This is a genomic window from Massilia paldalensis (genome assembly GCF_044901715.1).
Classification (GTDB): domain Bacteria; phylum Pseudomonadota; class Gammaproteobacteria; order Burkholderiales; family Burkholderiaceae_D; genus Telluria; species Telluria paldalensis.
In genome coordinates this window covers 460359-516090 of sequence record NZ_JBJCIU010000001.1, presented here as the reverse complement: position 1 = coordinate 516090, position 55732 = coordinate 460359, and the positions used below count along the sequence as shown (strand labels likewise).

Below are 55732 nucleotides of genomic sequence, written 5' to 3'. Positions count from 1 at the left end.
CCTTCTTGAGCTGCTCTTCGGTGCGGCCGACCCACGCGATTTCCGGCGAGGTGTAGATCACCCACGGGATGGTGTTGAAGTTGACGTGGCCATGCTGGCCGGCGATGCGCTCGGCCACCGCGACGCCCTCTTCTTCCGCCTTGTGCGCCAGCATCGGGCCGCGCACGACGTCGCCCACCGCCCAGATGCCCGGCACGCCGGTGCGGCACTCGTCGTCCACGGCGATGAAGCCGCGCTCGTCGAGCTGCAGGCCGACCTTGTCGAAGCCCAGGCCGTTGGTGTTCGGCACGCGGCCGATCGAGACGATCAGGCGGTCGAACGTGGCGGTCTGCGCCGCGCCCGTCGCATCGGCGTATTCCACAGTGACGTTGTTGTCGCCCTTGGTGATGTTACCGATCTTCACGCCCAGGTGGATGGCCAGGCCCTGCTTGGTGAAGGCCTTGTGCGCTTCCTTGGCGATCTGCTGGTCGACGGCGCCCAGGAAGGTCGGCAGGCCTTCCAGCACGGTGACCTGCGCACCGACGCGGCGCCACACGGAACCCATCTCCAGGCCGATCACGCCGGCGCCGATCACGCCCAGCTTGGCCGGGACGGCGTCGATCGCCAGCGCGCCCGTGTTCGACAGGATGATCTTCTCGTCGAACGGTGCGTTCGGCAGTTCGCGCGGGTTCGAGCCGGTGGCGACGATGACGTTCTTGGCGCTGATGGTGTCCGTGGTCGGACCGGTCACGTTGATGGTGAAGCCCTCGCCTTCCTTGCCCGCGAAGGTGCCGCGGCCGTGGAAGAAGGTGACCTTGTTCTTCTTGAACAGGTAGACGATGCCGTCGTTGTTGGCCTTGACGACGCCATCCTTGCGCTTGAGCATCTGCGCCAGGTCCAGCTCCAGGCCCGACACGTTGATGCCGTGTTCCTTGAAGGCGTGGCCGGCGTGCTCGAAGTGCTCCGACGACTGCAGCAGCGCCTTCGACGGGATGCAGCCGACGTTGGTGCAGGTGCCGCCCAGGGCCGGACCGCCCTTGGCATTGACCGCATCGTCGATGCAGGCGGTCTTGAAGCCCAGCTGGGCTGCGCGGATGGCGGCGACGTAGCCGCCAGGACCGCCGCCGATCACGACGACGTCGAATTGTTTTTCAGTGCTCATCAATCGATTCCTTTATGGACCCACCGTCGCCCCTGCGGAGGCGTGCTAGTGCCACTGGCACTATCACCCCAATTGTTCGGCATGGCCGGCAACTTAGATCCCCGCCTGCGCGGGGACGACGTGCATGGGTTTTCGTATTCGTTCGATCGTACCGGCCGATCACTCTTCCGGCACGAAGATCCACAACAACAGGTAAATCACCGCACCGAATCCGAAGGTAATGGTGAACAGCGTGAACACGAGGCGCCAGATCCAGGCCTCGACGCCCGAGGCCACAGCCAGGCCGCCGCACACGCCGCTGAGCCAGCGGTCGGTGCGCGAGCGCCGCAGCGCGTTCAGCTCGGCGGCGAAGCTGCCGTCGCCGGCCGCCGTCTTGTTCAGGTTCACGCGTTCCGAGGCCAGGACTTTCGCCTTGGCCTGTTCGAATTCGGCGTCGGTCAGGGCGCCGGCCTGGTGCAGTTCGTGCAAACGCTTGATTTCATCGGAGATCATGGTCTTCCTCCATCAGACAACACAACACGGCACCGGGCACGGGCCCTTCCCAGCGGCGAATTACAGGTCGAGCAGCAGGCGGGCCGGATCTTCCAGCGCTTCCTTCATGGCGACCAGGCCCAGGACGGCTTCGCGGCCGTCGATGATGCGGTGGTCGTACGACATCGCCAGGTAGTTCATCGGGCGGATCACGATCTGGCCGTTTTCCACCACGGCGCGGTCCTTGGTCGCGTGCACGCCCAGGATAGCCGACTGCGGCGGGTTGATGATCGGGGTCGACAGCATCGAGCCGAACACGCCGCCGTTCGAGATCGAGAACGTACCGCCGGTCAGGTCTTCCAGGGTCAGCTTGCCGTCCTTGGCCTTGGCGCCGAATTCGCCGATCTTCTTCTCGATGTCGGCGATCGACATCTGGTCGGCATTGCGCAGGATCGGGACGACCAGGCCGCGCGGCGAACCGACGGCGATGCCGATGTCGAAGTAGCCGTGGTAGATGATGTCGTTACCGTCGACCGAGGCGTTCAGGATCGGGTACTTCTTCAGCGCGTGCACGGCGGCCTTGACGAAGAAGGACATGAAGCCCAGCTTGACGCCGTGTTCCTTCTCGAACTTGTCCTTGTACTTGTTACGCAGGTCCATGACCGGCGCCATGTTCACTTCGTTGAAGGTGGTCAGGATCGCGTTGGTCTGTTGCGATTGCAGCAGGCGCTCGGCGATACGGGCGCGCAGGCGGCTCATCGGCACGCGCTCTTCCGGACGGTCGCCCAGGTTCGGGGCCGGTGCGGCGACTTGCTGCAGGGCCGGCTTGGCAGCCTGCTGTGCCAGCGGGGCCGGGGCGGCCGGTGCGACGGCCGGCTTGCCGGCGACGGCGGCCAGGGCATCGCCCTTGGTCACGCGGCCGTCACGGCCGGTGCCGCTGGCATCCGAGGTCGTCAGGTTGTTGTCGGCCAGGATCTTGGCGGCGGCCGGCATGGCGACGTCCGACTTCGCACCGCCGGTGGCGGCGGCCGGTGCCGATTGCGGCGCGGCGGCGACGGCCGGGGCGTTGTCGACCGGGGCGGCGGTGATCGCGATCGGGCTGGTCTGGGCCGAGGCTTCGGTATCGATGATGGCGATGGTTTCGCCGGCAACGACGGTGGCGCCGTCGTTCTTGATGATTTGCACGATCACGCCGGCGTTCGGGGCCGGCAGTTCCAGGACCACCTTGTCGGTCTCGATGTCGATCATGTTCTCGTCGCGCGAGACGGCCTCGCCGACTTTCTTGTGCCACGACAGCAGGGTTGCTTCCGCAACGGATTCCGACAGCTGGGGTACCTTGACTTCGATTTGTGCCATTTAAAACTCCAAATATTTATTCTGTGCGAAACCCCGCGCCGGAAGGCGCGGGGCCGGTCATGACGCTGCGCTAGTTACGCTTACTTGGTGAGCACGAAACCCTTGAGTTTCGCGAACGCGGTATCCAGCAACTCCTTCTGCTGCGCCACGTGCTTGTCGGCATAGCCGACGGCCGGGGCGGCGGAAGCGGGGCGGCCTGCGTACGACAGGCGCTGGCCGGCTTCCATGCTTTCGAAGATGTTGTGCTGGATCTGGAACCACGGGCCCTGGTTCTGCGGCTCGTCCTGCGCCCACACGACTTCGGTCGCGTTCGGGAAGCGCTTGAGCTCCGCCTGGAACGCCTTGTGCGGGAACGGGTACAGCTGCTCCATGCGGATGATCGCGGTGTCCGTCACGTTGCGCGTCTTGCGGGTGTTGACCAGGTCGTAGTAGACCTTGCCCGAGCAGACGATCACGCGCTTGACCTTGTTGGCGTCGATCTTGTCGTCCAGTTCGCCGATGACGGTCTGGAAGCCGCCCTTGGCCAGGTCGGTCAGCGGCGAGCCGGCGTCCTTGTTACGCAGCAGCGACTTCGGCGTGAAGATCACCAGCGGCTTGCGGAACTGGCGCACCATCTGGCGGCGCAGCAGGTGGAAGATCTGGGCCGCGGTGGTCGGCTGGACCACTTGCATATTGTGGTCGGCGCACAGCTGCAGGAAGCGCTCGATACGGGCCGACGAGTGTTCCGGACCCTGGCCTTCGTAGCCGTGCGGCAGCATCAGCACGAGACCCGAGGCACGGCCCCACTTCACTTCGCCCGAAGCGATGAACTGGTCGATGACGACCTGCGCACCGTTGACGAAGTCGCCGAACTGGCCTTCCCAGATGGTCAGGGTGTTCGGTTCGGCGGTCGAGTAGCCGTATTCGAAGCCCAGCACCGCTTCTTCCGACAGCACGGAGTCGATCACGGTGAACTGCGCCTGGTTGTCCTGGACGTTGGCCAGCGGCAGGTAGATGCCCTGGTCCCAGCGCTCGCGGTTCTGGTCGTGCAGCACGGCGTGGCGGTGCACGAAGGTGCCGCGGCCGGCATCCTGGCCCGACAGGCGCACGGCGTAGCCCGAGGCCAGCAGCGATGCGTAGGCCAGGTGTTCGCCCATGCCCCAGTCGAGGTTCATCTCGCCGCGGCCCATCGTGGCGCGGTCGGCCAGCACCTTCTCGACCAGCGAGTGCAGCTTGAAGTTTTCCGGCACGGTCGTGATGCGCTGCGACAGGCGTTTCAGCTCGGTCAGCGGCACGGCGGTGTCGGCGGCGTCGGTCCACTTCTTGTTCAGGAACGGCGCCCAGTCGACGGCGTACTTGTTCTTGAAGTCGGTCAGGACCGGATCGACGGTGGTCTTGCCGGCGTCCATCGCGTTGCGGTAGGCCGCGACCATCTGGTCGCCGCCGTCCGCAGGGATGGTGCCTTGCGCCGACAGCTTGTCCGCGTACATCTTGCGGGTGCCCGGGTGCTTGGCGATCTTCTTGTACATCAGCGGCTGGGTCAGGGCCGGGGTGTCCTGCTCGTTGTGGCCCAGCTTGCGGTAGCAGACGATGTCGACGACGACGTCTTTATGGAACTCGGTGCGGTAGTCCATGGCGATCTGGGTCGCCAGCACGACGGCTTCCGGATCGTCGCCGTTCACGTGCAGCACCGGCGCCTCGATCATCTTGACCACGTCGGTGCAGTACAGCGTCGAACGGGCGTCGCGCGGGTCCGAGGTGGTGAAGCCGATCTGGTTGTTGATGACGATGTGGACGGTACCGCCGGTGCCGTAGCCGCGGGTCTGGGCCAGGTTCAGGGTTTCCATGACCACGCCCTGGCCGGCGAAGGCGGCGTCGCCGTGCACCAGGATCGGCAGCACTTCCTTGCCCTTGCGGTCGCCGCGGCGTTCCATGCGCGCCTTGACCGAACCCTCGACGACCGGGTTGACGATTTCCAGGTGCGACGGGTTGAACGCCAGCGACAGGTGGACGGGGCCGCCCGGGGTCGAGATGTCGCTCGAGAAGCCCTGGTGGTATTTCACGTCGCCCGACGGCAGGTCGTCGGCGTGCTTGCCTTCGAATTCCTCGAACAGGTCGGCCGGGCTCTTGCCCAGGGTGTTGACCAGGACGTTCAGGCGGCCGCGGTGGGCCATGCCGATGACGATTTCCTGGACGCCCTGCTCGCCGGCGCGCTGGATGACTTCATCCATCGAGGCGATGAAGGATTCGCCGCCCTCCAGCGAGAAGCGCTTGGCGCCGACGTACTTGGTGTGGAGGTAGCGCTCCAGGCCTTCGGCCGCGGTCAGGCGCTCGAGGATGTGCTTTTTCTTTTCCGCGGTGAACGCCGGGGTCGAACGGATCGACTCCAGTTTTTCCTGCAGCCAGCGCTTCTCGGTCGGATCGCTGACGTACATGAATTCGGCGCCGACGTCGCGGCAGTAGGTTTCGCGCAGCATGTTCAGCAGGTCGCGCAGCGAAGCGCTTTCCTTGCCGAAGTAGGTGTTGCTGATGTTGAACACGGTGTCCAGGTCGGCTTCGGAGAAACCGTAGAAGGACGGGTCGAGTTCGGGAATCGTGGGACGTTCCTGGCGCTGCAGCGGGTCCAGCGTGGCCCAGCGCGAGCCGAGGTAGCGGTAGGCGGCGATCAGCTGGGTGACGGCGACGCGTTTGCGGCCGAGTTCGGCGTCCGGGGAAGCGGAGACGGTGCGGATCGGGCCCTGCTTGGCGCGTTCGGCGAAGGAGGCGATCACGGAGGAGTGGTCGACGTCCGGTTTTTCGCTGCCGTCGACGGCAGGCATGTGCTGCATCGCGTCGAAGTAAGCGCGCCAGTTGTCCGGGACCGAGCCCGGATTGCTCAGGTACGCTTCGTACAACTCTTCCACATACGGCGCATTACCGCCGAACAGGTATGAGTTGGCGTTATATTGTTGCATCATTCTTGCTCACCTTTCTTCGCGTTTCGCGAGGTTGGGGCGGGTTAATCTAACCTTCCGCGACACGGCCTGACCGGTTAGCGGATCGCACTACTACTCAAGTTGTGGGGGAAGGACTGGTAAGAACTTCGAGGCACATCAATGCAGCGAACTGCCTAATTTGCGCACGATATTGTAACGCAACGATGTCAAAGCGGTTGACTCCGCAGCCACATTTAATTTGTTACTAAAATACAGTTACCCGCGTTTGTATTTTATTAGCGGAATTACACAAAACCATCTGCCTAAAGTCGGGTCCCCTGCCGAGTTGACCCAGTAAATGATAATGGTTATCATTTACGGATGGACTCCATCGGCCCCTCCCATTCCGCTTCGACCGCCGCCGCCCCCGCCCTGCCGGGCGCGCGCCGCGCGCTGTTCCTGCGCCAGCTGCACCAGTGGCACTGGATCAGCTCGGCCATCTGCCTGATGGCCATGCTGCTGTTCGCCTTCACCGGCTTCACGCTGAACCACGCGTCCCAGATCGAAGCGAAACCGGAAGTCGTCCGCCAGAAGGCGACGCTGCCGGCCCCGTTGCGCGCCCAACTGGAGGCATTCGCGGCAGGCCACCCGGACGCCAAGCTGCCGCTGCCGGCGGAACTGTCGAACTGGGCCGAGGCCACCTTCCCCGTCGACGTGCGCGGCGTGCGCGCCGAGTGGAGCGAGGAGGACGCCTACGTCGCCCTGCCCCGTCCGGGCGGCGACGCCTGGCTGCGCATCGGCGCGGACGGCCAGGCCGAATACGAAAAGACCGACCGCGGCTGGATCTCGTGGCTGAACGACATGCACAAGGGCCGCAATGCCGGCACCGTATGGAGCTGGTTCATCGACATCTTCGCCATCGCCTGCGTCGTGTTCTGCATCACGGGTTTCCTGATCATGAAGTACCACGCGGCCAACCGGCCCTCGACCTGGCCCGTGATCGGCCTGGGCATCGTGCTGCCGGCCGTGATCGCGCTGCTGTTCGTCCACTGAACCGTCCATCGAACCATTTTCGTCAACCACCGTCCGAAAGGCCTTATGAAACTGTCCCACTCGCTCGCCCTCACCCTGCCGCTCGCGTCCGGCTGGGCGGTGGCCGCCGACCTGTCCGTCAAGTTCGAGCTGCCGCAGCTGAACGTGGCCGAATACCACAAGCCCTACGTGGCGATCTGGATCGAGCGTCCGGACCAGACTGTCGCTTCCACCCTGTCCGTGCTGTACGACGTCAAGAAAAACAATAATGCGGGCGAAAAATGGGTCAAGGACCTGCGCACCTGGTGGCGCAAGGCCGGCCGCGATGCCAAGCTGCCGATCGACGGCGTCAGCGGCGCCACCCGCGCCGCCGGCACCCATACGCTGAATTTCGGCCCGGCCATCACCGGGCTGGACAAGCTGCCGGCGGGCGACTACAAGCTCGTCGTGGAAGCGGCGCGCGAAGGGGGCGGCCGCGAACTGGTGCGCGTCCCGTTCACCTGGCCCGCCAAGGGCAAGGTGTCGGCGGACGCGTCCGGCAAGGAAGAACTGGGCAAGGTCGCCGTCGCGATCCAATAAGGAGACAGCATGCGCAACAACAAAATGATCAAGCAGCTCGCCATCGCCGTCGCCCTGGCCGGCGTCGCCGTGGCGGCCCAGGCCCACCGTCCGTGGATGATCCCGAACACGTCCATCATCGAAACCGACCGCGAAGCCTGGGTCACGATCGACGGCGCCATTTCCGAAGGCCTGTTCGAGAACGACTTCATGCCGCTCAAGCTGGACGGCCTGACGGTGACGGGCCCGGACGGTGCCACCGCCCCGGCCCCGGCCGCCGTGATGGGCAAGCACCGCTCCAGCGTGGACATCCTGCTGCCCAAGGACGGTACCTACCGCATCACGCTCGGCGCCAACAACGTCATGGGCAGCTACAAGCTGAACGGCGAAACGAAGCGTTTCCGCGGCAACGACGCCCCGCCGGCGGGCGCCACAGACGTCAAGACCACCACGACCGTCCAGCGCCAGGACACCTTCGTCACGCGCAACAAGTCCAGCGACGGTGCGCTCAAGCCCACCGGCAGCGGCCTGGAGATGGTCGCCCTGAGCAACCCGACCGAGCTGCGCGCCGGAGAAACGGCCAAATTCCGCTTCCAGCTGGACGGCAAGCCCCTGGCCAACTTCCCGTTCAGCCTGATCCCGGGCGGCGTCAAGTACCGCGGCACGCTCAACGAAACCCGCTTGACGACCGATGCCAACGGCGAAGCGAGCTTCACGCTGCCGGCGCCGAACATGTACTGGCTGAGTGCGGCGTATCCGGCGAATGCGCCGCGCGGCCCGGGCGTCGAACAGCCGGCCAAGCGCTACAGCTATTCCGCGACGTTCGAGATCCTGCCGGAGTAAGCGCTGACGTGGAACGCGCCGTCCTGATCCCCGCCGCCATCGATCCCGTGCTGCCGCCCTCGGGCAGCCGCCCGCACACGCTCGCGGGCACGTCGATGGGCACGGGCTGGTCGGCACGCTTCATGGTGCCCCCATCCGCGCCGCCGGGACTGGAAGGCGGCCTGCGGCGCCTGCTGCAGGCCGAACTCGACCTCGTGGTGGCCCAGATGAGCCACTGGGAGCCGGATTCGTTGCTGTCCCGCTTCAACGCGGCGCCGGCCGGCAGCTGGATCGACCTGCCCGACGCCTTTTACGACGTGATCGACTACGCCTTGCGGGTGCGCGACGATACGCACGGCGCCTACGACCCGGCCGCCGGCGCGCTGGTGAACCTGTGGGGCTTCGGCCCCGTGCGCCGGTACGACCAGGCCGGCTTCTACGCGCCGGCCGCCGACGCCGTCGCCGCCGTCATGGCGCAGCGAGGGGCGGCACGCGTCGAACTCGACCGCGAACGGCGGCGCCTGCTGCAACCGGGCGGCGCCCTGCTCGACCTGTCCTCGGTGGCGAAGGGCTACGCCGTCGACCGCCTGACCCTGTGCCTGGACCGTCATGGCCTGCGCCACCACGTCGTCGAAGCGGGCGGCGAACTGCGCGGCGCCGGCGTCAAGGAAGACGGCCAGCCATGGTGGGTCGAGGTCGAAGGCGTGCCGGATGCGGACACGCCGCAGGCCGTCGTCGCCCTGCATGGCCTGGCGATCGCCACCTCGGGCGACTACCGCCGTTATTTCGAGCCGGTCCAGGGCCGGCGCGCTTCGCACACGCTCGATCCGCGCACCGGCTGGCCCATCGCCCACGACACCGCCTCCGTCACCGTGCTGGCGCCCACGTGCATGGCGGCCGACGCGCTGTCCACGGCGCTCACCGTGCTGGGTCCGGAAGACGGCCTGGCCTTCGCCGAGGAACGGGCGATCGCCGCCCGCTTCCTGGTGCGGCGCAGCGCCGGCCTCGTCGAGTCCAGCTCGTCCGCCTGGCGGCAGTTGCTCGAATGATTCTCGAATGATGTTCACGACCGAACCCCTGCGCTGGGGCGGCGCCCTGGCGCTGACCGGCAGCTACCTGGCGCTGTGCGCCGGCATCTGGCGCGCCCAGTGGCGCAACCGCGCCGCGGCGAGCGCCCCGGCCGACTGGCTGGTGGTGTACGCCAGCCAGACGGGCAACGCGCACTACCTGGCCGAGCGCAGCGCCGAACTGCTCGCCACCGGCGGACTGTCGGCCCGCGCCGCCTGCATCTCCACGCTCGACCTGGACGTGCTGCGCGGCGCCACGCGCGTACTGTTCATCGCCGCCACCTACGGCGAAGGCGATGCGCCCGACACGGCCGCGCCGTTCGCCGGCCGCCTGATGGCCGCCGGCGCGGACCTGGCGCACCTGCACTATGCCGTGCTGGCGCTGGGCGACGCCAGCTATGCGAACTACTGCGGCTTCGGCCGCGCCCTGGACGCCTGGCTGGCGCAGCAAGGCGCCGCGCGCCTGTTCGAGCGCATCGACGTCGACCGCGGCGACACCCGCGCGCTGGCCGCGTGGCAGCACCACGTGGGCCGCCTGGCCGGCACCGCCGACGCGCCCGACTGGGAGGCCCCGGCCTACGGCGCATGGCGCATCGGCGAGCGCCTGTTGCTGAACCCCGGCAGCGCCGGCGCGCCGCTGTACCGGCTGGCACTGCTGCCGGTGAGCGGCAGCCTGCCCGCCTGGGAAGCGGGCGACCTGGCCCAGGTGAGCCCGCCGTCCGACCCGGGGCACCCGCGCGAGTACTCGATCGCCTCCATCCCGTCCGAAGGCCGGCTGGAACTGCTGGTGCGCCTGCAGCGGCGCGAGGACGGCACGGCGGGCGCCGCCTCGGGCTGGCTGTGCGAAGGCGCCGCCAGCGACGATGCCATCCAGCTGCGCATCCGCGCGCACCAGCGCTTCCGCCTGGGAGAAAATGCGCGCCGCCCGCTCATCGCGATCGGCAACGGCAGCGGCCTGGCCGGCCTGCGCGCCCTGCTCAAGGCCCGCATCAACGCCGGCGTGGACGACAACTGGCTGCTGTTCGGCGAACGCAACGCGGCGCACGACTTCCTGCTGCAGGACGAGCTGCAGGGCTGGGCCGACGCCGGCTGGCTCAAGCGCCTGGACCTCGCCTTCTCGCGCGACGGGGCGCAGCGCCGCTACGTGCAGGACCTGCTGCGCGCCGAGGCCCGCCAGCTCGCCGACTGGGTCGAGCGCGGCGCCGCCCTCTACGTGTGCGGCAGCCTGCAGGGCATGGCGGGCGGCGTGCACGAAGCGCTGGCCGAGATCCTGGGCGAGGAAACGCTGGACGCGCTCACCACCGCCGCGCGCTACAGGCGCGACGTGTACTGAGCGCCGCTCACGGCCGGATCAGCACCTTGCCCGTCTTGTTCGCCTCCTGCGCAAGCGCCGCTTCCGCCTGCGTGTAGATGCGCGAGATGTGCGGCACCAGCTCCCCGCGCGCCACCATGGCGACGACGTTGTCCAGCTTTTCGCGCAGGGTGCCCGGTCCCGTGCCGCCGGCCAGGAACGCGGCGCGCACGCCCTCCGGCGGCGCAGGCGGCTGGTCGAACAGGCTGAACACGCGGCCGCCCGGCTTCATGGCCGGGTAGACGCGCGCGATGCTCGCCGCGCTGACGCCGTCCACCACCAGGTCGATGTCGTGCAGGCCGCGCGCGTAGTGCGGGTCGGCATAGTCGAGCACCTCGTCGGCGCCCAGTTCGCGCACGAAGGCGGCCTTGCCGGCCGACGCCACGCCGATCACGTGGGCGCCGATGCGGCGCGCCATCTGCACGGCGAAGTGGCCCACGCCGCCGGCCGCGCCCTGCACCAGCACGCGCTGGCCCGGCTGCAGCTCGCCCAGGGCGATGATCGCCGACCATGCCGTCAGACCCGCCACCGGCAAGGACGCCGCCTGCTCGAAGCCGACGCCGTCCGGAATGCGCGCGACGTCGGCCGCATTCACCTTCACGTATTCGCCATAGCCGCCCGTGTTGGGCATCAGGCCGCCGAACACGCGCGTGCCCGGCGCCAGGTCCGCGCCCGCGCCCGCCTCCACCACCGTGCCGGCGAAATCCGAACCGGCCGCGTACGGGCGCGGCGCGTACTCGCGCAGGTAGCCTTCGCGCACCCGCTTGTCGACCGCGTTCACGGAGCCGAATGCCACCTTCACCAGCACTTCGCCGGGTCCCGGCGCCGGGCGCGCGACCTCGTGCACCTCCAGCAATTCCGGTCCGCCTTGGCCGTTCACCAGCACCGTCTTCATCGTTTGTTCCATCATGGCTCTCCACATAAAAGGAAGCCGCATGATAAATTTCGGGCAAACGGCGTCAATTAGGCACCGCCCCGTCACCAGGTCACCCCGAGGTAACCAGTCAACCATGAAGATGTCGAACGAAGAAGCGCTGCTGTCGCCCTGCCGCGCGCGCGAACTGCTCGCGGACCTGCAGCTTGCGGACAAGTGGACCACGCTGATCCTGTACGGGTTGCTGGAGGGGCCGCTGCGCTTCAACGAGATCCGCCGCCGCATCGACGGGGTATCGCAGAAGATGCTGTCGCAAAGCCTGCGCGGCCTGGAGCGCAACGGCCTGGTGGCGCGCGCCGTGATGGACACGGCGCCCGTCACCGTCGAATACAGCCTGACGCCGCTGGGCCGCACGCTCGACGTGCTGGTGCGCACGATGTTCGACTGGATCGGCGCGCACGAGGAGGAACTGCTGCGCGCCCAGGCCGACTACGATGCCCGCCAGGGCGACGGGCCGCGTCCGTCCGTGCATGCGCACGGACTCATGATCCGCCGCTAGCGGGCGGCCGCCTGCGCGGGCGGCGCCGCGCGCGCCGCGTCGATGTCGGCGCCCCACGGATCGCGCTGGGCCACCGCCTTGCCGTCGGCCGAGAAGTCCATGATGGCATCCTTGCCCGCGTCGTAGCGCGGCCAGGACGGCAGGCGCTTGCCGTTCGGGTCGCCCGTCCTGGCGAAGTTCACCAGGTAGGCGCTCATTGTCTTGCCCATGCCGATGTCGCGGCGCGTGGCCTGCTCGCCGTACTTGACGTCCGTGGTGGCGAAGAAGTACGGGATGTCGGTCGCATGGCGGGCGCCGCCCGCGGCCGCTTCCTTGCCGAGCGAATCGGCCACGTAGGAGAAGCGGTAGGCGTACACGGGCACGCCCTGGCGCGCCAGCGTGGCGGCCAGGCTGCGCGCGCCGGCCACCATGAAGCCGGTCTTGCCGCCGATGTCGGCGCTGGTGGCGCCGATCATCACGGGCACGCGCGCGAAGCGGCCGGCGTTGAAGGCGGCGAGCGAATCGACGGCCAGGCGGCCGTCGACGAACGGCCCCGTGAAGGCTTCCGGCCCCGCCGCGCCGCGCCCGGCCAGGTTCATGCCGTCGACGATGGCGTCGGGCGGCAGCGCGCGCAGCTTCTCCAGCGCCTGCGGGTCGTCGGCCGCGATGCCCTTGGTGGCGCCGAACGTTACGCCGGCCTGTTCGGCCTTGGCCAGGCCCGGATCCTGGGTGCGGCCCTCGCCGCCCGACAGCACGGCCGCCTTGGCGAACAGGCCCTGCGCCAGCGGCGACGTCAGCAAGGTGTTGACGGCCATGCCGCCGGCCGACTCGCCGATGATGGTGACGTTGGCCGGGTCGCCGCCGAAGGCGCCGGCATTGCGCTGCACCCACTTCAATGCGGCCAGCTGGTCCATGAACGCGTAGTTGCCCAGCAGGCTGTCGCCCGCCTGCGCCTCGCGCGTCAGCTGCGGATGGGCGAAGAAGCCGAAGCGTCCCAGGCGGTAGTTGAAGCTGACCACGACGGCGCCCTGCTTGGCCAGCGGCGCGCCCGAATAGGTCGGCGGCGACGATCCGCCGTTGACGAAGCCGCCCCCGTAGATCCAGACGATCACGGGCAGCTTGCCCGCGGCCTTGGCGTGCGTGGGCTTCCAGACGTTGACGAACAGGCAGTCCTCGGACGGCGCCGTGCCCAGCGGCGCGGCGTCGCTGGGGAACGGCAGCTGCATGCAATCGCTGCCGTAGCTGCGGGCGTCGCGCACGCCGTCCCAGGCCGCCACCGGCTGCGGGGCGCGCCAGCGCAGCGGGCCGACGGGCGCCTGCGCGAACGGGATCCCCTTCCAGCTGGCGACGCCGTCCGCGCTGGCGCCGGCCACCTGGCCGCTGTCGATCCTGGCGAGCGGCCCATCGGCGGAAGAACCGGAAGCTGCCGCGGTCGCGGCGCCGCCGGCGGCCAGGCATGCCAGCGCGAGCGCCAGCGAAGTAAGGGAATGGGAACGGGGCATCGTACGGGTCTCCTCGGTAAAAGGTATAGGGCCGGGCGAACGCTGCGCCCGGCAGGCGTCCCGATGCTAACCATGGGTTGCCATGGCGTCAATCATGCAGCGCGCAACCGTCCGCGGGCGTCAATACGACGAAATCGTCATTTTTCGTGCACAAGATTGAAATAGATGTGGTATTTCCACTTGGAAAATGATTAAATTAACAGACTTGTTTCCCGATGGCTATTTTTCGTGTGTGCTCAGCGCTTCGGGACTCACCTCTGGACAACCGACCGACCACCATGAAAACGACGACCGTGGAACACCATCCCTCCCAAACCGACAAACGCCTGGACATGGCACTCGCTGCCCTGGACGCCATCAACCGCACCCAGGCCGTCGCCGAATTCGACCTGAACGGCCAATTGCTGCACGCGAACCAGAACTTCCTCGACACGATGGGCTATACCCGTGCCGAAGTGACGGGCCGCCACCACCGCACGTTCTGCACCCCCGCTTTCGTGGCCTCGGAAGACTATGCCGTGTTCTGGCAGGCGCTGGCCCAGGGCCATCCCTGCAGCGGCGACTACATCCGGGTCGGGAAGAACGGCGTCACCGTGTGGGTGCGCGCCTCGTACAACCCCGTGTTCGATACCGAGGGCAAGCCCGTCAAGGTGATCAAGTTTGCCACCGACATCACGGCCGAGAAGGTGCGCCAGGCCGAATTCGAAGGCCGCATGCGCGCGCTCGACCGCGTGCAGGCCGTGATCGAGTTCGACCTCGAAGGCCGCATCCTGCACGCCAACCAGAACTTCCTGGACGCCACGGGCTACGGCCTGGCCGACATCGTGGGCCAGGAACATGCGATGTTCTGCGAACCGGCGTTCGGCCGCTCGCACGACTACCGCCTGTTCTGGAAGCACCTGGCCGACGGCCGCTTCCATGCCGGCGAATTCAAGCGCGTCGCCAGGGATGGACGCGTGATCTGGCTGCAGGCGACCTACAACCCGATCTTCGACGCCGAAGGCAAGCCCGTCAAGGTCGTGAAGTTCGCCACCGACATCACGGCGCAGAAGATGCGCGACGCCGAGACGCGCGGCAAGATCGACGCGATCGGACGCTCGCAGGCCATGATCGAGTTCGACCTGCGCGGCAACGTGCTGGCCGCGAACGAGAACTTCCTGCGCACCATGGGCTACGTCGAGGATGAAGTCATCGGCAAGCACCACAGCATGTTCTGCGATCCCGCCCACGTGAAGAGCGCCGCCTACCGCCATTTCTGGGCCAACCTGGCGCAGGGCCAGTTCCAGTCGGGCCGCTTCTGCCGCCGCGGCAAGCACGATGCCGACATCTGGATCCTGGCGACCTACAATCCGATCCTCGACGCCAACGGCAAGCCCTACAAGGTGGTCAAGTTCGCGATGGACGTCACCGAGCAGGTGCACCGCGAGGAGCTCATCCGCAACAAGATCCAGGCGATCTCCGGCGTGCTGAACGGCCTGACCCAGTCGATCGCCTCGATCGCGCAGGCATCGCAGCAGTCGTCCAGCCTGGCCAAGCAGACCCAGGGCGAGGCGGCGCAGGGCAGCAAGCTGCTGGCACGCTCGCGCGATGCGATGGAAGCGATCCAGACCTCGTCCGGCGAAGTGCGCGAGATCATCGACACCATCGGCGACATCGCCGGCCAGACCCACCTGCTCGCGTTCAACGCGGCGATCGAGGCGGCGCGCGCTGGCACCCACGGCGCCGGCTTCTCCGTCGTCGCCAACGAAGTGCGCAAGCTGGCCGAGAAGTCGGCGCAGGCGGCGCGCGAGATCGCCAAGCTGATCAACGAGACCGTCGGCCGCGTCGGCGAAGGCACGCGCCTGGCCGCCGAGGTCGAGGAGGCGTTCGCCAGCATCGTCCAGTCGGTCGCCGAGACCAGCACGTCGATCGGCCGGATCCACGCCTCGACCAGCGCCCAGGCCGGCGCCACGCAGGATGCGTCGGCCCTGCTGCAGGAACTGGAAAGCATCGCGACGGAGCGCTGACATGCATGCGCATCCTGCGGACCGCACGAACGGCACGGACGACGTGATGGGCCTGCCCGGCCTGCGCCTGGCCGAAGCGACCATCGGCGCCGTCCGGCTCGGCATCCCGGCCGCGGCCGTGGTGCAGGCCATTCCCGCGCCCCGGCGCAGCACGCTGCTGCCGCGCCGCCAGGGCGCCCTGAGCGGCATCGTCGACCATGGCGGCGCGCTGGTGCCCGTGGTCGACCTGGGCCGCTGGGTCGATGTCGGCAGCGCGCCGGCCCCCACCGGCCAGCCGCACGTCCTCGTGCTGCGCGCCGGCAGCGGCCTGCTGGGCCTGCGCGTCGACGCGGTCGGCGCCGTGGTCGAGACGGCGCCCGGCGCGGCCACGCGCCTGTACCACGACGACGATCCCGACGAAGTATTCCACAGCGCCGTGCGCCTGCCGGCGGAGGACGGCGTCCTGAGCCTGCTCGACGTCGACCGCCTGGCCGTGCTGGCCGCGGCCTGGAGCGACGCCGCCGGTCTCGCGACGGGCGCCGCCGACCCGGCGGCCGCGGGGTCGGCCGATCCTGGCCCGGCATGCGAGCTTCCCTTCGCCCTGCTGCGCGCGGGCGGGGCGCGGCTGGGCGTGCCGGCCGCCGACCTGGTCGAAGTCATTCCGATGCCGCCGCTGGAGCAGATCGGCGGCATCGGCGGCCTGGGCGGCGCCTACTGCATGTGGCGCGGCCGCCACCTGCCGGTGCTGGCCGGCGCCGACGTCCTGCCCGCCGAGCTGGCGGCGGGCGAATCCGCCCCGCTGCTGGCCGTGCTCGAACGAGGCGGCCTGGCGCTGGGCATCCCCGTCCACGCCGTCCTGCAGCTGGCCGGCTTCGATCCGGCGCTGGCCGTGGCCGGCGAAGGCTGCGTGGCCGGCGCGTTCGATGCCGACGGCCTCGTGCACCTGCTCGACTCCGCCTGCCTGTTCGCGCGCTTTCCCGAGGCGGCGCTCAGCCGCCCCGCCGACGCCGCGCCGGCCGCACGCCAGGGCGGCCCGGACGCCCAGGAAACGCGCAATGCGGTGGCCTACATCGTGTTCGAGGCGGACGGCATGCAGGCGGTGGCCATCGACGGCGTCGAACAGGTGACGGCGCTCGCCGCGCCGGCGCCCGCCACGCTGGAATGGCAGGGCCGGGCGATTCCCGTGGCCGACCTGCGCGGGGCGGACGGTGCCGGCGGCGATGGCGGCGCCCACCTGATGGTGGTGCGCGCCAGCGACCGCCACCTGGCCTGCGTGGTGACGCGCGTGCACGTGCTGATCCCGCCCGGCGACGGACGGCTGTACCGCATGGGCGGCCAGGGCGGCCGCCCGCTCGAGTTCATCACCACGGGCAGCGGCGCCGAACAGGCCAGCTACCGGACCGTCGACCTGGCGGCGCAGGCCGCCGCGCGGCTGGCGGCGTGAACGCTACAAATTCGATACAAAACTCCGTCGAGACTGTAATAGAACGGTCGTTCAAAAAATGATATGCTTGCGCCCGCCAGCCTCAGCCATCGAAGCCGGGGGGCAACATCCTCGATATAACAGGAGTGAGACAATGAATCCCAAGCAGCTTTCCCTCATCATCGCCCTGGCCCTGGGCGCTGCCTCGATGAATGCCGGCGCATCCGGCTACCGCTTCGGCTCGCAGAGCGTGTCGGCGCAAGGCACGGCCGAATCGAACGGCGCCGAAGCAGCCGACGCCTCGACCATCTTCGCCAACCCGGCCGGCCTGTCGCGCCTCGAAGGCCGCCAGTTCATGGGCGGCGTGACGGCGCTGGTGCCGCACTCGACCTTCCAGGACAGCGGCTCGACCCGCTTCACCCGCACCCCGACCGGCGGCAAGACCTCGCAGGACGACTATGCGCCGGAAGTGGTGGCTGCGCCGTCGCTGTACTACAGCCAGAAGATCGACGACCGCTGGACCGCCGGCGTGGGCGTGTTCGTTCCCTACGGCACCAAGCTGGACTATGACTGGAACTGGTCGGGCCGCTACGCGCTGACCAACATCAAGCTGGAAGCCGTGACGATCAATCCGTCCGTGTCGTTCAAGGTCAACGACCAGCACGCGTTCGGCTTCGGCGTCGACGCCGAATACATGAAGGCGCGCCTGGGCCAGGGCGTGGACGTGCCGGGCAGCGTCGCCGCCGCGCAGGCGAGCGGCACCGGTGCCGTGCTGGCGCGCCAGATCCTGGCGCTGGGCGGCAATCCGGCGGCGCTGGCCACGGCCGGCGACGCCCACGGCAGCGTCGAGGGCAAGGACTGGGGCTATGGCTTCAACCTGGGCTATATGTACTCGCCGACCGAGAGCACCCGCTTTGGCATCGCCTACCGCTCGTCGATCAAGCACGAGCTGAAGGGCGGCGCGATCTGGGACTTCTCCGGCGTGACGTCCGACCGCGTCGTGAACGGCGTGCTGCAGAACGCCTCGCACCGCGCCAACTCGGCCGCGCGCGTCGACCTGCGTACGCCGGAAACCCTGTCGATCAACGCCTTCCACCAGTTCGACGAGAAGTGGGCCGGCATGGCCGACGTGACCTGGTCGCGCACCTCGCGCATGGAAAACATCGACATCCAGTTCGTCGGCACCACCGAAGGCGACGAGACCATCCGCCAGCAATGGAAGAACACCGTGCGCGTCTCGCTCGGCGGCAACTACAAGCTGAACGAAGCCGTCACGCTGCGCGCCGGTATCGCCCACGACGACGCCCCGATCCGCAGCGACGCGCTGCGCCACGCCGCCCTGCCGGACGCGGACCGCATGCAGCTGTCGTTCGGCGCCAACTGGAAGCTGACCCCGAACTCCTCGCTCGACATGGCCTACAGCTACCTCGACTTCAAGGATGCCAACGGCAACTACAGCAACAACTGCAACCCGCTGGCGACGACTTGCACGGGCAACGGCGAAACCACGCGCGGTACGTGGAAGACCCATATGCAGCTGGTCGGCCTGGCGTACAACGTCAAGTTCTGATTTAGCGCACGGCGCTGCACGAAGCCGGCACGGGTTCATCCGTGCCGGCTTTTTTCATGGGCCGGCCGGATGCTGACCCGCTGTTGACCCGCTGATTCCTTACGGCATCTTTCAGAAATCCTCTCCTGCCTCTCCGCATTACTCCCGCCATGCCGCGTGGGTGATTTCATCAAATCTGTATAGACAAACCATCGCAAGCCAGTGTCCATGCGGGTTTGCGGGCCATCGACCGCCTCTGTCCCGCCTCGCGCTTTCCACCGAAAAATAGCTTGCTGAATGGGTCCGCACGTTTGAATGTGATTAATCATTCCTCAACTTTGTTTCCGGTATCATGGACTTTAAATTCATCAATTTTTCGTGGCCGGCATCGGCGGAGGAAACGCATGATCAAGCAGACATGGCGGTTCGAGGGTCTCGACGGTGGAGAAGACCTGGACGCGCTGCGCCAGGACATCGAAGAGCGCATGGCGGCACTGCTCGCCGACAGCGACAAGGCGGACCTGCTCACGCATGCGATGCGTGCCGGCACCCTGGGCGCGGGCAAGCGCATGCGTCCCCTGCTGCTGATGCTCGTCGCGCGCGACCTCGGCTGCGATTCGCCGGCCCTCGTCGACGTCGGCTGCGCCGTCGAGATGGTGCACGCGGCCTCGCTTATCCTGGACGACATGCCGTGCATGGACGATGCGCGCCTGCGCCGCGGCAAGCCGGCGATCCACGTGGCCTATGGCGAGGACATCGCGATCCTGGCTTCGGTGGCCCTGCTCAGCCGCGCCTTCTGCATCCTGAGCGCGGCCGAGGACATCCCGGCCGCCGTGCGTACCCGCCTCGTGTGCGCGCTGGGCGAGACGGTCGGCACGCAAGGCCTCGTGCGCGGCCAGTTCCTCGACCTGCACGGCGGCGCGCGCTCGGCCGCCGAGATCGCCGAGACCAATGAACTCAAGACGGGCGTGCTGCTTGGCGCGGCCGTCGACATGGCGGCCATCGTGGCCGAGGCCGACGAGCGCACCGCCCGTTCGCTGCGCGCCTTCGCGCTCGCGGCCGGCCAGGCCTTCCAGATCCGCGACGACCTCCAGGACGGCCCCGGCAACGACAGCGCCGTCACCGGCAAGGACACGGGCAAGGACGCCGGCAAGTCGACCTTCGTGAATACCCTCGGCGCCGAGGAAGCGCGCCGGCGCCTGCTGGCCCACCTGCTCGAGGCCGAGCGCCACCTGGACGCCGCCATCGGCGCGCGCCAGGGTGCGCGCCACGGCACGCGCCAGCTGCTGCGCAGCCTGTTCGGCCAGGCCCTGCCGGCGGCGCGCGCGGGCGAGTCGGCGCGGCCGGCCCGCGCGCCAGCGGACGGCATCGCCGCCGCGCGCGCCTGAGCCGCCCGTCCAGGCATCCGGCCATGGCCCACTTCGGCGTCGTCGCCCCCGCCTTCTACAGCCACTACAAGGCGCTGCAGGCGCTCGCGGGGGCCCTGGTCGCACGCGGCCACCGCGTCACCTTCCTGCACCGCCCCGACGCCGCCGCCTACCTCGACGATGCGCGCATCGGCTTCCATGCCGTGGGCGCCGGCACCCACCCGCCCGGCTCGCTGGACGCCGTCGCGCGCCGCGCCGCTAATCCGGGCGGTCCCCTGCGCCTGCGCCGCGTGATCGCCGACATGGCCGGCAGCACCGACATGCTGTGCCGCGAGCTGCCCGCCGCCATCGAAGCGCTGGGCATCGACGCCATCATCGCCGACCAGATGGAGGCGGCCGGCGGCCTCGTGGCCGACGGCCTGCAGCTGCCCTTCGTCTCCATCGCCAACGCCCTGCCCGTCAACCGCGAGCCGGGCATCCCGCTGCCCGTGATGCCGTTCGCCTACGAGGACAGCGAAAAGGGACGGCGCATGGTCGAGGGCAGCACCCGGGTCTACGACTGGATGATGGGCGCGCACGGGCGCGTGATCGCCGACCACGCGCAGCGCTTCGGCCTGGGCCCGCGCAGCGCCCTGCACGACTGCCTGTCGCCGCTGGCCCAGATCAGCCAGACGGTGCGCGAATTCGATTTCCCGCGCCGCGAAGCGCCCGCGCACTTCCACCACGTGGGTCCCCTGCGCCCGCTGGCCCAGGGTCCCGCCGCCGACCCGTACGCCCACGCGATGCCGGACGTGGCCGACGGCAAGCCGTTCGTGTTCGCCTCGCTGGGTACGATGCAGGGCGGCCGCTTCGGCCTGTTCGAACGCATCGCCAGGGCTTGCCGGCGCGAGGGCGTGCAGCTGCTCGTCGCCCATTGCGGCGGCCTGGACGCGCGCCAGGAAGACGCGCTGCGCCGCGCGGGCGCCACCTGGGTGTGCGCGTTCGCGCCCCAGCGCGCCGTGCTGGAGCGGGCCGACGCCGTGATCTCGCATGCGGGCGTGAACACGGTGCTGGACGCCATCGCCGCGCGCACGCCGATCCTGGCGCTGCCGATCGCCTTCGACCACCCGGGCATGGCGGCGCGCATGCTGCATGCGGGCGTGGGCCTGCATGCGTCCTACCGCTTCGCCACCAGCGGCACCATCGCGCGCAAGCTGCGGCGCCTGCTGGACGACCCCGGCTTCGCGCCGAAGCTGGAGGCGCTGTCCGGCGCCGTCGCGCGCGCGGGGGGCACGGCAAGGGCCGTGGACATCATCGAAGCGGCATTGCGGCTGGCGCCGCGTCAGGAGCGGCGCCAAGAGACGGCGGCATGACCATGGATACGCGCGCCTGCAACCACGACCTGGTGCTGGTCGGCGGCGGCCTGGCCAACGGCCTGATCGCCTGGCGCCTGCGCCGCCAGCGCCCAGGCCTGCGCATCCTGCTGCTGGAACAGGACGAGCGCATCGGCGGCAACCATACCTGGTCCTTCCACGACAGCGACCTGACGCCGGCCCAGCGCGACTGGATGGCGCCGCTCGTCTCGTGCCGCTGGCCGCGCTACGACGTCGTCTTCCCCGAGCTGGCGCGCACGCTCGACGGTGGCTATGCGAGCATCGCGTCCGACGACTTCGCGCGCGTGGTCGCGCCGGCGCTGGGCGACGCGCTGCGCACGAACGCGCGCGTACGCGACGTCGGCCCCACCTCCGTCACGCTCGAAGACGGCGAAACCATCGCGGCGCGCGCCGTGATCGACGGCCGCGGCATGCGCGCCAGCAGCCGCCTGGCGCTGGGCTGGCAGACCTTCCTGGGACGCGAAGTGGAACTCGCCGCGCCTCATGAGCTGACAGCACCAGTCATCATGGATGCCGCCGTCGAGCAGCAAGGAGGCTACCGCTTCGTCTACCTGCTGCCGTTCGACACGCGCCGCATCCTGATCGAGGACACGCATTACGTCGACGGCGCCGGCTTCGACGCCGCGCGCCTAGGCGCCAACATCGACGCCTATGCGCACTCGCGCGGCTGGCGCATCGCGCGCGTGCTGCGCGAGGAACGGGGCTCGCTGCCCATCGTGCTGGCCGGCGACATCGAGCGCTACTGGGACGACATCGCGGGCCAGCCCTGCGCCGGCCTGCGCGCCGGCCTGTTCCACGCGACGACGGGCTATTCGCTGCCGCATGCGGTGCGCCTGGCCGACCGCCTGTGCGGCCTGCACGGCTTTGACGCGCCCGCCGTGTTCGACGCGATCCGCGACGAGGCCCGCGATGCCTGGCGGCGCCAGCGCTTCTTCCGCCTGCTGAACCGCATGCTGTTCCTGGCCGGCAGCCCGCAGCAGCGCTGGCGCGTGATGCAGCGCTTCTACCGCCTGCCCGCCCCCTTGATCGCAAATTTCTACGCCGGACGCCTGAGCCTCGCGAACAAGGCGCGCATCCTGTCCGGCAAACCACCCGTACCGGTCGGCCAGGCCCTGGCCGCCGCATGCAAGATCCACCCTCGTCAGATCAGGAAACCAGAATGAATGCAAGAATGAGCGGAGCAAAAAAGGCCGTGGTCATCGGCGCCGGCTTCGGCGGCCTGGCGCTGGCGATCCGCCTGCAGGCCAGCGGCATGCAGACCACCCTGCTGGAAAAACGCGACAAGCCGGGCGGACGCGCCTACGTCTACGAGGACCAGGGCTTCGTGTTCGACGCCGGTCCCACCGTCATCACCGATCCGTCCGCCATCGAGGAACTGTTCGCGCTGGCCGGCAAGCGCATGGCCGACTACGTCGAGATGCTGCCCGTGGCGCCGTTCTACCGCCTGTGCTGGGAAGACGGCAGCCACTTCGACTACGCCAACGACCAGGAGGCGCTGGACCGCCAGATCCACGCAAGGAATCCCGCCGACGTGGCCGGCTACCAGCGCTTCCTGGCCTACTCCAAGGCCGTGTTCGAGGAAGGCTACATCAAGCTGGGCGCCGTGCCCTTCCTGTCGTTCCGCGACATGATCGCGGCCGGACCGCAACTGGCGCGCCTGCAGGCCTGGCGCAGCGTCTACAGCCTGGTGGCGCGCTTCATCGAGGACGAGCACCTGCGCCAGGCCTTTTCCTTCCACTCGCTGCTGGTGGGCGGCAACCCGTTCGCCACGTCCTCGATCTACACGCTGATCCACGCGCTGGAACGCAAGTGGGGCGTGTGGTTCCCGCGCGGCGGCACGGGCGCCCTCGTGCGCGCCATGGTCAGGCTGTTCGAGGACATCGGCGGACGCATCGAGCTGAACGCGCCCGTCGCGAAGATCGAGACCGAGGGCGCGCGCGTGACGGGCGTGCGCACCCAGGACGGCAGCCTGTTCCCGGCCGACGCCGTCGCCTCCAACGCCGACGTCGTGCACACCTATTCCGCCCTGCTGGGCCAGCACCCGCGCGGCGCGGCCGAGGGCAAGGCGCTGGCCGGCAAGCGCTTCTCGAATTCCCTGTTCGTGCTGTACTTCGGCCTGAACCACCACCACAAGCAGCTGCAGCACCACACCGTGTGCTTCGGCCCGCGCTACCGCGAACTGATCGCCGACATCTTCCAGGGCGACCAGCTGGCCGACGACTTCTCGCTGTACCTGCACGCGCCCTGCGTCACCGATCCGTCGCTGGCGCCGCCGGGCTGCGGCAGCCACTACGTGCTGGCGCCCGTGCCGCACCTGGGCAACGCGCCGATCGACTGGGAAGTCGAGGGGCCGCTGTACCGCGACCGCATCTTCGACTACCTCGAACAGCGCTACATGCCGGGCCTGCGCAGCCAGCTCGTCACGAGCCGCATCTTCACGCCCCACGATTTCCGCGACACCCTGAATGCCCACCTGGGCTCGGCGTTCTCGCTGGAGCCGATCCTCACGCAGAGCGCCTGGTTCCGCCCGCACAACCGCGACGCGGAAATCGCGAACCTGTACCTGGTGGGCGCCGGCACGCATCCGGGCGCCGGCGTGCCGGGCGTGATCGGCTCGGCCAAGGCGACGGCGGGCCTGATGCTGGAAGGAGTGACGGCATGAGCGACGCCGCGCTGATGCAGCATGCCACCGAGACGATCCAGGTGGGCTCGAAGAGCTTCGCCGCCGCCGCGCGCCTGTTCGATCCGGCCACGCGGCGCAGCGTGCTGATGCTGTATGCCTGGTGCCGCCATTGCGACGACGTCGTCGACGGCCAGGAACTGGGCTTCAATGCCGCACCGTCCCTGACGCACGATCCCGCGCGCGAGCTGGCCGTGCTGGAAGAGATGACGCGGCGCGCCTACGCGGGCGAACGCATGGCCGATCCTGCATTCGCCGCATTCCAGGAAGTGGCGCTGCAGCACGCCATCGCCCAGCGCTTCGCCTTCGACCACCTGGCCGGCTTCGGCATGGACGTCGGCCAGGCGAGGTACGAGACCATCGAGGACACGCTGCGCTACTGCTACCACGTGGCCGGCGTCGTGGGCCTCATGATGGCCTCGATCATGGGCGCGCGCGACGCTGCGGTGCTGGACCGCGCCTGCGACCTGGGCATCGCGTTCCAGCTGACGAACATCGCGCGCGACATCGTCGAGGATGCGGCCGTGGGGCGCTGCTACGTGCCGGCGCAGTGGCTGCGCGAAGCGGGCATCCCGCCGCACGAGCTCGGGGAGCCCCGTCACCGCGCCGCGCTGGCGCGCGTGGCCGCGCGCCTGGTGGACTACGCCGAACCGTACTACGCCTCGGCCACGCACGGCATCGCCGCGCTGCCGCTGCGCTCGGCCTGGGCCATTGCCAGCGCGCGCAACGTCTACCGCCAGATCGGGATCGAAGTGAAGCGGCGCGGGGAACGCGCCTGGGACGAACGGGCCGGCACCTCGCGCGCGACCAAGCTGCGGCTGCTGGGCAAGGGCGGCATCGACGCGCTCATTTCGCGCGTTCGGCGTGCGCCGCCGCGCGCTCCCGGCCTGTGGCGCCGTCCGGACGGCGCTGCGGCGCCCCGCCATGCAGCGCATGCAACTGCCGCTTGAGCTTGTCGACGGGCGGCGCGTACAGGAAGCCGAACGACACCGTGCCCTCCTTGCCCTGCACCGCGTGGTGCATGCGGTGGGCCTGGTACAGGCGCTTCAGGTAGCCGCGCTTCGGCACGTAGCGGAACGGCCAGCGCTGGTGCACGAGGCCGTCGTGGGCGACGAAGTACAGCAGGCCGTAGGCCGTCATGCCGGCGCCGATCCATTCGAGCGGATGGCGCCCTTCGGTGCCGAGCCAGATCAGCAGGATGGCGACGCCCGCGAACACGAAGGCGTACAGGTCGTTCTTCTCGAACCAGCCGGTGCGCGGTTCGTGGTGCGACTTGTGCCAGCCCCACCCGAAACCGTGCATGACGTACTTGTGCGCGACGATGGAAAACACTTCCATCAGCACGACCGTGACCACGACGACGAAGGCATTGAACAGCATGGCGTGTTGAACGAGCGACCAGAAAAAGAATGCCACCAGACTACCACAAGCGCCCTGCCGCACGGCTGGGCGCACACCCTTCGAAAGGAATCCGCATGCACTACCTCCCCCGGGCCGCTTCATCGACTGCTTCATTGACCACTTCCCTGCGCACTGCGCTGGCCCTGCTGGCGTTCGCCGGCGCCGCCCATGCCGCCACCGTCGAAATCCATGTCACCGGCGTCACGGCCGGCAAGGGCAAGGTCAACGTCGCCGTCTGCGACAAGGAACGCTTCCTGAAGCAATGCACGTACAGCGGCTCGGCGCCGGCGCGCGACGGCGACAACGTGATCCGCGTGACGGGCGTGCCGGCCGGGACCTGGGCCGTGCTGGCCTACCAGGACGAGAACGAGAACGGGGAGCTGGACCGCAACTTCGTCGGCATCCCCAAGGAAAACTACGGCTTCAGCCGCGAGGCGCGCGGCAAGTTCGGCCCGCCGGACTTCGGCGACGCCGCCATCGAGGTCGGCAGCGAGACGACGGTCGCCGCCGTCAAGCTGCGCTGACCGAGCGGGCGACGCCCGGCGGCTGCGGATGGCGGCGCTCGTCGGGCCGGGTCAGTACCCGGATGGCGGTCTCGAACGGGATGCCCATCAGGGCAAGGTCGCGTGCGGCGGAGCGTCCCGTGGCGGCCGCTTCGTGGATGGCGGCATCGATGAGCAGCGCCGTCTTGTAGTCGGATCGTCGTTCCATCCGGCGATCCTAGCATGCCGGGCGATGTCGCAGGGCTAATGGATGGGCAGCCGGCGCGGGAACGGACGGATGTCCTTCTTGAGGAAGCCGGCCACGCGCGTGTCGCTGACGAAGTCCAGCCGGGCGTAGAAGCCCTCGCTGGCGACGGTCGGCTGCAGCAGCACGTGCGGGATGCCAATCTGGCGGCAGTACTGTTCGATCTGGCCCATGAACCACTGGCCGCGGCCCCGTCGCCGCTGGCTGCTGAGCACGACGAAATCGGACACGAAGCAGAACTGCGGCTGCGCGATTTCAAGGCGTGCGATGCCGATGACCTTCGAGCCCGTCTCCATCGTCACCCATTGCACGCGGCCGCCCGGATGGTGGCAGCGCTCGGCCGCATCGGTATTGTCCCAGCCCGCATCCCTGCGGAAGGCCATCAGGGTCTTGTACGGAATCTGGGCGGGAAGGACCCGGAAGGTGATCGATGCTGGCATGCGAGGGCTCCTGGAAAACCACACAAGCTTAAAGGGCCGTTCGGTGTGCAACGTAACATTTGAAGACGAATTGTATCGAAGTGTATTTTCGGGTGGCGCGAGGCTCAATGCGGCGCGCGACCCGGTTTTTATTGCATAGAATGCACCATGCTAATCCAGATCGCACCCAATCTCTGGCATATGACGTGCCCGCTCACGACGGCCGGCCTGCCCCTCACCTCGCGCATGACCGTCGTGCGTTTCGCCAGCGGCAAGCTGTGGATCCATTCGCCGGTCCGCTTCGGCGCTGCCGTGCGCGAGCAGCTGGCGCGGCTGGGAGACGTTGCCTGGATCGTGGCGCCCAACAAGGCTCATCACATGTTCGCCGGCCACTGCCAGCGGGCGTTTCCCCAGGCCGCGCTGTACGGCGCGCCGGGACTGGCCGACAAGCGTCCCGACCTGGCCGGCATGCGCGCGCTGGGCGACACCGTCGAACCCGCGTGGGCGGACGAGCTGGACCAGGTGTGGTTCCACGGCCAGCCCTTCGTCAACGAAGTCGTATGGTTCCACAAGGCGTCCGCCACGCTGATCGCGACCGACCTGCTGCAATGCTGGGGCGGCAAGCTGGACTGGCGGGCGGCGCTGTACGCGCGCGTGACGGGGGTGCGCCACCACTTCGACGTGCCGCGCACCGTGCGCCTGGTGACGCGCGACCGCGGCCAGGCCGCCGCCAGCGCCCGTGCCGTGCTGCGCTGGCCGTTCACGCGCGTCATCACGGGACACAATGCCATCCTCGACCAGGGCGCCCATGCGGCCGTGGCAAGGGCGCTGGCCCGCTTCGGGCGCTAACATACAACCCCGTCGCCCCTGCGAAGGCGGGGGCCCAATGTCGCGTGCTTTGCCGATGTACAGAATACAGAAACCAGGCCCCTGCCTTCGCAGGGGCGACGCTCTGACGGTGACCTCCGGCCACGCTTGGCCTAGAATGGGCTGTCGCGTCCAACCCTGCCTACAACCCTGCCTACCGCCTTGAAATTCTCGATCGGCCTCCGTCTGTTCGCATCCGTCCTGCTGGCGATCCTGCTCGTCGCCGCGGGCGCCGTGCTGCTGCTGCGCCAGAACGTGCTGGCCGGCTTCGGCGACTATGCCGTCGCTATCGAACTCGATCGCCTGGACGAGCTGTCGGCCGCGCTGGCGGCGCGCTACCGGACCGCAAGCGGCTGGAGCTTCATCCCGGATGGGGACCGGCGCGGCTGGATCGCCGCCGAACTGGAGCGCCTGCAGCGCGTGCGCGAGGCGACGCGCATGCCACCCGCGCCCCCGGCACCGCCGGCGCCTCCCGCTCCACCGGAACCGCCCGCATCCGCTCCCGACGCCCTCGTGCCGCCCCTGCCCCCGCCGCCCGTCGCACGTAGCGCAACGGCACCGGCCCCGCCGCTTCCGCCGGCGGCGGCCGCGTCCGAACTGCCGCTGCCGGCCCGCATCACGCTGCTCGATGCCGACGGCGCCTGGCTGGCCGGCCGCCAGCCGCCGGCCGGCACGGCGGGCGGCCTGGCGCGCCGCCCCGTGCAAGTCGCGGGACGCACGGTGGGCTACCTGGCCGTGGCGCGCGGCGCGCGTCCCAGCGATGCGATGGCCATCGCCTTCCTGGAACAACTGCGCAAGAGCCTGTGGCCCATCGCCGCGGCGGCCGTGCTGGCGAGCGCGCTGGCGGCGACGCTGCTGGCGCGCCACTTCCGCCGTCCGATCCGCGCGCTGGCCGACGGCGCGGGGCGCCTGGCCGACGGCCGCTTCGACACCCGCCTGCCCGCCGCCCGCAGCGACGAGCTGGGCGAGCTGGCGCGCCACTTCAATGCGCTGGCCGAACGCCTGGGCGGCATGGAAAGCGCGCGGCGCCAGTGGGTGGCCGACACCTCGCACGAACTGCGGACGCCGCTCGCCGTGCTGCGCGCCCAGCTGGAGGCGCTGCAGGACGGCGTGCGCAGCGCCACCCCGGCGACGATCGACGCCATGCTGCGCCAGGTGCTCGCCCTGAACAAGCTGATCGACGAACTGTATGCGCTGGCGCGCGCCGACGTGGGCGCCCTCGACTGCCAGCTGGCGCCGCTCGACTTGTGGGAGCTGGCCAGCAGCCACGCCGGCGCCTTCGGCGAACGCCTGCGCGCGGCGGGCCTGGCGCTGGACCTGGGCCCGGCGCCGCCGGATGCCACGGTACTGGCCGATCCCGACCGCATGCGCCAGGTGCTGGACAACCTGTTCGAGAACAGCCTGCGCTATACGGCCCCCGGCGGCCGCGTGCGCCTGCATGCGCACAGCGACGGCCAGCGCCTGCAGCTGCACCTGGACGACAGTGCGCCGGGCGTGCCGGACGGCGCGCTGGAACACCTGGCCGACCGTTTCTACCGCGTCGACGCCTCGCGCAGCCGCGCCCACGGCGGCGCCGGCCTGGGCCTGGCACTGTGCCGCCGCCTGCTCGATGCGCAGGGCGCGAGCCTGCAGTTCTCCCACTCGCCGCTGCACGGCCTGCGCGCCACCATCGTCGTGCCGCTGGCGCGCCATGTCACGGAATCCGCATGAACGCTTCTCCGTCCTCCCGCATCGCCATCGTCGAAGACGAGCCGGAACTGGCCGACCTGGTCGCCGACTACGCGCGCGCGGCCGGCTACGCGGCCGAGGTCTTCCACGACGGCGCGCAGGCGCTCGCCGCGCTGCGGCGCGACCCGCCGGCCCTGGTGGTGCTGGACCTGATGCTTCCCGGCCTGGACGGCCTGGCGCTGTGCCGCGCGCTGCGCGCCGACGGCGACGTCCCCGTCATCATGGTGACGGCGCGCGTGGAAGAGATCGACCGCCTGCTCGGCCTGGAGGCGGGCGCCGACGACTACCTGTGCAAGCCGTTCAGCCCGCGCGAGCTGATGGCGCGCATCAAGGCCGTGCTGCGCCGCGCCGGACCGCCCGCATCCGCGCAGGCTCCCGCTCCCGCGCTGGCCATCGACGCGGCGGCGCATGCCATCCTCGCGCACGGCAGGCCGCTCGACCTGACGCCGACCGAATACGGCATCCTCGCGGCCCTGCTGCGCCGTCCGGGCCAGGTGTTTTCGCGCGCCCGGCTGCTCGACCTGGCGCGCGAAGGCGGCGCACCGCTCGACGCGTCCGACCGCACCATCGACAGCCACGTGAAGAACCTGCGCCGCAAGCTGGAGGGCGCCCTGCCGGGCCTGGAGCCGATCCGCTCGATTTACGGCGTGGGCTACCGCTTCGATCCGTAAATCCATTTTTTCTCCACATTCGGCGCGCATGCTGTGTCCATGGCCTGCCGCATCGTGCGGGCCGCACACGAGGAGAACCGATGAAAGCCATTCTGATCGTTCCGCTGCTGGCCGCGCTGGCCGGCTACGCCCTGCCGGCCGCCGCCGCGCCCGATCACGTCCCCGCCAAGGTCCACTGCAAGGGCGGCGAGGACAAGTGCCCGCCACCACCGCCCCCGCCGGCGCCCCCGGCACCGCCAGCACCGCCATCACCGCCCGCGCCACCTGCGCTCCCTGCGGGACACGCCTTGCCGCCGCCACCCGCACTCCCCGCGGGGCGCGCCTTGCCGCCGCCGCCCGCAGCGCCGGGCCCCGACTCGCCGCCGCCCCCGCCGCCTCCGCCGCCGCGCGACGGCGACCGGCAACGCTGAACGGCGGCATGGCGCTCGACGCGGCGGCGCGCGGGCGCTATGCTGGCGTCATGTCCGCTCCCGATCCGTCCGCGCGTCCGTCCGCGCATCCACCCGCGCATCCACCCGTTGATCCCCGTCCGCAGCCGCCGCGCGAGCCGCAGCTGGAAGACTGCTGCGCCAGCGGCTGCGTGCACTGCGTGTTCGACATGTACCAGATCGCGCTGGAGAACTACGAAGCGGCGCTGGCGGCGTGGCTGGCGCGCCATCCCGGCGCCGCCGACGCGTGAGCCGTCCCGTTCAGCGCAATCCCGCTCAGTACAATCCCGGCAACGCCCAGGTCAGTCCGACCGTGGCATAGCGTTCGAGGCCGCCGTGGCCCAGGCGCTGGCCCACGCCGGCATCGAGCGCCAGCCGGTCCGGGATCGCCTGGACGCTCAGCCCGGCCTGCGCATAATGGTGGCCACGCTGGAAGCCGTAGGTTTCCAGCGTCAGGGTGAGCGGCCCTGCCGCCGCCCATTCCGACCCCAAGGCCCACAACGCGCCGCTTTGCCGCGTCGCGTGCAAGCGCGTCCAGCCGGCATTCGCATGCACGCGCACGCGGTCGTCCAGCAGCGACACCGTCAAGGGCACCAGCACGGTGACATCGCCGGCCAGGCTGCTGCCGAAGCGGTACTGATCGGCGATCGTGAGGCCGACGGCCCAGCCGTTCGGCTGCAAGGGGCGGAACACGGTCTTTGCGTGGAGGGCGTGCAGGTGGTAGGCATCTGACGCATCGGGCCAGATCCGGCCAAGGCCGAGGCCCAGCTCCCAGGCACCGACGCGGCAGGCCGGCACGGCCCACAACTCGTCCTGCCCTTGCGGGCGCTGGGTCCAGGCCTCGAGCTGGCATGCGCCGGGATCGACGATCGTGGCATCGTCGACGACCATCGGGCGGCCGGCATGCGCGCCGGCACAGGCGAGCAGGCAAGCGATGCCGATGACGGAAGGGATAGGCGAACGCAGGGTCATGGATGCACGCGGGTCATGGATGCGAAGGGGGTCGAAAAAGTGCCCCGAGGATAGATTGCGTCCATGCCAACGTCAACATGCACCTCGGATCTCCAGGCCAGGGCCCGCGGAACGTCGTCGGGATGCGACAGCCGGTGCGTTCCCTGGCGAACAATCAGTCCTGCAGGACGTCCTTACAATGGTGGCATCGTATCCGACATCATGGAGTGGCTATGTTCGACATGGATCTTCCCTGGTGGGAATTTATTGTGCGCGGGGCGATGGTCTACCTGGCCCTGCTCCTCATGGTGCGCCTGTCGGGGCGGCGCACCGTCAGCCAGCTGACGCCGTTCGACCTGCTGGTGGTGATGCTGTTGTCGGAAGCCGTGTCGAACGGCCTGTCCGGTGGCGACGATTCCGTAGCCGGCGGCCTGATCATCGCCGCCACGCTGATCGCGCTCAACGCCAGCATCGGCATGCTGTCGGCCAACAGCCGCAAGATGGAAGCGATGTTCGAGGGCGAGGCCGTCCTCATCGGACGCGACGGCGTGTTCTTCGACAAGGTCTGCAAGCGCAACCGCGTCGGCCAGCTGGACATCGAGCAATCGCTGCGCCAGGCCGACTGCGCCCGCCACGAGATGCAATGCTCGTTCCTGGAACCGGACGGCAGCATCACCGTGCTCAAGCGGCCGCCGGCGACGGATCCTCCCCGTACCTGACGCCGCACATCCCGCGATGGCCAGCCTCGCTGCCTGCTCCCTTTCTCAGTGATACTCTCCAACGGGCATTATCTCAGCCGTATGGTGTGAGCCCGGCCGGACACCCGGTGCTAAGTTTGGATGGCACCCCAGGACGGGGTGCGCAGCACCATGTTCAACAGGAGGCATCCATGAAACGTGTTCTACCCATCCTTGCACTGGCGGCCGCGTCCAGCGTGGCCGCCCCTGCACTGGCCCAGAGCGGGGGCAGCACCTACCAGGCGGTCGCGGTCGGGGCGCTGGAGGCTCCGCCGAACGCCTCGCCGGGCTACGCCACCGTCGCGCTCGAGGTCCCGGGCCGCCAGTTGTTCGTCGACGCGATGTTCCGCGACCTGCTCGGCAGCACCACGGGCGCCCATGTCCATTGCTGCACCGCCGACGCGTTCACCGGCACGGCCCCGATCGCCGTGCCGTTCACCGGCTTCCCGACCGGCGTCTCGGCCGGGGAATACTCGGCCGCCGTCAACCTGGGCGACGATGCGAGCTACGACCCGGCCTTCCTGGCGGCCAACGGCGGCACGGCGGCGAGCGCCGCCGCGGCCCTGCTGGCCGGCATGAACGCCAACGAAGCCTATGTCAACTTCCACACCGATGCCTATCCGAACGGCGAAATCCGCGGCTTCGTGGTGGCCGCGCCGATCCCCGAACCGGCCGAGTGGGCGATGCTGGGCATCGGCCTGGGCGGGCTGTTGTGGATGACCCGGCGCCGGCGCCAGCCGGAGCCGGGGCTGGCCGCCTAGGCCGGCGGCAACAGCGTGGCGCCGCGCTCGGCAAGCAGCCTGGCCCAGGCCGGGACGGCTGCTTGCCAGAACGCGGCCAGCGACCCGGCCTCGATGGTGCCCAGGCCGAGGAAGCCGGCCGCCGTGGCCAGCGCGGCCACGGCGGTGGCCTCGCTGCCGCCGCTCTGCACGGCCGGGGCACCGGTCTGCTTGGAGAGTTTTTCGCCGTCGGCATTGCGCACGACGGGCACGTGCAGGTAACGCGGCGTCGGCACGCCCAGCAAACGCTGCAGGTAGATCTGGCGCGGCGTCGAATCGAGCAGATCGGCGCCGCGCACCACGTCCGTCACGCCCTGCTCGGCGTCGTCGACGACCACGGCCAGCTGGTAGGCCCAGTAGCCGTCCGCGCGCTTGAGCACGAAGTCGCCCGACTCGCTCGACAGCCGCTGGCGCACGGTACCGGCGAAGCGGTCGGTGAAGGCGATCTCGTCCTGTCCACTGTCGGGAACGCGCAGGCGCAGGCTGCGCGCGCTGCGGCCCGGCGCCAGCCCGTGGCGGCAGGTGCCCGGATAGATCGCGGCGCCGTCCGGTGCGAAGCCCAGGCGCGAATCGGCGATCTCACGCCGGTTGCAGCCGCACGGATAGGCGTGACTTGCGAGGCTGTCGTAGGCGGCCTGGTACAGGTGCTTGCGCCGGCTCTGCCACACGACCTCGCGGTCCGAATGCATGCCGAGCCAGTGCAGCTGGGCCAGGATCTCCTCGGCGGCGCCGGCCACGCTGCGGCCTTCGTCGATGTCCTCGATGCGGATCAGCCAGGTGCCCTGGTGGGCGCGCGCGTCGAGGTAGCTGGCCAGCGCGGCCACGAGCGAACCGGCATGCAGGACGCCGCTGGGCGATGGGGCGAAGCGGCCCACGTAAGGAGGCGAAGACGAGGTATTGCTCACTGCATCGGCATGGTCGGTGGAAGAAGGCGCCACCTTAGCATACCGGCCCACGCCGCTGCTATCATGCCCCCATGTGCGTCAATTACCGTCCCCCGCTGCCCGAGCAGCTCGACATGGTGCTCGGCATCCTCGTCGACCTCTACCGCGACCTCGACTGGCCCGGCGAGACCTGGAAGGATTACCAGGCGCCGATCCTGCGCCTGGACCAGGACCGCCGGCGCGTGCTGGACCTGGCCAGCTACGGCATGGTCCCGCGCCGCCATATTCCGCCCGGCGTCAAACCGTTCGACACGATGAATGCGCGCGCCGAATCGCTGGGCGAAAAGCGCTCCTACGCCCCGGCCTGGCGCCGCGCGCAATTGTGCGCCGTGCCGATGCAGTGTTTCTATGAACCGAACTACGAGAGCGGCCGCGCCGAGCGCTTCGGCATCGGCATGGCGGACGACGCGCTGTTCTACGTGGCCGGCCTGTGGCGCCAGTGGGCCGAGGCCGACGGCCAGGTCAGCAGTTCCTTCACCCAGATCACCATCAACGCCGACGAGCATCCGCTGATGCGGCGCTTCCACAAGCCGGGCGACGAGAAGCGTTCGCTGGTGATCCTGCCGCCCGACGAGGTCGGGGACTGGCTCGCATGCCGCAGTCCCGAGGCGGCGCGCAGCTTCCTGCGGCCGTTCCCGGCGGAGGCGATGAAGACGTGGGCGGCGCCGAAGGAAGCGAAGAAGGTGGAGGAACAGGGACCGGTGACGGGTTCCCTGTTCTGACGCTCCCTCGCCTTATTTTGCGCCGGCCGCACCGGCCTCGGCCGCCTTGACGAGGCCCGTGACCTGGTTCGCGATCTGGTTCGGCACGGCGATCGACAGCTGGTAGTGCACGATCTCGAAGCCCTTGGCCGTCTTGCGGATCACGCCGCTGGCCATGCAGTGGCCGAGGTTTTCCGTGTCCAGCAATTCGTCGAACCAGATCAGCGAGCCGTCCGGCGACGCATACACGTTGCGGCGCGTGGCGCGGAAGGTCCAGGCCGGCTTGTTGTCCTGGAAGTAGCCCTTCGCCCATTCCTTGAACGCATCGCGTTTCCACAATTCGCTGCGGTCGGTGCCGATATAGACCCCGTCGGCCGCGATCTTGTCGAAATAGGCCTGGCGCCCGTGCGCGGCATCGTCATGCCAGCTGTCGACGAAGTCGTTGACCTGCTTGACCAGGCGCGGATCGGCTTGGGACGCGGCGGCGGCATCGGCCACGGGGAAGATGGCAGCCACCAGCAGGCAGCAGGCGAGGAAGAACGACTTCATGGGCGATCCTTTCCGGGATATCGAGACATGCATATCAGTTAACAAAGTGTAACGAGCTCGTGCGATAACTACCGCACGGGGTAGCCGTAGTGTACATTTTTGCTAACGACGTCACGACATGCACACGACATGAACGTTCCCGCATTCGCAAGCGCGATGGTGATGATGGCACTGGCCGGCCCCGCCGCGGCCGACGAGACGCCGTCGCCGGCGCAACCTTCGCTGCGCGCGCGGCTGTCCGGCGACGTCATCAAGGAGGCGGTCAGGGAAACGCTGGCGGAAGCGCCGGCGACGCGCAAGGAGGCGGGGCCGGTCCTGCGCGCCGATCGCTACGAGGCGTTCGGGCGCGAGATGGAGGAAGCCCGGGTGCCCTCGTGCTGGCACGCGGACGCGATGAAGCACCAGCCGCCGAAGATCGGCCCGATCAATATTGGCGGCATCTTCGTGCTCCCCTTCCTGGCCGCGGCCATCGTGCGCGGGAAGTGCAGTCCCTGAAGTGCAGTTCCTGAAGTGCAGTTCCTGAAGGGAGCGGCCCGGCCTCAGGCTTGCCCGGCGGCCGCCACGATTTCCTCGGTGGTGCGCACGCGGCCCAGCAGCGGGAACACGTTGCGCACGGCGAATTCGTGGTTGCCCTCGCCGATCGACGTCATCGCATCTTCCACGAACACCAGGTCGTAGCCCAGGTCGTGCGCCACGCGCGCCGTCGATTCGACGCCGATATTGGTGGCGATGCCCGTCATGATGATGTCCTTGACGCCGCGGCGGCGCAGGATCTGGTCCAGTTCCGTCGCGTGGAAGGCGCCGAACTGGCGCTTGGTGACGACGAAGTCGCCCGGCTGCACCTGCGCTTCCGGCACGAGGTCGCTCGGGTTCGGCGGCACCACCTTCAGCCGCGGCAGCGCGCGGTCGGCCACGTGCGGTGCCAGCTCGCCGACACTCACGCGCACATAGACGATGGTGGCGCCGGCGGCGCGCCAGGCTTCGGCCACGCGCACGGAATTGGCCACGACCTGGTCGGCCGGATACGGCGCCAGTTCGCGCACGACATTGCCATGCTGGAGGTCGATCATCACGAGGGCGGTGGTCTTGGGATTCAGTTGGGTCATGGGAGCTCCGATAGAGGTAGGTCAGGTGTCCCGGCGGTTTTGCGAGGACATCCTCGCAAAAGATAGTAGAGGATGGCCTCGCATAAGTCAACGCGCCCGGCCTATAATGCCGGCATGACAGCATCGCCATCCGACACCGGCCCCGGCGCGGCCCAGGGCACCGCCCCGAAGCGCGAGCGCGGCCATGCGCGCGTCGCCGCGATCCTGCAGGCGGCGACGGCGCTGTTCCTCGACAAGGGCTACGAGGCCGTCACGATGACGGAGATCGCCGCCCGCTCCGGTACCGCCATCGGCTCCCTGTACCGCTTCTTTCCCTCCAAGGAAAGCGTGGCCGACGCGCTGCTGGGCACCTTTGCCGAACGCCTGGCCGAGGGGCTGGCCGCGCTGCAGGCGCACACGCCGCCGCTGGCGCCGGCACGACTGGCCGATGCCCTGGTCGACTTCATGCTGGAGCTGCGCACGCAACGTAGCGTAGCACTGGCGCTGATCGACGGGCGCGGCCTGGAAGCGCGCCGCATGCAATTGCGCGAGGCCATGCTGGCCGACCTGGGCAAGCTGCTGGCGACCGCCCTGCCCGACCTTGCCCCCGCGCGATACCCGCCCATGGCCGCGGCCCTGCTGCACCTGCTCAAGGGCGTCGGCCAGCTGCCGCAGGGCGGACCCATGGAGCAGCCGCTGCTCGACGAATTCCGCCGCCTGGTGCGCGCCTACCTGACGGCCTAGCGGGCCGCTTCCGGCAGCCTGGCGATCACCTTGATCTCGAACTCGAAGCCGTACAGCCAGGTGACGCCGATGCCCGTCAGCGTCGGATGCGGCGCCTCGCCCCAGTACTCGCCGACGACCTTCCAGATCGTCTCGAACTTCGAGGCCGGATCGACGATGAACACGGTGACGTCGACGACGTCGTCGAAGCCGCAGCCGGCACTGGCCAGGATGCCGTTCAGGTTCTCGAATGCGCGCCGGACCTGGGATTCGAGGTCCACTTCGGGCGAGCCGTCTTCGCGGCTGCCCACCTGGCCGGACACGAACAGGAAGCCGTTCGAGCGGATCGCCGGCGAATAACGGTTCTTTTCATACAGTGCCTGGCGTCCAGGCGGAAAGACGACATCGCGCTTGTTCATCACTTGCTCCTCGTGGTTGGATGCGAGCACTGTAGTCGTTTGTCATGCGCGGATAAACCAGCCATTGACGACCTCACTATTCGTATAATCCAAATAATCACGAGGAGGAGAGCCGATGGACCGATTCGATGCGATGACCGTGTTCGCGCGTGTCGTCGAGACGGGCAGCTTTACCAGGGCGGCGCTCACGCTGGGCATGAGCAAGACCAGCGTGACGCAGCTCGTGCAGCAGCTCGAGGCGCAGCTGCGGGTGAGGCTGCTGCACCGCACGACGCGCAAGGTGAATGTGACGGCCGACGGCGCCGTGTATTACGAGCGCGTGCTGGCGATCCTGGCCGACGTGCTCGACGCCGAGACGAGCTTGCCGAGCGCCGACACGCGCCCGCGCGGCCGCCTGCGCATCGACGTGCCCAGCCCGCTCGCCAGCATGGTGCTGGTGCCGGCCCTGCCCCGCTTCCATGCGCTGTATCCCGACATCCAGCTCGACCTGGGCGCGAGCGACCGCCCCGTCGACGTCATCCGCGAGAACGTCGACTGCGTGCTGCGCGGCGGCCCGCTCAGGGACGGATCGCTGGCGGCGCGCCACATCGCCGACCTGACGCTGGGCGTGTACGCGGCGCCCACCTACCTTGCGCAGGCCGGCATGCCCGCCCACCCGCGCGAACTGGACGAGGACCGTCACCGCGTCGTCGGTTTCCGCTGGGCCAGCACGGGCCGCAACGTGCCGCTGGCGCTGGTGCGCGGAGAAGAGGAAGTGACGGTCCGGGGCCGCTACACGCTGTCGCTCGACGAGGGCAATGCCTACCTGGCGGCCGGAGTGGCGGGGATGGGCGTGCTCTGGCTGCCCGACTACATGGCGCGGCCCCATGCGGCGCGCGGCGAATTGCTACGGCTGTTCGACGACTGGCGCATCGCGCCGATGCCGCTGTACGCCGCCTATGCGCCGCACCGCCACGTCAGCCCGCGGCTGCGCGCCTTCATCGACTGGGTCGCGGCCCTGATGGACGAGGTGGCGCCCGTGCAGCGCCCGCCGCTCAGGCACGGCGCGCCGTCCTGAGCTGGCGCACGTCCGGCTGGCGCTCGACGTCGCGCGGCATGCCGACGGCCACGGCGAACGGCAGCAGGAAGGGATACAGCTCCCAGACCAGGCGCCCGTCGAGGCGCCCGAACACGGCGCCCAGCAGCGCCGGCACCAGCATCAGCAATAACAGTCCTTTCAGGTCGCCGATGCGCGGTGGCGCGCGGCGCAGGCCCGCCATCGCCAGCGGCACGACGAGGCCGGCGCAGCCGAGCAGCGCCAGCCATCCCTTCCAGTCACCGAGACGGGCGGCGATGGCCACGGGATCGGGCAGCCAGCCGGTGCCGGGAACATCGGCCTCGATCCACCAGCGCACGATGCCCAGCCAGGCCAGCGCGGCGACGAGGGCGACGCTGCCGGGCGTGCGGCCGATCCGTTGCGTGGCCACGAGCCAGCCGAGAAGCAGGATGTTGTCCTCGCTGATGGCCGTCGCCGCCAGCGCTGCGCCCAGGGCCAGGCGCGGCTTGGCCGTGAGCACGGCGAACACGAACAGCATGCGCATGCAGATGGAACCCGGCTCGACGAGCGCCGTCGGCGCGTACCAGACGACCGGCAGCGACAGCATGACGAGCATGCCCGCCGCCAGCGCGCGCTGGGTGCCGAAGCCCATGCGCCGCACGGCGGCCGTCGCCAGGCAGGCGGTGGCCGCCACGAACAGCCAGTTCAGCAGGCCGAACACGTTGCCCGCCTGGCCCGGCAGCAGGGCGGCCAGCGCCGGCACGGCGAGACGGTAGGAGAACGGGGCCTGCAGCGCCGACTGCGGCAGGTCGCCGCGCAGCCAGCGCACGGTGTCGAGGTAGGCGTGGGAATCGAAGGCGCTACCGCCGAGGCGCCAGGCCATCAGCACGAAGGTGACGAGGGCGAATCCGCCGATCACGAACGTCCAGTTGAAACGCCGGGGGATCCGGTAGACGTTGGAACGGAGGGTGGACTGGGCGTTGGACTGTGTATGGTCCGGTGACTGCGGCATGGGACGGAGGTTGAGTTGACACTTGGATTCAGGATAAGCAAAACGTGCGAACCCGTCCACACGGTACGCATGATCGTGCTCGGCACACTCGCGTGCCGGCACGGAATGATGGATAATTCGGCCATGAACGATACTACCCAACTCCCACCCCTGCCCGACCGCCTGTCCATCGACCCGAAGAGCCCGCACCACGATGCGGAAGTCTTCAAGCACCCGGTCGGCATCCGTTTCAACGGCAAGGACCGCGTCGACGTCGAGGAATACTGCATCAGCGAAGGCTGGATCAAGGTCGCGGCCGGCAAGGTGCTGGACCGCAAGGGCAAGCCCATGCTGATCAAGCTGAAGGGCACGGTCGAGCCGTACTACCAACAATAATTCAACGCCAACGAAAATGAAAAGGCCGCCGGATCGCTCCGGCGGCCTTTTCGTTGGGGCGTCCCGACACGGTGGGCACAGGGTGCCCACCATGCATCCAGACATCAACGCTTGTCGTTACCCGGCACGTCGCGTGCCGGCGAGCCGACGAACAGCTGGCGCGGACGGCCGATCTTCTGTTCCGGATCGGCGATCATCTCGTTCCACTGGGCGATCCAGCCCACGGTACGGGCCATCGCGAAGATGCCGGTGAACAGCGAGACCGGGATGCCCAGGGCCGACTGCACGATGCCCGAGTAGAAGTCGACGTTCGGGTACAGCTTGCGCGACACGAAGTATTCGTCGTTCAGGGCGATCTTTTCCAGTTCCATGGCCAGCTTGAACAGCGGGTCGTCGTGCAGGCCCAGTTCTTCCAGCACTTCATGGCAGGTTTCGCGCATCAGCTTGGCGCGCGGGTCGAAGTTCTTGTAGACGCGGTGACCGAAGCCCATCAGCTTGACGCCCGAGTTCTTGTCCTTGACCTTCTCGATGAAGGCCGGGATGTTCTCGACGCTGCCGATTTCCTTCAGCATGTTCAGTGCGGCTTCGTTCGCGCCGCCGTGTGCCGGGCCCCACAGGCATGCGATGCCGGCGGCGATACAGGCGAACGGGTTGGCGCCCGACGAACCGGCCAGGCGGACGGTCGAGGTCGATGCGTTCTGCTCGTGGTCGGCGTGCAGGGTCAGGATGCGGTCCAGCGCGCGCACCAGCACCGGGTTGACCTTGTACTCTTCGCACGGGTTGGCGAACATCATGTACATGAAGTTGGCGCTGTACGACAGGTCGTTGCGCGGGTACATGAACGGCTGGCCGACGTTGTACTTGTACGCCATCGCGACCAGGGTCGGCAGCTTGGCGATCAGGCGGATCGCCGAGATCTCGCGCTGCTTCGGATCGTTGATGTCCAGCGAGTCGTGGTAGAACGAGGACAGCGCGCCGACGGTACCGACCAGCACGGCCATCGGGTGCGCGTCGCGGCGGAAGCCACGGAAGAAGAACTGCATCTGCTCGTGGATCATCGTGTGCTTGGTCACGTTCTCGGTGAACGCGGCCTTCTGCTCGGCGTTCGGCAGTTCGCCGTTCAGCAGCAGGTAGCAGGTATCCAGGAAGTCGCCGCCGACGGCCAGCTGCTCGATCGGATAGCCGCGATACAGCAGCTCGCCCTTGTCGCCGTCGATGTAGGTGATGGCCGACTGGCACGCCGCCGTCGACATGAAGCCCGGATCGTAGGTGAACTTGCCGGTCTGGCCGTACAGCTTGCGGATGTCGATGACGTCCGGGCCGATGGTGCCCTTGTAGATCGGCATATCGACCGACGGGCTGCCGTCCGAGAACGACAGGGTGGCTTTGGTATCAGAGATGTTCATGGCACTTCCTTATCTTGGAGGTGGGTCTACAAAACAAAATTAAAACGAACCATTGAAAGATCGAATGCTTCGAGCTTTCAGCCGTTTTACGCTTGCCTCAAGCGCGCAAGCAGCGCCCGCACGTTGGGCCGGTCGACCTCGCCTTCGGGCTCGGTGCGTGCCAGCAGCAGGTCCATCAGCGGATTGTCCGCCAGGTCCAGCAGCCGGGTCAGCGCATCGACGTCGTCGTCCGTCAATTCTTCTTCATGCGCATCGAGGAAGCGCGTGAGGATCAGGTCGTTTTCGAGCAGGCCACGGCGTGCGCGCCAGCGCAGGCGGGCACGGTTGGCGGGGTCGGATTGATGCGTTATCACTCTAGAGTCCGTTGTTGGGTCAACACTATACTCCGGCTGCCGTTTAGCGACAGTACGGTAGTTTTACTGTATTTATTGCAACATTTTCGATGGAATACCGCCAGAATATACGCAACTCCTGGCGGGTATGCCGTCTGCCTGGCGGGCATGCGCTGCCCGCCATATTCGGTATGCGCCGGAAACGGCGCATACCGCTTTGCCGCTTAGATTGCCCGGCGTACCAGCAATTCCTTGATCTTGCCGATCGCCTTGTTCGGATTCAGGCCCTTCGGGCACACGTCCGTGCAGTTCATGATCGAGTGGCAGCGGAACAGGCGGTACGGGTCTTCCAGGTTGTCCAGGCGCGCGTTGGTCGCTTCGTCGCGCGAGTCGGCGATGAAGCGATAGGCCTGCAGCAGGCCGGCCGGGCCGACGAACTTGTCCGGATTCCACCAGAACGACGGGCACGAGGTCGAGCAGCAGGCGCACAGGATGCACTCGTACAGGCCGTCGAGCTCTTCGCGCTCTTCCGGCGATTGCAGGCGCTCTTTCTCCGGCGGGATCGAGTCGTTGATCAGGAACGGCTTGACCGAGTGGTACTGCTTGAAGAAGTTGGTCATGTCGACGATCAGGTCGCGCACGACCGGCAGGCCCGGCAGCGGACGCAGCACGATCGGCTGGGTCAGCTCGTTCAGGTTCGTCGTGCAGGCCAGGCCGTTCTTGCCGTTGATGTTCATCGCGTCCGAACCGCACACGCCTTCGCGGCAGGAGCGGCGCAGCGCCAGCGAGTCGTCGACGTCGGCCTTGATGCGCTGCAGGGCGTCGAGCAGCATCTTGTCGGTGTCTTTCAGCTCGACGGTGATGTCTTGCATATAGGGCTTCGAATCCTTGTCCGGATCGTAGCGGTAGATCTTCAGTTGGACTGTGCGTGCCATGTTTTACCTATCAGTGAGGAGCGGACCGCGGTCCGGCTCCATAAATTCTGTCGTCGGTCTGGAAAATCAGAACGTACGGGGCTTCGGTTTGAACGTGTCGACCGTCAGCGGCTTGGTCACGACCGGCTTGTAGTCGAGGCGGTTGCCTTCCGAGAAGAACAGGGTGTGCTTCATCCAGTTCTCGTCGTCGCGGTGCTCGAAGTCGCTATGGGCGTGGGCGCCGCGCGATTCCTTGCGGGCCGCCGCCGAGATGACGGTCGCCTTGGCCACTTCGATCAGGTTGTCCAGTTCGATCGCTTCGATGCGGGCGGTGTTGAACACCTTCGACTTGTCCTTGAACGACACGTGCTTGCGGCGCTCGTCCAGGGCCATGATTTCGCGGACGCCTTCGTCCATCAGCGCCTGGGTACGGAACACGCCGCAGTGCTTCTGCATCGTCGCGCGGATCGCGTTGGCGACGTCCTGCACCTTCTCGCCACCGGTCGAGTTCTCCAGCTTGTTCAGGCGGTCCAGCGCGTAGTCGGCGAAATCGCCCGGCAGCGTGCGGTTGCCCTGGGCCTTCAGGTTCTGGCCGACGATGTGGTTGCCGGCCGCGCGGCCGAACACCACCAGGTCGAGCAGCGAGTTGGTGCCCAGGCGGTTGGCGCCGTGCACCGAGACGCACGAGCATTCGCCGATCGCGTACAGGCCGTTGACGATCTTCTGGCCGCCGGTACCGTCCGGTGCCACCACCTGGCCGTGGATGTTGGTCGGGATGCCGCCCATCTGGTAGTGGATGGTCGGGACGACGGGGATCGGTTCCTTGGTCGCGTCGACGTTGGCGAACTTGTGGCCGATCTCGAGAATCGACGGCAGGCGCTTGCGGATGGTGTCCGCGCCGATGTGGCGCAGGTCCAGCAGCACGTGGTCCTTGTTCGGACCGACGCCGCGGCCTTCCTTGATCTCCTGGTCCATCGAGCGCGACACGAAGTCGCGCGGCGCCAGGTCCTTCAGGGTCGGCGCATAGCGCTCCATGAAGCGTTCGCCGTTCGAGTTGATCAGGATGCCGCCCTCGCCGCGCACGCCTTCCGTGATCAAGACGCCCGCGCCGGCCACGCCGGTCGGGTGGAACTGCCAGAACTCCATGTCCTGCAGCGGCAGGCCGGCGCGTGCCGCCATGCCCAGGCCGTCGCCGGTGTTGATGAAGGCATTGGTCGACGCGGCGAAGATGCGGCCCGCGCCGCCGGTGGCGAACACGGTGGTCTTCGCTTGCAGCATCATGACGTCGCCGGTTTCCATTTCCAGCGCGATCACGCCCAGCACGTCGCCGTCCTGGTTGCGCACCAGGTCCAGCGCCTGCCATTCGACGTAGAAGTGGGTACGCGAGCGCACATTGCGCTGGTACAGCGTGTGCAGCAGTGCGTGGCCGGTACGGTCGGCGGCGGCGCAGGCGCGCTGCACGGGCTTCTCGCCGAAGTTGGCGGTGTGGCCGCCGAACGGACGCTGGTAAATGGTGCCATCCGGGTTGCGGTCGAACGGCATGCCGAAGTGTTCGAGTTCATACACGACCTTCGGTGCTTCTCGGCACATGAATTCGATGGCGTCCTGGTCACCCAGGTAGTCCGAGCCCTTGACGGTGTCGAACATGTGCCAGTACCAATCGTCCTCGCTCATATTGCCCAGCGAGGCGCCGATGCCGCCCTGCGCGGCGACGGTGTGCGAACGGGTCGGGAAGACTTTCGACAGCACGGCCACGTTCAGGCCGGCTTCGGACAACTGCAGTGCGGCGCGCAGGCCGGAACCGCCGGCGCCAACGATGACCACGTCGAAGTGGCGGGTAGGAATTGCGTTCTTGATTGCTGCCACGATTACACGCTCCAGAGAATTTGCACGGTCCAGGCGGCGCAGGCGAGCAGCCAGAGCACCGTGGCGATCTGCAGGGTCAGGCGCAGGCCGACCGATTTGATGTAGTCCATCCAGATGTCACGGATGCCGACCCACACGTGGTAGTACAGGCCGAAGAACGTGACCAGGGTGAAGAGTTTGAACCACTGGCGGGCGAACAGGCCGGCCCAGCCTTCGTAGGTGAAGTTCTGGCCGGTCAGGAAGGAGACCAGCAGGATGACGGTGAAGATCACCATCACGATCGCGGTCACGCGCTGGGCCAGCCAGTCGCGCATGCCGTAGTGGGCGCCGACGACGAGGCGGCGCTGTCCGATGTTCTTGGGGGTTGCCATGATTTAAAACACTCCAAACAGTTTGAGAGCGACCAGCACGGTCAGGGCCAGGCTGATGACCAGTACCCAGCGCGCGGTCTTCTGCGAATCATCCTTGTCAAGGGCAATGTGGTTGTCCATGAACAGGTGGCGGATGCCTGCGGTGAAGTGGTGCAGATACGCCCAGGACAGGCCCAGGATGATCAGCTTGGCGAACGGATGGCTGACGATGCCGGCGAAATGCGCAAACGAGATTTCGGAGCGGATGCTCTGTTCGAACAGGTACAGCAGGAACGGCAGGAACAGGAACAGGCCGGCGCCGCTGACCCGGTGCAGGATCGAGACGATCGCCGACGGCGGCTGCTTGTAGTACCCGCGGTACGTAATGTCGCCAAAATCGACGTTACGAATTACCGGCCGGCCCTTTTTCTGGGCCTCTCTCACGGCTTCGGACATTTGGAACACCTCCATTGTTACTTAAAGTTATCAAACCCGCAGTTTCGCCGATTTTGTGACCTGCTCCAATCTCCATTGCGGGGGGCTCCGGAGCTCGGGGAGAACGCGCCGACCGGGCTACCTCGTCGCTTTCCCAAAACCAACTCATTCTAATCGCAACAACAAATTACTGCACCAAGCATAGACCTAGCGCAAAACCTCTTCATGACAATTCGTTCTGATAATGATGCTGCGCAGTTAAATACAATCCACGGCGCAATTCCACTGCCTTGTCGCCATAGGTAAACGAGGTCCGGTCGACGCACAGCAGCGGCGTGCCTTCCGGGACCTTCAGGTGCTCGGCGGCGCCCGCATCGGCCGCCACCGCACGGATCTTTTCCGAGGCACGGATCATGCGCGTGCCGAACTCGGATTCGAACAGGCCGTACATCGGGCCCTTGTATTCGGCCAGGCGCTCGGCCGTCAGGCCCTTGAACAGCTGGCCCGGGAGCCACAGCTCTTCCAGGATGGTCGGGGCGCCGTCGAACGTCATCAGGCGCTTGATGTAGACGATGGCGTCGCCGGACTTGAGGTCGAGCACGCGGGCCACCTCGGCGGACGCGCGGATGCGCTTGACCTCGAGGTATTCGTGGCCCGGCTGGTGCGGCACGCCTTCGTCCGGCATCAGCTTGAGGAAGCGGAAATGGGCGCGCGCCTCGTTGTGGCTGGCGACGAAGGTGCCCTTGCCCTGGCGGCGCACCACCAGGTTCTCGGCGGCCAGCTCGTCGATGGCCTTGCGCACGGTACCCTGGCTCACCTTGTAGCGGGCGGCCAGCTCGACTTCGCTGGGAATCAGTTCGCCCGGCTTCCACTCGCCCGACTGCAGGCTCTGGGTGATCAGGGCCTTGATCTGCTGGTACAGGGGAGAGAAGGTCGGCGACATGCCCGTCTGGGAAGGAGTCGCTCCGCCCGTGGCGCTGCCTGCGCCTGCGGCCCCGCCTGCAGCGGTGCCATGATTGTTCGGGTTGGACGGAGCTTGGTTCATAGACCGCGATTTTTTCATAAATCCCCTGCCCCGTCCAGTGCGAACGCGGCAAGATTATGTGTCTTATATAAGACATATGATATCAATTGACAGATGGAATTGTACAGGACTACACTCGCGGTCGATCGGGCGTGGATGTACTCCTGAAGACTACGTCACACCCCCGTTCCACCGGACTGCCCTTTTGGTATGATGTCAGTTTCGCCAAACTGGCGTATCCTCGGCGTCGCTCCGTTTTCTATCCCAACTATTTGGAGATTCATCATGGCTAAAACCCCAATGCGCGTTGCCGTCACCGGCGCGGCCGGCCAGATCGGCTATTCCCTGCTGTTCCGCATCGCCAACGGCGACATGCTGGGCAAAGACCAGCCGGTCATCCTGCAACTGCTGGAAATCGACAACGAGAAGGCCCAGAAGGCACTCAAGGGCGTCATGATGGAAATCGATGACTGCGCATTCCCGCTGCTGGCCGGCATGACCGCCCACAGCGACCCGATGACCGCCTTCAAGGATGCCGACGTCGCCCTGCTGGTCGGCGCCCGTCCGCGCGGCCCGGGCATGGAGCGCAAGGACCTGCTGGAAGCCAACGCCCAGATCTTCACCGTGCAGGGCAAGGCGCTGGACGCCGTCGCTTCGCGCAACGTGAAAGTGCTGGTGGTCGGCAACCCGGCCAACACCAACGCCTACATCGCCATGAAGTCGGCCCCGAACCTGCCGGCCAAGAACTTCACCGCCATGCTGCGCCTGGACCACAACCGCGCCCTGTCGCAAGTCGCGGCCAAGTCGGGCAAGGCCGTGGGCGAGATCGAGAAGATGGTCGTCTGGGGCAACCACTCGCCGACCATGTATGCCGACTACCGCTTCGCCACCGCCGGCGGCCAGTCGCTGAAGGACCTGATCAACGACCAGGAATGGAACGCCAACACCTTCCTGCCGACCGTCGGCAAGCGCGGCGCCGCCATCATCGAAGCGCGCGGCGCCTCGTCGGCCGCATCGGCCGCCAACGCCGCCATCGACCACGTGCGCGACTGGGTGCTGGGCACCAACGGCAAGTGGACCACGATGGGCGTGCCGTCGGACGGTTCGTACGGCATTCCGGAAGGCGTCGTGTTCGGCTTCCCGGTGACCACCGAGAACGGCGAGTACAAGATCGTCCAGGGCCTGGAAATCGATGCATTCTCGCAAGACCGCATCAATAACACCCTGAACGAACTGAACGAAGAACGCGCAGGCGTCGCTCACCTGCTGGGCTGATCGTAGGGGTCAGAGCCCGGTTTTGGTTTTAAAGGGCTCCGACCCCGGTGTTCGCCGCAGCCGAGGGGTCAGAGTCCGGTGTTGCTTTTCAAAGGACTCTGACCCCGGTGTTCCGCCACCGGCTTATCCATCTTCACCCAGACACGACATGCATCCTTCCGAGGTTTTATTCCAGGGCCAACGCCAGCCGCTGCTGCTCCCCGCCTGCGACCACTACGCCGGCAGCGAGAAGCTGATGCGCAAATCGATGGCCCTGCAACAAGAACTTGGCCCCGTCTTCGACATCACGTTCGACTGCGAGGACGGCGCCAGCGCCGGCAGCGAGCGCGCCCACGCGGAACTCGTGGCCACCCTCGTCGCCGGCGCGGACAACCGCTTCAAGCGCATCGGCGCCCGCCTGCACGATGCCGCCAGCCCGCACTTCGAGCAGGACGTCGAGATCATCGTCGGCGGCGCCGCGCAGCAGCTGGCCTACGTCGTGCTGCCCAAGCCGAACGGCCTGGAAGACGTGCTGCGCGCCCAGGAAATCGTGAACCGCGCGGCGGCGAAGGCCGGACGGCCCTTCCTGCCGCTGCACGTGCTCATCGAGACCCACGGCGCACTGCACGAAGCTTTCAAGATCGCCGCCCTGCCCCAGGTCGAGTGCCTGTCCTTCGGCATCATGGATTTCGTCTCCAGTCACTACGGCGCGATTCCCGCGGCCGCCATGCGCACGCCAGGCCAGTTCACGCACCCGCTGGTGGTGCGCGCCAAGCTGGAGATGGTGGCGGCATGTCACGCGTATGACAAAGTGGCCTCGCATAATGTGACGACGGATATCAAGGACAGCGCGGTGGTCGCCAACGACGCCACCCGCGCGGCCGGAGAGTTCGGTTTCACGCGCATGTGGAGCATCCATCCGGACCAGATCAAGCCGATCGTGAAGGCGTTCACGCCGCGCATGTCGGAAGTGAACGAAGCGACGCACATCCTGGTGGACGCGATGGCCGCCGACTGGGGGCCGATATCCCAGCATGGCCGCTTGCACGACCGCGCCAGCTACCGATATTATTGGACGGTGTTGCAGCGCGCGAAACTGGCCGGCCTGGCGCTGCCCGATGCCGCCGCGGCACTCGTCAATCAACCGGAATCCACCTGATGGCCACCACCCTCCACCACCTCGCCGCCGCCTGCGTCCTTGCGCTCGCGGCCGCCGGCCTGTGCGCGCCGGCATCCGCCGCCGTCCACGAAGACCACCCGAAGGCGACCAAGGTCCTGAAAGAAAAGGCCAAGGCCGACGCCCACAAGAAGAGCAAGAAAAAGAAGGAAGAAGCGGCCCCCGTCGTCGCCGACGAGCCGGAACCGGACGTGACCGATAGCGTCGTGGCCGAGTATTCCTGTGAGCTGAACAACAAGGTCACGATCTACACGAACGTGAACGACGATGGCCATATCGCGCTGCGCTGGAAGAACCGGCTGCACCGCCTGGACCGCGTCGGCACCACCACCGGCGCCCAGCGTTTCGAGAATCCGAAGTTCGGCCTGATCTGGATCGGCATCCCGTCGAAAGGCATCCTCCTCGATTCGAAGCTGAACCGCCAGCTGGCCAACGAGTGCAAGAAACCCGAGCCGGCGCCGCAGATGGCGGCGGCCCCCGCTGAAAAGAAAGAAGGCTGATGCCGCTCGGACGGTATCGCTGAGCGTTTGTTGTAACAACAAAATCCCCACTGAAGGAGCAGATTGGTATGTCTCATAACACTTTTAACACGCTGAAGGAATTCCCCCTTCTCGCGGGCCAGACCGGCAAGTTCTACTCGCTGCCGGCACTGGGCGAGGCACTGGGCGTGAACCTGTCGCGCCTGCCGGTGTCGATCCGTATCGTCCTGGAATCCGTGCTGCGCAACTGCGACGGCAAGAAGGTCACCGAAGAACACGTCAAGCAACTGGCCAACTGGGGCCCGACCGCCCAGCGCGTCGACGAGATCCCGTTCGTCGTCGCCCGCGTCGTGCTGCAGGACTTCACCGGCGTGCCGCTGCTGGCCGACCTGGCCGCGATGCGCAACGTCGCCGCCAAGACCGGCGCCGATCCGAAGAAGATCGAGCCGCTGGTGCCGGTCGACCTGGTCGTCGACCACTCGGTCACCATCGACCACTTCCGCACCCCGGATTCGCTCGACCTGAACATGAAGATCGAGTTCCAGCGCAATAACGAGCGCTACCAGTTCATGAAGTGGGGCATGCAGGCGTTCGACACCTTCGGCGTCGTGCCGCCGGGCTTCGGCATCGTCCACCAGGTCAACCTGGAATACCTGGCGCGCGGCGTCATGAAGCAGGGCGACAGCTACTACCCGGACACCCTGGTCGGCACCGACTCGCACACCACCATGATCAACGGCGTGGGCGTCGTCGGCTGGGGCGTGGGCGGCATCGAAGCCGAAGCAGGCATGCTGGGCCAGCCGGTCTACTTCCTGACCCCGGACGTCATCGGCGTGAACCTGACCGGTTCCCTGCGCGAAGGCTGCACCGCGACCGACCTGGTCCTGACCATCACCGAAATGCTGCGCCGTGAAAAAGTCGTGGGCAAGTTCGTGGAATTCTTCGGCGAAGGCACCGCCTCGCTGTCGACCACCGACCGCGCGACCATCGGCAACATGGCACCGGAATACGGCGCGACCATGGGCTTTTTCCCGGTCGACGACAAGACCGTCGACTACTTCCGCGGCACCGGCCGCACCGACGAGGAACTGGCCGCCTTCGAGAACTACTTCAAGGCCCAGAACCTGTTCGGCGTGCCGAAGGAAGGCGAGATCGACTACACCCGCGTGCTGCACCTGGACCTGTCGACCGTGACCCCGTCGCTGGCCGGCCCGAAGCGTCCGCAGGACCGCATCGAACTGGGCAACGTGAAGTCGACCTTCGCCGACCTGTTCTCCAAGCCCACCAAGGACAACGGCTTCAACAAGCATGCCGAAGACCTGTCGAAAGTCTACGAGACCACCAACGGCGTGCGCGTGAAGAACGGCGACGTGCTGATCGCCGCGATCACCTCGTGCACCAACACCTCGAACCCGAGCGTGATGATCGCCGCCGGCCTGCTGGCCAAGAAGGCCGCCGAGAAGGGCCTGACCGTGGCGCCGCACATCAAGTCCTCGCTGGCGCCGGGATCGCGCGTGGTCACCAACTACCTGACCGCCACCGGCCTGCTGCCGTACCTGGAGAAGCTGGGCTTCGGCGTGACCGCCTACGGCTGCACCACCTGCATCGGCAATGCCGGCGACCTGACCCCGGAACTGAACGCGACGATCACCCAGAACGACATCATCGCCGCCGCCGTCCTGTCGGGCAACCGTAACTTCGAAGCGCGTATCCACCCGAACATCCGCTCGAACTTCCTGGCCTCGCCGCCGCTGGTCGTCGCCTACGCGATCGCCGGCAACGTCAACAAGGACCTGATGACCGAGCCGGTCGGCAAGGGCGCCGACGGCGTCGACGTCTACCTGGGCGACATCTGGCCGTCCTCGGACGAAGTCCAGGCGCTGATGCAGTACGCGATGAACTCGGACGTCTTCAAGAACAACTACGCGGACGTCAAGGGCAACCCGGGCGCGCTGTGGGAAGCCGTGTCGTCGGTGTCGGGCCAGGTCTACGATTGGCCGACCTCGACCTACATCGCCGAGCCGCCGTTCTTCAGCGACTTCGAGATGACCCCGAAGGCCGCGTCGGCCGGCATCGCCGGTGCCCGCGCACTGGGCGTATTCGGCGACTCGATCACCACCGACCACATCTCGCCGGCCGGTTCGATCAAGGAAGACGGTCCGGCCGGTAAATGGCTGAAGGACCACGGCGTCATCAAGGCCGACTTCAACTCCTACGGCTCGCGCCGCGGCAACCACGAGATCATGATGCGCGGCACCTTCGCCAACGTGCGCATCAAGAACAAGATGATCCCGCCGAAGGAAGACGGTTCCGCGGTCGAAGGCGGCATCACCATCCACCAGCCGAGCGGCGAACAGCTGTCGATCTACGACGCGGCCATGAAGTACATCGCGGAAGGCACCCCGACGATGATCTTCGCGGGCGAAGAGTACGGCACCGGCTCCTCGCGCGACTGGGCGGCCAAGGGCACCCAGCTGCTGGGCGTGAAGGCCGTGATCGCCCGTTCGTTCGAGCGCATCCACCGTTCGAACCTGGTCGGCATGGGCGTGCTGCCGCTGCAGTTCCTGGGCGACGACAGCGTCGAGTCGCTGGGCATCACCGGCAACGAGACCTACGACCTGCAAGGCCTGGAAGGCGAGATCCGTCCGCAGATGCAGGCGACCCTGGTGATCCACCGCGCCGACGGCACGACCAAGGCCACCTCCGTCCTGCTGCGCATCGACACCCCGATCGAAGTCGACTACTACAAGCATGGCGGCATCCTGCCGTTCGTGCTGCGCCAGCTGCTGGCTGCGTAATCTAGCTGGGGTCAGAGCCCGGTTTTTCAGTTAGGGCTCTGATCCCGGTTCTCAAAAAGGCCGGGACCCTCGCGGGTCCCGGCTTTTTTCTTTTTGCTTCCGACGTCGCGGCTGAACACCGGGGTCAGAGCCCCTTGAAAAGCAACACCGGGCTCTGACCCCTGCCCTGCCCCCTCACCTACACCTCCGCCCACTGCCGCAACAGGTTGTGATAGTGCCCCGTCAGGCCGACGAGCTCCGGCCCGTCGCCGTGCTTGCCACGCAGGGACTGGATGTTCGCATCGAGCTCGTACAGCATCGACCGCTGCCAGTCGTCGCGCACCATGCTCTGCACCCACAGGAAGGACGCGACGCGCTCGCCGTCCGTCACCGGCTGCACCTGGTGGATGCTGGTCGACGGATAGACGATGGCGTCGCCCGCCGGCAGCTTCACTTCGTGCGTCCCGTAGGTATCGATCACGGTCAGCTCGCCGCCCTCGTACTCGTCCGGCTCGCTCAGGAACACGGTGCAGGAGACATCGGAGCGCACGGGCGCGGCGCCGCCGGATTGTCCCCGGTTCGCGCGGATGGCGCCGTCCACGTGCGGACCGTAATGCTCGCCGCCCGCGTAGCTGTTGAAGTAGGGCGGCAGGATGCGCAGCGGCAGCACGGCGGCGAAGAACAGCGGATGGCCCATCAGGGCGGCACTGACGACCTGGCCCAGCTCCAGCGCGAGCGGCGACCCCTCGGCCAGCTGGCGGTTGCGCTTGACCCGGGCGCCCTGCTCGCCCACGCTGGCGCGGCCATCGATCCAGTCGCTGGCGCGCAGCTTCGCGCGCATCGTCTCCACCTGTTCCGGACTGAGCACGCCCGGGATATGCAGCATCATGATCGCTTCCTTCAGACCAATACAAATGAGAATTATTCGCATTATGCGCGCCATTTTCCCATTCAGCAAGGAGGGTCTTGACGCGGGATTGCCGGTCTGTCACAGGGGTGTGGCCGAATCAACTACAATAACGGGGATAAGGGATTATGATGATCCCTTGGACCTTCGGTCCATCATCAAGCAATCGAATCCAATCACTACCGAAGAGACTCCCCTAGCGCTATGCGTCGCCCCTCCAAAGACTCACCCAAACTATCGGCAGAAAGCCAGCGTCTCGTCAGCATCAGCAACGCCATCGTGCAGGCTGCCAGCCGCGTCGAAGAACGGACCTGGGAACGCAACCTCGACCAGCAGCTGCAGAAGCTGCTCAAGTCCAACCACCAGGACAGCATCGACGCCGCCCTGAACGTCCTGTTCAAGGGCGACCTGGCAGTGTACGACGTGCTGATGGATGGCGTGGAAGCCGTCAGCGAGTCCTCGACCATGACCGAACAGGGCGCCGACGGCGCCGACGTCACCTGGCAAGCCCTGCTGGTTGCCGCGCCGGTCCTGGCGTGGACCCGCTTCTCGATCCCGTCCGGCACGATCCCGAACGACATCCTGTCGGCACTGACGGCCCACTTCTCGGCCCACCTGCTGGCCGAGGGCACCCAGGTCGCCATCGCGCCCACGCTGTACTCGATCGACCAGCTGCCGCGCACCCATGCCGAGACCTATGCCTTGACCCACAAGCTGGCCCAGGCCGCGCACAAGGGCAGCGGCAACATCAAGCCGGCCGCGCCCGGCCCCGACACCTCGCAGTTCCTGGCCGACACGCGCTACCTGATCGCCGCCATCGTCGCGCCCGTGGGTGCCCCGCTGTTCCGCTGGCAGGAACCCCAGCACCAGATCAATTTCGAAGCCGAACGCACGCACGCGCTGGAACAGTGGCGCGCCCAGGCCGGTCCCAACATCGCGCGCCTGCTGCCGGGCTGCGGCGTCGACCTGCTGCTGCCGGAAGCGTATTACGTGGCCTGCCGCGAGGCGGACAAGGACATCCGTCCCGTCTCGATCCGCGCCGCCGTCCACTACCTCACCAACACGCTGGGCGTGGAACCCGGCGACCTGCGCGCCGTCGTGGCCGGCTTCGGCGACGAGGCGAGCGACAACCAGGTCGACGAATACCGCGTCGGCTTCACGCTGCGCCAGTCGTCGGACGTGGTGTACGGCATCGTCTGGCCCCTGTACGGCCAGGAAGACGAGGAAGGCACGCCGATGGAAGGAACGGTGCCCGCCCGTCCGCTGGCGCCGATCGACGAGATCGTCCATCACCTGAACGAGGTCGGCATCGCCCACGTCAAGCGCATCGGCGAACGCTATGTCGCCGAATACTGCGACGATTGCGGCGCGCCGCTGTTCGCGGATCCGACCGGCGAGCTGGTGCATGCGGAGATGCCGGAGGATACGCCGGCGGGGAACGAGCACTTCCACTAGGACGAAGCACTCCCCCAAAAGCCGTCGTCCCTGCGAAAGCAGGGACGACGTTGCTTAAGTTGTGTTGAACGTCAGGCCGCTTTGACGTCCGCCTGCGCCTGCTCCGCCAGGAACCCGTGGATCTGCGACACCACGGCCGCCCCCTCCCCCGCCGCCGCCGCCACCCGCTTGGTCGAGCCGGCCCGCAGATCGCCCACCGCGAACACGCCCTGCACGCTCGTTTCCAGGTCGCGCCCGCCATGCTTGCCCGTCGCATCGAAGCCCGTCAGCACGAAGCCCTTGCGGTCGAGCTCGACGCCGCATTCGCGCAGCCAGTCGGTGTTGGGATCGGCGCCGATGAACAGGAACAGGAAACTGGTGTCGAACACGACCGGCGCGCCGCCGTTGCGGCTGCGGCAGCGCACGCGGCTCAGGCCGGAGTCGTCGCCTTCCAGCGCGGCCAGCTCGAGGTGGGTGTGCAGCTGGATGTTCGCGGTTGCGGCGATGCGTTCGATCAGGTAGCTCGACATGCTCGCTTCCAGGCCGGGGCCGCGCACCATCAGGTGCACGGTCTCGGCATGGGCCGACAGGTAGACGGCGGCCTGGCCGGCCGAGTTGCCGCCGCCGACCAGCACCACCGTCTTCTTGCGGCACAGCTTCGCCTCCACGGGCGACGCCCAGTAGTACACGCCGCGTCCCTCGTAGCGCGCCAGGTCGGGCAGGTCCGGCTTGCGGTAGCGCGCGCCCGTGGCCAGCACGACGCTGCGCGCCTGCACGCAGGTGCCGTCGTCGAGTTCCACGCGCAGCGGCCGTTCGCTGCACAGCAGGCGCATGGCCGGCGCGGGAATCGCGACCTCGGCCCCGAACTTCATCGCCTGCACGTAGGCACGGCTGACCAGCGCATGGCCGGTGATGCCGGTCGGGAAGCCGAAGAAATTCTCGATCCGCGCGCTGGCGCCGGCCTGGCCGCCATAGGCGCGCTGGTCCAGCACCATCACCGACAAGCCTTCCGACGCGGCATACACGGCCGTCGCCAGGCCGGCGGGGCCGGCGCCGGCGATCAGCACGTCGTAGATCATCTCGCGCCGGATGCGCGGCAGCGTGCCGAGGAAGCGGCCCACTTCGGCCAGGCTCGGGTTCTTCAGCACGAAGCCGTCGGGCAAGGCGACCAGCGGCCAGTCCGTCTCGCTGCTCCAGTGCTCGCGCACCAGTTGCGCCGCATCCGGATCGGACGCGGGGTCGCGCCGCGTGTACGGCTGGCCGTTACGCGACAGGAAATTCTCGAGCTCGAACACGCGCGGATGGCCCGGCGGACCGACCAGGATCGGACCGCTCGGCTGCTCGCCGATCAGGCGCGCGCGGCGCAGCAGGAAGGCGCGCATCACGCGCTCGCCCAGCATGGCCTCGCCCATCAACAGGGCGCGCAGCGCTTCCGGATCCAGCACGAGGGCCTCCAGCTCGCCCTCGGCCACGCCGTCGACCAGCGGCGGCCGGCCGGACAGCTGGGCCACTTCGCCGCTGAACTGGCCGGGGCCGTAGAGATTGACGGCGACGCGATGGCCCAGCGCATTGCTGCGGCTGCAGCGCAGGTGGCCGGACAGGACCACGATCATCCCCGGCGAATCGACGAGCGCGCGGAACACGGTCTCGCCGTCGTGCCAGCGGCGTTCGATGGCGAAGCGGCGGATGCGCTTGATGTCGTCCTCGCCGAGGACCGGGTACAACTGGTGGCCGCGCGATGCCAGGTCGACCAGGTAGCGCGGATCGATGACGGAAGGTTCGGGGCTGGAATCGGTGGCGGTGTCGGTCATGGCTGTCTCGT

Annotated in this window: 55 protein-coding genes (1 of these 55 running past the window's edge); 31 read left to right on the top strand and 24 right to left on the bottom strand. The window is 67.8% G+C overall.

All coding sequences use genetic code 11. From position 1 onward, the window contains the following. The 4 genes from lpdA to ACI1V7_RS02295 form a co-directional block, all read right to left on the bottom strand. Positions 1–1141 carry the 5' portion of a dihydrolipoyl dehydrogenase gene (gene lpdA / locus ACI1V7_RS02310; protein WP_404530166.1) on the bottom strand. Its footprint begins 293 nt before the window's first position, so only the first 1141 of its 1434 coding nucleotides appear in the window; its start codon is at positions 1139–1141; its stop codon lies off the left edge, out of view. A 159-nt stretch (positions 1142–1300) separates the two neighbouring features. Next, complete coding sequence (locus ACI1V7_RS02305; RefSeq protein ID WP_404530165.1) at positions 1301–1633, bottom strand: PspC domain-containing protein; 333 nt, start codon at positions 1631–1633, stop codon at positions 1301–1303. A gap of 60 nt (positions 1634–1693) precedes the next feature. Next, positions 1694–2968 (bottom strand): 2-oxoglutarate dehydrogenase complex dihydrolipoyllysine-residue succinyltransferase, encoded by a 1275-nt coding sequence (gene odhB, locus ACI1V7_RS02300; protein ID WP_404530164.1) that lies wholly within the window; start codon positions 2966–2968, stop codon positions 1694–1696. 80 nt (positions 2969–3048) lie between these two features. After that, complete coding sequence (locus ACI1V7_RS02295; protein WP_404530162.1) at positions 3049–5904, bottom strand: 2-oxoglutarate dehydrogenase E1 component; 2856 nt, start codon at positions 5902–5904, stop codon at positions 3049–3051. A gap of 339 nt (positions 5905–6243) precedes the next feature. On the opposite strand from ACI1V7_RS02295, the gene ACI1V7_RS02290 reads away from it, so the two are divergent. The 5 genes from ACI1V7_RS02290 to ACI1V7_RS02270 are packed head-to-tail and all read left to right on the top strand — an operon-like array spanning position 6244 to position 10674. Next, positions 6244–6915, top strand: coding sequence for a PepSY-associated TM helix domain-containing protein (locus ACI1V7_RS02290; protein WP_404530161.1), 672 nt, complete (start codon positions 6244–6246; stop codon positions 6913–6915). A 45-nt stretch (positions 6916–6960) separates the two neighbouring features. After that, on the top strand, positions 6961–7473 hold the full coding sequence (locus ACI1V7_RS02285) for a DUF2271 domain-containing protein (RefSeq protein ID WP_404530160.1): 513 nt from the start codon (positions 6961–6963) through the stop codon (positions 7471–7473). A 9-nt stretch (positions 7474–7482) separates the two neighbouring features. Next, on the top strand, positions 7483–8295 hold the full coding sequence (locus ACI1V7_RS02280; RefSeq protein WP_404530159.1) for a DUF4198 domain-containing protein: 813 nt from the start codon (positions 7483–7485) through the stop codon (positions 8293–8295). 8 nt (positions 8296–8303) lie between these two features. Further along, entirely contained in the window at positions 8304–9323 is a 1020-nt protein-coding gene (locus ACI1V7_RS02275) for an FAD:protein FMN transferase (protein ID WP_404530158.1), read from the top strand. Between the two features lie 7 nt (positions 9324–9330). After that, entirely contained in the window at positions 9331–10674 is a 1344-nt protein-coding gene (locus ACI1V7_RS02270) for a sulfite reductase subunit alpha (RefSeq protein WP_404530157.1), read from the top strand. A gap of 7 nt (positions 10675–10681) precedes the next feature. Here the strand turns inward: ACI1V7_RS02270 and ACI1V7_RS02265 are convergent, their stop codons facing one another. Beyond that, positions 10682–11602, bottom strand: coding sequence for an NADP-dependent oxidoreductase (locus ACI1V7_RS02265; RefSeq protein ID WP_404530156.1), 921 nt, complete (start codon positions 11600–11602; stop codon positions 10682–10684). A gap of 100 nt (positions 11603–11702) precedes the next feature. On the opposite strand from ACI1V7_RS02265, the gene ACI1V7_RS02260 reads away from it, so the two are divergent. Then, on the top strand, positions 11703–12125 hold the full coding sequence (locus tag ACI1V7_RS02260) for a winged helix-turn-helix transcriptional regulator (RefSeq protein WP_404530155.1): 423 nt from the start codon (positions 11703–11705) through the stop codon (positions 12123–12125). Here the strand turns inward: ACI1V7_RS02260 and ACI1V7_RS02255 are convergent. Then, the gene (locus ACI1V7_RS02255; protein WP_404530154.1) at positions 12122–13606 is read right to left on the bottom strand and encodes a carboxylesterase/lipase family protein; all 1485 of its coding nucleotides are present in this window, start codon (positions 13604–13606) and stop codon (positions 12122–12124) included. The two genes, ACI1V7_RS02260 and ACI1V7_RS02255, sit on opposite strands and share 4 nt — an antisense overlap. 278 nt (positions 13607–13884) lie before the next feature. Between ACI1V7_RS02255 and ACI1V7_RS02250 the strand changes: the two genes are divergently transcribed. The 8 genes from ACI1V7_RS02250 to crtB all read left to right on the top strand — a co-directional run bounded on the left by ACI1V7_RS02250 (position 13885) and on the right by crtB (position 24933). Further along, positions 13885–15612 carry a methyl-accepting chemotaxis protein gene (locus ACI1V7_RS02250; protein WP_404530153.1) on the top strand — a complete coding sequence of 576 codons (1728 nt, stop codon included), beginning with the start codon at positions 13885–13887 and terminating at the stop codon, positions 15610–15612. Between the two features lies 1 nt (position 15613). After that, the gene (locus ACI1V7_RS02245; protein ID WP_404530152.1) at positions 15614–17035 is read left to right on the top strand and encodes a chemotaxis protein CheW; all 1422 of its coding nucleotides are present in this window, start codon (positions 15614–15616) and stop codon (positions 17033–17035) included. A 133-nt stretch (positions 17036–17168) separates the two neighbouring features. Further along, positions 17169–18584 carry an OmpP1/FadL family transporter gene (locus tag ACI1V7_RS02240; protein ID WP_404530151.1) on the top strand — a complete coding sequence of 472 codons (1416 nt, stop codon included), beginning with the start codon at positions 17169–17171 and terminating at the stop codon, positions 18582–18584. A gap of 383 nt (positions 18585–18967) precedes the next feature. Beyond that, positions 18968–19951, top strand: coding sequence for a polyprenyl synthetase family protein (locus ACI1V7_RS02235; RefSeq protein ID WP_404530150.1), 984 nt, complete (start codon positions 18968–18970; stop codon positions 19949–19951). 23 nt (positions 19952–19974) lie between these two features. Then, a complete protein-coding gene (locus ACI1V7_RS02230) occupies positions 19975–21282 on the top strand; it encodes a glycosyltransferase (protein ID WP_404530149.1) in 1308 nt (435 codons plus the stop codon). Then, entirely contained in the window at positions 21279–22466 is a 1188-nt protein-coding gene (gene crtY, locus ACI1V7_RS02225) for a lycopene beta-cyclase CrtY (protein WP_404530148.1), read from the top strand. Before ACI1V7_RS02230 ends, crtY begins: the two co-directional genes overlap by 4 nt. 8 nt (positions 22467–22474) lie before the next feature. Then, on the top strand, positions 22475–23965 hold the full coding sequence (locus tag ACI1V7_RS02220; RefSeq protein WP_404530147.1) for a phytoene desaturase: 1491 nt from the start codon (positions 22475–22477) through the stop codon (positions 23963–23965). Then, positions 23962–24933: a 15-cis-phytoene synthase CrtB gene (gene crtB, locus ACI1V7_RS02215; protein ID WP_404530146.1), complete on the top strand. Its 972-nt coding sequence runs from the start codon at positions 23962–23964 to the stop codon at positions 24931–24933. The genes ACI1V7_RS02220 and crtB overlap by 4 nt, the downstream gene beginning before the upstream one ends. On the opposite strand, the gene ACI1V7_RS02210 is transcribed toward crtB, so the two are convergent. Further along, positions 24830–25399, bottom strand: coding sequence for a sterol desaturase family protein (locus tag ACI1V7_RS02210; protein WP_404530145.1), 570 nt, complete (start codon positions 25397–25399; stop codon positions 24830–24832). The two genes, crtB and ACI1V7_RS02210, sit on opposite strands and share 104 nt — an antisense overlap. A 98-nt stretch (positions 25400–25497) precedes the next feature. Between ACI1V7_RS02210 and ACI1V7_RS02205 the strand changes: the two genes are divergently transcribed. After that, positions 25498–25908, top strand: a complete 411-nt coding sequence (locus tag ACI1V7_RS02205; RefSeq protein WP_404530144.1) for a DUF2141 domain-containing protein — start codon at positions 25498–25500, stop codon at positions 25906–25908. On the opposite strand, the gene ACI1V7_RS02200 is transcribed toward ACI1V7_RS02205, so the two are convergent. Together ACI1V7_RS02200 and ACI1V7_RS02195 are read right to left on the bottom strand one after the other, a co-directional pair. Further along, positions 25895–26095, bottom strand: coding sequence for a hypothetical protein (locus ACI1V7_RS02200; RefSeq protein WP_404530143.1), 201 nt, complete (start codon positions 26093–26095; stop codon positions 25895–25897). The genes ACI1V7_RS02205 and ACI1V7_RS02200 overlap by 14 nt on opposite strands. Positions 26096–26130: 35 nt before the next feature. Then, positions 26131–26571 (bottom strand): GNAT family N-acetyltransferase, encoded by a 441-nt coding sequence (locus ACI1V7_RS02195; RefSeq protein WP_404530142.1) that lies wholly within the window; start codon positions 26569–26571, stop codon positions 26131–26133. A gap of 147 nt (positions 26572–26718) precedes the next feature. Between ACI1V7_RS02195 and ACI1V7_RS02190 the strand changes: the two genes are divergently transcribed. The 4 genes from ACI1V7_RS02190 to ACI1V7_RS02175 all read left to right on the top strand — a co-directional run bounded on the left by ACI1V7_RS02190 (position 26719) and on the right by ACI1V7_RS02175 (position 30495). Continuing rightward, positions 26719–27399: a DUF4336 domain-containing protein gene (locus tag ACI1V7_RS02190; protein WP_404530141.1), complete on the top strand. Its 681-nt coding sequence runs from the start codon at positions 26719–26721 to the stop codon at positions 27397–27399. 180 nt (positions 27400–27579) lie between these two features. After that, positions 27580–29127: an ATP-binding protein gene (locus ACI1V7_RS02185; RefSeq protein ID WP_404530140.1), complete on the top strand. Its 1548-nt coding sequence runs from the start codon at positions 27580–27582 to the stop codon at positions 29125–29127. Continuing rightward, positions 29124–29816: a response regulator gene (locus ACI1V7_RS02180; protein WP_404530139.1), complete on the top strand. Its 693-nt coding sequence runs from the start codon at positions 29124–29126 to the stop codon at positions 29814–29816. The genes ACI1V7_RS02185 and ACI1V7_RS02180 overlap by 4 nt, the downstream gene beginning before the upstream one ends. 196 nt (positions 29817–30012) lie before the next feature. Then, a complete protein-coding gene (locus ACI1V7_RS02175) occupies positions 30013–30495 on the top strand; it encodes an oxidoreductase-like domain-containing protein (protein WP_404530138.1) in 483 nt (160 codons plus the stop codon). 25 nt (positions 30496–30520) lie between these two features. Here the strand turns inward: ACI1V7_RS02175 and ACI1V7_RS02170 are convergent, their stop codons facing one another. Next, positions 30521–31216 (bottom strand): hypothetical protein, encoded by a 696-nt coding sequence (locus ACI1V7_RS02170; protein WP_404530137.1) that lies wholly within the window; start codon positions 31214–31216, stop codon positions 30521–30523. A 212-nt stretch (positions 31217–31428) separates the two neighbouring features. On the opposite strand from ACI1V7_RS02170, the gene ACI1V7_RS02165 reads away from it, so the two are divergent. Beyond that, positions 31429–31914, top strand: a complete 486-nt coding sequence (locus ACI1V7_RS02165) for a DUF421 domain-containing protein (protein ID WP_404530136.1) — start codon at positions 31429–31431, stop codon at positions 31912–31914. A gap of 170 nt (positions 31915–32084) precedes the next feature. Beyond that, positions 32085–32693, top strand: a complete 609-nt coding sequence (locus tag ACI1V7_RS02160) for a CHRD domain-containing protein (protein WP_404530135.1) — start codon at positions 32085–32087, stop codon at positions 32691–32693. Here the strand turns inward: ACI1V7_RS02160 and gluQRS are convergent. Beyond that, positions 32690–33649, bottom strand: a complete 960-nt coding sequence (gene gluQRS / locus ACI1V7_RS02155) for a tRNA glutamyl-Q(34) synthetase GluQRS (protein ID WP_404530134.1) — start codon at positions 33647–33649, stop codon at positions 32690–32692. The genes ACI1V7_RS02160 and gluQRS overlap by 4 nt on opposite strands. 38 nt (positions 33650–33687) lie before the next feature. Here gluQRS and ACI1V7_RS02150 point away from each other — a divergent pair, with 38 nt between their 5' ends. Then, entirely contained in the window at positions 33688–34377 is a 690-nt protein-coding gene (locus ACI1V7_RS02150) for an SOS response-associated peptidase (protein ID WP_404530133.1), read from the top strand. A 12-nt stretch (positions 34378–34389) separates the two neighbouring features. On the opposite strand, the gene ACI1V7_RS02145 is transcribed toward ACI1V7_RS02150, so the two are convergent. Further along, positions 34390–34905 carry a nuclear transport factor 2 family protein gene (locus tag ACI1V7_RS02145; protein ID WP_404530132.1) on the bottom strand — a complete coding sequence of 172 codons (516 nt, stop codon included), beginning with the start codon at positions 34903–34905 and terminating at the stop codon, positions 34390–34392. Positions 34906–35034: 129 nt separating this feature from the next. Between ACI1V7_RS02145 and ACI1V7_RS02140 the strand changes: the two genes are divergently transcribed. Further along, positions 35035–35400, top strand: coding sequence for a hypothetical protein (locus ACI1V7_RS02140; RefSeq protein ID WP_404530131.1), 366 nt, complete (start codon positions 35035–35037; stop codon positions 35398–35400). Positions 35401–35444: 44 nt separating this feature from the next. Here ACI1V7_RS02140 and ACI1V7_RS02135 read toward each other — a convergent pair whose 3' ends face one another. Next, positions 35445–36011 (bottom strand): isochorismatase family protein, encoded by a 567-nt coding sequence (locus ACI1V7_RS02135; protein WP_404530130.1) that lies wholly within the window; start codon positions 36009–36011, stop codon positions 35445–35447. Positions 36012–36125: 114 nt separating this feature from the next. Here ACI1V7_RS02135 and ACI1V7_RS02130 point away from each other — a divergent pair, with 114 nt between their 5' ends. Continuing rightward, a complete protein-coding gene (locus ACI1V7_RS02130; protein WP_404530129.1) occupies positions 36126–36734 on the top strand; it encodes a TetR/AcrR family transcriptional regulator in 609 nt (202 codons plus the stop codon). Here ACI1V7_RS02130 and ACI1V7_RS02125 read toward each other — a convergent pair. Next, positions 36731–37132: a RidA family protein gene (locus ACI1V7_RS02125; protein WP_404530128.1), complete on the bottom strand. Its 402-nt coding sequence runs from the start codon at positions 37130–37132 to the stop codon at positions 36731–36733. The two genes, ACI1V7_RS02130 and ACI1V7_RS02125, sit on opposite strands and share 4 nt — an antisense overlap. A 115-nt stretch (positions 37133–37247) precedes the next feature. Between ACI1V7_RS02125 and ACI1V7_RS02120 the strand changes: the two genes are divergently transcribed. After that, the gene (locus ACI1V7_RS02120; RefSeq protein WP_404530127.1) at positions 37248–38189 is read left to right on the top strand and encodes a LysR family transcriptional regulator; all 942 of its coding nucleotides are present in this window, start codon (positions 37248–37250) and stop codon (positions 38187–38189) included. Here ACI1V7_RS02120 and ACI1V7_RS02115 read toward each other — a convergent pair. After that, a complete protein-coding gene (locus tag ACI1V7_RS02115; protein WP_404530126.1) occupies positions 38167–39180 on the bottom strand; it encodes a hypothetical protein in 1014 nt (337 codons plus the stop codon). The two genes, ACI1V7_RS02120 and ACI1V7_RS02115, sit on opposite strands and share 23 nt — an antisense overlap. A 123-nt stretch (positions 39181–39303) precedes the next feature. Here ACI1V7_RS02115 and ACI1V7_RS02110 point away from each other — a divergent pair, with 123 nt between their 5' ends. Then, positions 39304–39555 (top strand): DUF3297 family protein, encoded by a 252-nt coding sequence (locus ACI1V7_RS02110; protein ID WP_314547372.1) that lies wholly within the window; start codon positions 39304–39306, stop codon positions 39553–39555. 104 nt (positions 39556–39659) lie between these two features. Here the strand turns inward: ACI1V7_RS02110 and gltA are convergent, their stop codons facing one another. The 7 genes from gltA to ACI1V7_RS02075 form a co-directional block, all read right to left on the bottom strand. Then, the gene (gltA, locus tag ACI1V7_RS02105) at positions 39660–40961 is read right to left on the bottom strand and encodes a citrate synthase (RefSeq protein ID WP_404530125.1); all 1302 of its coding nucleotides are present in this window, start codon (positions 40959–40961) and stop codon (positions 39660–39662) included. Between the two features lie 86 nt (positions 40962–41047). After that, on the bottom strand, positions 41048–41314 hold the full coding sequence (locus tag ACI1V7_RS02100; protein WP_404530124.1) for an FAD assembly factor SdhE: 267 nt from the start codon (positions 41312–41314) through the stop codon (positions 41048–41050). Positions 41315–41517: 203 nt separating this feature from the next. Continuing rightward, a complete protein-coding gene (locus ACI1V7_RS02095; RefSeq protein ID WP_404530123.1) occupies positions 41518–42228 on the bottom strand; it encodes a succinate dehydrogenase iron-sulfur subunit in 711 nt (236 codons plus the stop codon). A gap of 66 nt (positions 42229–42294) precedes the next feature. Further along, the gene (gene sdhA, locus ACI1V7_RS02090; RefSeq protein WP_404530122.1) at positions 42295–44073 is read right to left on the bottom strand and encodes a succinate dehydrogenase flavoprotein subunit; all 1779 of its coding nucleotides are present in this window, start codon (positions 44071–44073) and stop codon (positions 42295–42297) included. Positions 44074–44075: 2 nt separating this feature from the next. After that, positions 44076–44444 (bottom strand): succinate dehydrogenase, hydrophobic membrane anchor protein, encoded by a 369-nt coding sequence (gene sdhD, locus ACI1V7_RS02085; protein WP_290414760.1) that lies wholly within the window; start codon positions 44442–44444, stop codon positions 44076–44078. Positions 44445–44447: 3 nt separating this feature from the next. Further along, positions 44448–44879 (bottom strand): succinate dehydrogenase, cytochrome b556 subunit, encoded by a 432-nt coding sequence (gene sdhC / locus ACI1V7_RS02080; protein ID WP_290414761.1) that lies wholly within the window; start codon positions 44877–44879, stop codon positions 44448–44450. Between the two features lie 202 nt (positions 44880–45081). After that, positions 45082–45903 carry a GntR family transcriptional regulator gene (locus tag ACI1V7_RS02075; protein ID WP_404530121.1) on the bottom strand — a complete coding sequence of 274 codons (822 nt, stop codon included), beginning with the start codon at positions 45901–45903 and terminating at the stop codon, positions 45082–45084. A 264-nt stretch (positions 45904–46167) separates the two neighbouring features. Between ACI1V7_RS02075 and ACI1V7_RS02070 the strand changes: the two genes are divergently transcribed. From ACI1V7_RS02070 to acnA, 4 genes are all read left to right on the top strand, one after another. After that, a complete protein-coding gene (locus ACI1V7_RS02070) occupies positions 46168–47157 on the top strand; it encodes a malate dehydrogenase (RefSeq protein ID WP_404530120.1) in 990 nt (329 codons plus the stop codon). A gap of 148 nt (positions 47158–47305) precedes the next feature. Then, entirely contained in the window at positions 47306–48295 is a 990-nt protein-coding gene (locus tag ACI1V7_RS02065) for an HpcH/HpaI aldolase/citrate lyase family protein (protein WP_404530119.1), read from the top strand. Further along, positions 48295–48813, top strand: coding sequence for a hypothetical protein (locus ACI1V7_RS02060; RefSeq protein WP_404530118.1), 519 nt, complete (start codon positions 48295–48297; stop codon positions 48811–48813). Before ACI1V7_RS02065 ends, ACI1V7_RS02060 begins: the two co-directional genes overlap by 1 nt. Before the next feature lie 68 nt (positions 48814–48881). Then, the gene (gene acnA / locus ACI1V7_RS02055) at positions 48882–51590 is read left to right on the top strand and encodes an aconitate hydratase AcnA (protein ID WP_404530117.1); all 2709 of its coding nucleotides are present in this window, start codon (positions 48882–48884) and stop codon (positions 51588–51590) included. Between the two features lie 178 nt (positions 51591–51768). Here acnA and ACI1V7_RS02050 read toward each other — a convergent pair whose 3' ends face one another. Continuing rightward, positions 51769–52458 (bottom strand): Fe2+-dependent dioxygenase, encoded by a 690-nt coding sequence (locus ACI1V7_RS02050; RefSeq protein WP_404530116.1) that lies wholly within the window; start codon positions 52456–52458, stop codon positions 51769–51771. A gap of 222 nt (positions 52459–52680) precedes the next feature. Here ACI1V7_RS02050 and ACI1V7_RS02045 point away from each other — a divergent pair, with 222 nt between their 5' ends. Beyond that, entirely contained in the window at positions 52681–53931 is a 1251-nt protein-coding gene (locus tag ACI1V7_RS02045) for a DUF2863 family protein (protein WP_404530115.1), read from the top strand. A gap of 71 nt (positions 53932–54002) precedes the next feature. On the opposite strand, the gene ACI1V7_RS02040 is transcribed toward ACI1V7_RS02045, so the two are convergent. Then, a complete protein-coding gene (locus ACI1V7_RS02040; protein ID WP_404530114.1) occupies positions 54003–55721 on the bottom strand; it encodes an FAD-dependent oxidoreductase in 1719 nt (572 codons plus the stop codon). Between the last annotated feature and the right edge of the window lie 11 nt (positions 55722–55732).

What these genes read in the sequence shown, in the direction of transcription:
- ACI1V7_RS02220 (WP_404530147.1), top strand. Translation starts at nt 22,475, where the DNA reads ATGAGCGGAGCAAAAAAGGCCGTGGTCATCGGCGCCGGCTTCGGCGGC.
- ACI1V7_RS02115 (WP_404530126.1), bottom strand. Translation starts at nt 39,180, where the DNA reads ATGCCGCAGTCACCGGACCATACACAGTCCAACGCCCAGTCCACCCTC.
- ACI1V7_RS02110 (WP_314547372.1), top strand. Translation starts at nt 39,304, where the DNA reads ATGAACGATACTACCCAACTCCCACCCCTGCCCGACCGCCTGTCCATC.
- ACI1V7_RS02250 (WP_404530153.1), top strand. Translation starts at nt 13,885, where the DNA reads ATGAAAACGACGACCGTGGAACACCATCCCTCCCAAACCGACAAACGC.
- acnA (WP_404530117.1), top strand. Translation starts at nt 48,882, where the DNA reads ATGTCTCATAACACTTTTAACACGCTGAAGGAATTCCCCCTTCTCGCG.
- ACI1V7_RS02140 (WP_404530131.1), top strand. Translation starts at nt 35,035, where the DNA reads ATGAACGTTCCCGCATTCGCAAGCGCGATGGTGATGATGGCACTGGCC.
- ACI1V7_RS02230 (WP_404530149.1), top strand. Translation starts at nt 19,975, where the DNA reads ATGGCCCACTTCGGCGTCGTCGCCCCCGCCTTCTACAGCCACTACAAG.
- ACI1V7_RS02245 (WP_404530152.1), top strand. Translation starts at nt 15,614, where the DNA reads ATGCATGCGCATCCTGCGGACCGCACGAACGGCACGGACGACGTGATG.
- ACI1V7_RS02200 (WP_404530143.1), bottom strand. Translation starts at nt 26,095, where the DNA reads ATGGAACGACGATCCGACTACAAGACGGCGCTGCTCATCGATGCCGCC.
- ACI1V7_RS02040 (WP_404530114.1), bottom strand. Translation starts at nt 55,721, where the DNA reads ATGACCGACACCGCCACCGATTCCAGCCCCGAACCTTCCGTCATCGAT.
- ACI1V7_RS02190 (WP_404530141.1), top strand. Translation starts at nt 26,719, where the DNA reads ATGCTAATCCAGATCGCACCCAATCTCTGGCATATGACGTGCCCGCTC.
- ACI1V7_RS02135 (WP_404530130.1), bottom strand. Translation starts at nt 36,011, where the DNA reads ATGACCCAACTGAATCCCAAGACCACCGCCCTCGTGATGATCGACCTC.
- sdhC (WP_290414761.1), bottom strand. Translation starts at nt 44,879, where the DNA reads ATGTCCGAAGCCGTGAGAGAGGCCCAGAAAAAGGGCCGGCCGGTAATT.
- ACI1V7_RS02235 (WP_404530150.1), top strand. Translation starts at nt 18,968, where the DNA reads ATGATCAAGCAGACATGGCGGTTCGAGGGTCTCGACGGTGGAGAAGAC.
- ACI1V7_RS02270 (WP_404530157.1), top strand. Translation starts at nt 9,331, where the DNA reads ATGATGTTCACGACCGAACCCCTGCGCTGGGGCGGCGCCCTGGCGCTG.
- ACI1V7_RS02145 (WP_404530132.1), bottom strand. Translation starts at nt 34,905, where the DNA reads ATGAAGTCGTTCTTCCTCGCCTGCTGCCTGCTGGTGGCTGCCATCTTC.
- ACI1V7_RS02180 (WP_404530139.1), top strand. Translation starts at nt 29,124, where the DNA reads ATGAACGCTTCTCCGTCCTCCCGCATCGCCATCGTCGAAGACGAGCCG.
- ACI1V7_RS02255 (WP_404530154.1), bottom strand. Translation starts at nt 13,606, where the DNA reads ATGCCCCGTTCCCATTCCCTTACTTCGCTGGCGCTCGCGCTGGCATGC.
- ACI1V7_RS02075 (WP_404530121.1), bottom strand. Translation starts at nt 45,903, where the DNA reads ATGAACCAAGCTCCGTCCAACCCGAACAATCATGGCACCGCTGCAGGC.
- ACI1V7_RS02165 (WP_404530136.1), top strand. Translation starts at nt 31,429, where the DNA reads ATGTTCGACATGGATCTTCCCTGGTGGGAATTTATTGTGCGCGGGGCG.
- gltA (WP_404530125.1), bottom strand. Translation starts at nt 40,961, where the DNA reads ATGAACATCTCTGATACCAAAGCCACCCTGTCGTTCTCGGACGGCAGC.
- odhB (WP_404530164.1), bottom strand. Translation starts at nt 2,968, where the DNA reads ATGGCACAAATCGAAGTCAAGGTACCCCAGCTGTCGGAATCCGTTGCG.
- ACI1V7_RS02160 (WP_404530135.1), top strand. Translation starts at nt 32,085, where the DNA reads ATGAAACGTGTTCTACCCATCCTTGCACTGGCGGCCGCGTCCAGCGTG.
- ACI1V7_RS02285 (WP_404530160.1), top strand. Translation starts at nt 6,961, where the DNA reads ATGAAACTGTCCCACTCGCTCGCCCTCACCCTGCCGCTCGCGTCCGGC.
- sdhD (WP_290414760.1), bottom strand. Translation starts at nt 44,444, where the DNA reads ATGGCAACCCCCAAGAACATCGGACAGCGCCGCCTCGTCGTCGGCGCC.
- ACI1V7_RS02280 (WP_404530159.1), top strand. Translation starts at nt 7,483, where the DNA reads ATGCGCAACAACAAAATGATCAAGCAGCTCGCCATCGCCGTCGCCCTG.
- ACI1V7_RS02050 (WP_404530116.1), bottom strand. Translation starts at nt 52,458, where the DNA reads ATGATGCTGCATATCCCGGGCGTGCTCAGTCCGGAACAGGTGGAGACG.
- ACI1V7_RS02305 (WP_404530165.1), bottom strand. Translation starts at nt 1,633, where the DNA reads ATGATCTCCGATGAAATCAAGCGTTTGCACGAACTGCACCAGGCCGGC.
- ACI1V7_RS02240 (WP_404530151.1), top strand. Translation starts at nt 17,169, where the DNA reads ATGAATCCCAAGCAGCTTTCCCTCATCATCGCCCTGGCCCTGGGCGCT.
- crtY (WP_404530148.1), top strand. Translation starts at nt 21,279, where the DNA reads ATGACCATGGATACGCGCGCCTGCAACCACGACCTGGTGCTGGTCGGC.
- ACI1V7_RS02265 (WP_404530156.1), bottom strand. Translation starts at nt 11,602, where the DNA reads ATGATGGAACAAACGATGAAGACGGTGCTGGTGAACGGCCAAGGCGGA.
- ACI1V7_RS02045 (WP_404530115.1), top strand. Translation starts at nt 52,681, where the DNA reads ATGCGTCGCCCCTCCAAAGACTCACCCAAACTATCGGCAGAAAGCCAG.
- ACI1V7_RS02150 (WP_404530133.1), top strand. Translation starts at nt 33,688, where the DNA reads ATGTGCGTCAATTACCGTCCCCCGCTGCCCGAGCAGCTCGACATGGTG.
- ACI1V7_RS02290 (WP_404530161.1), top strand. Translation starts at nt 6,244, where the DNA reads ATGGACTCCATCGGCCCCTCCCATTCCGCTTCGACCGCCGCCGCCCCC.
- ACI1V7_RS02065 (WP_404530119.1), top strand. Translation starts at nt 47,306, where the DNA reads ATGCATCCTTCCGAGGTTTTATTCCAGGGCCAACGCCAGCCGCTGCTG.
- ACI1V7_RS02070 (WP_404530120.1), top strand. Translation starts at nt 46,168, where the DNA reads ATGGCTAAAACCCCAATGCGCGTTGCCGTCACCGGCGCGGCCGGCCAG.
- ACI1V7_RS02120 (WP_404530127.1), top strand. Translation starts at nt 37,248, where the DNA reads ATGGACCGATTCGATGCGATGACCGTGTTCGCGCGTGTCGTCGAGACG.
- ACI1V7_RS02170 (WP_404530137.1), bottom strand. Translation starts at nt 31,216, where the DNA reads ATGACCCTGCGTTCGCCTATCCCTTCCGTCATCGGCATCGCTTGCCTG.
- ACI1V7_RS02095 (WP_404530123.1), bottom strand. Translation starts at nt 42,228, where the DNA reads ATGGCACGCACAGTCCAACTGAAGATCTACCGCTACGATCCGGACAAG.
- ACI1V7_RS02130 (WP_404530129.1), top strand. Translation starts at nt 36,126, where the DNA reads ATGACAGCATCGCCATCCGACACCGGCCCCGGCGCGGCCCAGGGCACC.
- ACI1V7_RS02260 (WP_404530155.1), top strand. Translation starts at nt 11,703, where the DNA reads ATGAAGATGTCGAACGAAGAAGCGCTGCTGTCGCCCTGCCGCGCGCGC.
- ACI1V7_RS02125 (WP_404530128.1), bottom strand. Translation starts at nt 37,132, where the DNA reads ATGAACAAGCGCGATGTCGTCTTTCCGCCTGGACGCCAGGCACTGTAT.
- crtB (WP_404530146.1), top strand. Translation starts at nt 23,962, where the DNA reads ATGAGCGACGCCGCGCTGATGCAGCATGCCACCGAGACGATCCAGGTG.
- ACI1V7_RS02060 (WP_404530118.1), top strand. Translation starts at nt 48,295, where the DNA reads ATGGCCACCACCCTCCACCACCTCGCCGCCGCCTGCGTCCTTGCGCTC.
- ACI1V7_RS02295 (WP_404530162.1), bottom strand. Translation starts at nt 5,904, where the DNA reads ATGATGCAACAATATAACGCCAACTCATACCTGTTCGGCGGTAATGCG.
- ACI1V7_RS02195 (WP_404530142.1), bottom strand. Translation starts at nt 26,571, where the DNA reads ATGCCAGCATCGATCACCTTCCGGGTCCTTCCCGCCCAGATTCCGTAC.